The 56,187-nt window shown below is 67.7% G+C and carries 54 protein-coding genes (1 of these 54 only partly in view); 18 read left to right on the top strand and 36 right to left on the bottom strand.

Annotated elements, in window-relative coordinates; all coding sequences use genetic code 11:
* Positions 1-390 carry the start of an enoyl-CoA hydratase/isomerase family protein gene (locus AVE30378_RS25910; RefSeq protein WP_129245019.1) on the bottom strand. It extends 444 nt beyond the left edge of the window, so the window shows 390 of its 834 coding nt (coding positions 1-390); its start codon is at positions 388-390; the stop codon falls past the left edge of the window.
* A 145-nt stretch (positions 391-535) separates the two neighbouring features.
* On the opposite strand from AVE30378_RS25910, the gene AVE30378_RS25905 reads away from it, so the two are divergent.
* From AVE30378_RS25905 to AVE30378_RS25895, 3 genes are all read left to right on the top strand, one after another.
* Complete coding sequence (locus AVE30378_RS25905) at positions 536-1,417, top strand: NAD(P)H-hydrate dehydratase (protein ID WP_129245018.1); 882 nt, start codon at positions 536-538, stop codon at positions 1,415-1,417.
* A 120-nt stretch (positions 1,418-1,537) separates the two neighbouring features.
* A complete protein-coding gene (locus AVE30378_RS25900; RefSeq protein ID WP_129245017.1) occupies positions 1,538-1,771 on the top strand; it encodes a hypothetical protein in 234 nt (77 codons plus the stop codon).
* 385 nt (positions 1,772-2,156) lie between these two features.
* Positions 2,157-3,770, top strand: coding sequence for an ABC transporter substrate-binding protein (locus AVE30378_RS25895; RefSeq protein WP_129245016.1), 1,614 nt, complete (start codon positions 2,157-2,159; stop codon positions 3,768-3,770).
* A gap of 53 nt (positions 3,771-3,823) precedes the next feature.
* Here AVE30378_RS25895 and AVE30378_RS25890 read toward each other — a convergent pair whose 3' ends face one another.
* Positions 3,824-4,726 (bottom strand): LysR family transcriptional regulator, encoded by a 903-nt coding sequence (locus tag AVE30378_RS25890; RefSeq protein WP_129245015.1) that lies wholly within the window; start codon positions 4,724-4,726, stop codon positions 3,824-3,826.
* Between the two features lie 264 nt (positions 4,727-4,990).
* Between AVE30378_RS25890 and AVE30378_RS25885 the strand changes: the two genes are divergently transcribed.
* The 10 genes from AVE30378_RS25885 to dapD all read left to right on the top strand — a co-directional run bounded on the left by AVE30378_RS25885 (position 4,991) and on the right by dapD (position 15,876).
* Positions 4,991-5,962 (top strand): M14 family metallopeptidase, encoded by a 972-nt coding sequence (locus AVE30378_RS25885; RefSeq protein ID WP_129245014.1) that lies wholly within the window; start codon positions 4,991-4,993, stop codon positions 5,960-5,962.
* A 65-nt stretch (positions 5,963-6,027) separates the two neighbouring features.
* The gene (locus AVE30378_RS25880; RefSeq protein ID WP_129245012.1) at positions 6,028-7,659 is read left to right on the top strand and encodes an ABC transporter substrate-binding protein; all 1,632 of its coding nucleotides are present in this window, start codon (positions 6,028-6,030) and stop codon (positions 7,657-7,659) included.
* 45 nt (positions 7,660-7,704) lie between these two features.
* A complete protein-coding gene (locus AVE30378_RS25875) occupies positions 7,705-8,682 on the top strand; it encodes an ABC transporter permease (protein WP_129245010.1) in 978 nt (325 codons plus the stop codon).
* Positions 8,683-8,688: 6 nt separating this feature from the next.
* Positions 8,689-9,609, top strand: coding sequence for an ABC transporter permease (locus AVE30378_RS25870; RefSeq protein WP_129245008.1), 921 nt, complete (start codon positions 8,689-8,691; stop codon positions 9,607-9,609).
* Between the two features lie 153 nt (positions 9,610-9,762).
* The gene (locus AVE30378_RS25865) at positions 9,763-10,746 is read left to right on the top strand and encodes an ABC transporter ATP-binding protein (RefSeq protein ID WP_129245006.1); all 984 of its coding nucleotides are present in this window, start codon (positions 9,763-9,765) and stop codon (positions 10,744-10,746) included.
* Positions 10,743-11,753 carry an ABC transporter ATP-binding protein gene (locus AVE30378_RS25860; RefSeq protein ID WP_129245004.1) on the top strand — a complete coding sequence of 337 codons (1,011 nt, stop codon included), beginning with the start codon at positions 10,743-10,745 and terminating at the stop codon, positions 11,751-11,753. Before AVE30378_RS25865 ends, AVE30378_RS25860 begins: the two co-directional genes overlap by 4 nt.
* Complete coding sequence (locus AVE30378_RS25855) at positions 11,753-12,658, top strand: alpha/beta hydrolase family protein (protein ID WP_129245002.1); 906 nt, start codon at positions 11,753-11,755, stop codon at positions 12,656-12,658. The genes AVE30378_RS25860 and AVE30378_RS25855 overlap by 1 nt, the downstream gene beginning before the upstream one ends.
* 39 nt (positions 12,659-12,697) lie before the next feature.
* On the top strand, positions 12,698-13,828 hold the full coding sequence (locus AVE30378_RS25850; protein ID WP_129245000.1) for a M20 family metallopeptidase: 1,131 nt from the start codon (positions 12,698-12,700) through the stop codon (positions 13,826-13,828).
* A gap of 42 nt (positions 13,829-13,870) precedes the next feature.
* Positions 13,871-14,818, top strand: coding sequence for an autotransporter outer membrane beta-barrel domain-containing protein (locus AVE30378_RS25845; RefSeq protein ID WP_129244998.1), 948 nt, complete (start codon positions 13,871-13,873; stop codon positions 14,816-14,818).
* Between the two features lie 80 nt (positions 14,819-14,898).
* Positions 14,899-15,876, top strand: coding sequence for a 2,3,4,5-tetrahydropyridine-2,6-dicarboxylate N-succinyltransferase (gene dapD / locus AVE30378_RS25840; RefSeq protein ID WP_129244996.1), 978 nt, complete (start codon positions 14,899-14,901; stop codon positions 15,874-15,876).
* Positions 15,877-15,974: 98 nt separating this feature from the next.
* Here the strand turns inward: dapD and AVE30378_RS25835 are convergent, their stop codons facing one another.
* The 16 genes from AVE30378_RS25835 to AVE30378_RS25760 all read right to left on the bottom strand — a co-directional run bounded on the left by AVE30378_RS25835 (position 15,975) and on the right by AVE30378_RS25760 (position 33,870).
* The gene (locus tag AVE30378_RS25835; protein ID WP_129244994.1) at positions 15,975-16,595 is read right to left on the bottom strand and encodes a hypothetical protein; all 621 of its coding nucleotides are present in this window, start codon (positions 16,593-16,595) and stop codon (positions 15,975-15,977) included.
* A gap of 146 nt (positions 16,596-16,741) precedes the next feature.
* Positions 16,742-17,596: a class II glutamine amidotransferase gene (locus AVE30378_RS25830; RefSeq protein ID WP_129244992.1), complete on the bottom strand. Its 855-nt coding sequence runs from the start codon at positions 17,594-17,596 to the stop codon at positions 16,742-16,744.
* A 129-nt stretch (positions 17,597-17,725) separates the two neighbouring features.
* Positions 17,726-19,789, bottom strand: a complete 2,064-nt coding sequence (locus AVE30378_RS25825; RefSeq protein WP_129244990.1) for a UvrD-helicase domain-containing protein — start codon at positions 19,787-19,789, stop codon at positions 17,726-17,728.
* 204 nt (positions 19,790-19,993) lie between these two features.
* Entirely contained in the window at positions 19,994-22,084 is a 2,091-nt protein-coding gene (locus tag AVE30378_RS25820) for a primosomal protein N' (protein WP_129244988.1), read from the bottom strand.
* A gap of 292 nt (positions 22,085-22,376) precedes the next feature.
* Positions 22,377-23,450, bottom strand: coding sequence for a uroporphyrinogen decarboxylase (hemE, locus tag AVE30378_RS25815; protein WP_129244985.1), 1,074 nt, complete (start codon positions 23,448-23,450; stop codon positions 22,377-22,379).
* A gap of 139 nt (positions 23,451-23,589) precedes the next feature.
* On the bottom strand, positions 23,590-24,405 hold the full coding sequence (locus AVE30378_RS25810; protein ID WP_244235148.1) for a helix-turn-helix domain-containing protein: 816 nt from the start codon (positions 24,403-24,405) through the stop codon (positions 23,590-23,592).
* Between the two features lie 199 nt (positions 24,406-24,604).
* Complete coding sequence (locus AVE30378_RS25805) at positions 24,605-25,030, bottom strand: F0F1 ATP synthase subunit epsilon (protein WP_129244983.1); 426 nt, start codon at positions 25,028-25,030, stop codon at positions 24,605-24,607.
* 9 nt (positions 25,031-25,039) lie between these two features.
* Positions 25,040-26,440 (bottom strand): F0F1 ATP synthase subunit beta, encoded by a 1,401-nt coding sequence (gene atpD, locus AVE30378_RS25800; RefSeq protein WP_129244981.1) that lies wholly within the window; start codon positions 26,438-26,440, stop codon positions 25,040-25,042.
* Positions 26,441-26,477: 37 nt separating this feature from the next.
* A complete protein-coding gene (gene atpG, locus AVE30378_RS25795; protein WP_129244979.1) occupies positions 26,478-27,383 on the bottom strand; it encodes a F0F1 ATP synthase subunit gamma in 906 nt (301 codons plus the stop codon).
* 97 nt (positions 27,384-27,480) lie between these two features.
* On the bottom strand, positions 27,481-29,022 hold the full coding sequence (atpA, locus tag AVE30378_RS25790; RefSeq protein ID WP_129244977.1) for a F0F1 ATP synthase subunit alpha: 1,542 nt from the start codon (positions 29,020-29,022) through the stop codon (positions 27,481-27,483).
* Between the two features lie 28 nt (positions 29,023-29,050).
* Complete coding sequence (locus tag AVE30378_RS25785) at positions 29,051-29,590, bottom strand: F0F1 ATP synthase subunit delta (protein ID WP_129244976.1); 540 nt, start codon at positions 29,588-29,590, stop codon at positions 29,051-29,053.
* A 12-nt stretch (positions 29,591-29,602) separates the two neighbouring features.
* Positions 29,603-30,073 (bottom strand): F0F1 ATP synthase subunit B, encoded by a 471-nt coding sequence (locus AVE30378_RS25780; RefSeq protein ID WP_129244974.1) that lies wholly within the window; start codon positions 30,071-30,073, stop codon positions 29,603-29,605.
* Between the two features lie 141 nt (positions 30,074-30,214).
* The gene (gene atpE, locus AVE30378_RS25775; RefSeq protein ID WP_003815363.1) at positions 30,215-30,457 is read right to left on the bottom strand and encodes a F0F1 ATP synthase subunit C; all 243 of its coding nucleotides are present in this window, start codon (positions 30,455-30,457) and stop codon (positions 30,215-30,217) included.
* Between the two features lie 119 nt (positions 30,458-30,576).
* Positions 30,577-31,458 (bottom strand): F0F1 ATP synthase subunit A, encoded by an 882-nt coding sequence (gene atpB, locus AVE30378_RS25770; protein ID WP_129244971.1) that lies wholly within the window; start codon positions 31,456-31,458, stop codon positions 30,577-30,579.
* 84 nt (positions 31,459-31,542) lie between these two features.
* A complete protein-coding gene (locus AVE30378_RS25765; protein ID WP_129245029.1) occupies positions 31,543-31,980 on the bottom strand; it encodes an ATP synthase subunit I in 438 nt (145 codons plus the stop codon).
* 333 nt (positions 31,981-32,313) lie between these two features.
* Entirely contained in the window at positions 32,314-33,870 is a 1,557-nt protein-coding gene (locus AVE30378_RS25760) for a DUF1254 domain-containing protein (RefSeq protein WP_129244969.1), read from the bottom strand.
* On the opposite strand from AVE30378_RS25760, the gene AVE30378_RS25755 reads away from it, so the two are divergent.
* Entirely contained in the window at positions 33,869-34,171 is a 303-nt protein-coding gene (locus AVE30378_RS25755) for a hypothetical protein (RefSeq protein WP_129244967.1), read from the top strand. The two genes, AVE30378_RS25760 and AVE30378_RS25755, sit on opposite strands and share 2 nt — an antisense overlap.
* On the opposite strand, the gene AVE30378_RS25750 is transcribed toward AVE30378_RS25755, so the two are convergent.
* A complete protein-coding gene (locus AVE30378_RS25750; RefSeq protein WP_129244965.1) occupies positions 34,158-34,934 on the bottom strand; it encodes an enoyl-CoA hydratase in 777 nt (258 codons plus the stop codon). The genes AVE30378_RS25755 and AVE30378_RS25750 overlap by 14 nt on opposite strands.
* A gap of 38 nt (positions 34,935-34,972) precedes the next feature.
* Between AVE30378_RS25750 and AVE30378_RS25745 the strand changes: the two genes are divergently transcribed.
* A complete protein-coding gene (locus AVE30378_RS25745) occupies positions 34,973-36,745 on the top strand; it encodes a M61 family metallopeptidase (RefSeq protein WP_129244963.1) in 1,773 nt (590 codons plus the stop codon).
* 28 nt (positions 36,746-36,773) lie between these two features.
* Here AVE30378_RS25745 and AVE30378_RS25740 read toward each other — a convergent pair whose 3' ends face one another.
* Entirely contained in the window at positions 36,774-37,661 is an 888-nt protein-coding gene (locus tag AVE30378_RS25740) for a LysR substrate-binding domain-containing protein (RefSeq protein ID WP_129244961.1), read from the bottom strand.
* A gap of 119 nt (positions 37,662-37,780) precedes the next feature.
* Between AVE30378_RS25740 and AVE30378_RS25735 the strand changes: the two genes are divergently transcribed.
* Positions 37,781-38,740 (top strand): Bug family tripartite tricarboxylate transporter substrate binding protein, encoded by a 960-nt coding sequence (locus AVE30378_RS25735; RefSeq protein WP_129244958.1) that lies wholly within the window; start codon positions 37,781-37,783, stop codon positions 38,738-38,740.
* An 83-nt stretch (positions 38,741-38,823) separates the two neighbouring features.
* The gene (locus tag AVE30378_RS25730) at positions 38,824-39,585 is read left to right on the top strand and encodes a maleate cis-trans isomerase family protein (RefSeq protein ID WP_129244956.1); all 762 of its coding nucleotides are present in this window, start codon (positions 38,824-38,826) and stop codon (positions 39,583-39,585) included.
* Here AVE30378_RS25730 and AVE30378_RS25725 read toward each other — a convergent pair.
* The gene (locus tag AVE30378_RS25725) at positions 39,521-40,486 is read right to left on the bottom strand and encodes a LysR family transcriptional regulator (protein WP_129244954.1); all 966 of its coding nucleotides are present in this window, start codon (positions 40,484-40,486) and stop codon (positions 39,521-39,523) included. The two genes, AVE30378_RS25730 and AVE30378_RS25725, sit on opposite strands and share 65 nt — an antisense overlap.
* 100 nt (positions 40,487-40,586) lie before the next feature.
* Between AVE30378_RS25725 and pcaD the strand changes: the two genes are divergently transcribed.
* Entirely contained in the window at positions 40,587-41,384 is a 798-nt protein-coding gene (pcaD, locus tag AVE30378_RS25720) for a 3-oxoadipate enol-lactonase (RefSeq protein WP_129244951.1), read from the top strand.
* Between the two features lie 3 nt (positions 41,385-41,387).
* On the opposite strand, the gene AVE30378_RS25715 is transcribed toward pcaD, so the two are convergent.
* The 15 genes from AVE30378_RS25715 to AVE30378_RS32635 form a co-directional block, all read right to left on the bottom strand.
* Positions 41,388-42,350: a Bug family tripartite tricarboxylate transporter substrate binding protein gene (locus AVE30378_RS25715; RefSeq protein WP_129244949.1), complete on the bottom strand. Its 963-nt coding sequence runs from the start codon at positions 42,348-42,350 to the stop codon at positions 41,388-41,390.
* Between the two features lie 35 nt (positions 42,351-42,385).
* The gene (locus AVE30378_RS25710; protein ID WP_129244947.1) at positions 42,386-43,084 is read right to left on the bottom strand and encodes a 3-oxoacid CoA-transferase subunit B; all 699 of its coding nucleotides are present in this window, start codon (positions 43,082-43,084) and stop codon (positions 42,386-42,388) included.
* 1 nt (position 43,085) lies between these two features.
* Positions 43,086-43,751, bottom strand: coding sequence for a 3-oxoacid CoA-transferase subunit A (locus AVE30378_RS25705; protein WP_129244945.1), 666 nt, complete (start codon positions 43,749-43,751; stop codon positions 43,086-43,088).
* A complete protein-coding gene (locus AVE30378_RS25700; protein ID WP_129244943.1) occupies positions 43,752-44,720 on the bottom strand; it encodes a Bug family tripartite tricarboxylate transporter substrate binding protein in 969 nt (322 codons plus the stop codon).
* Between the two features lie 118 nt (positions 44,721-44,838).
* Positions 44,839-45,468 (bottom strand): ANTAR domain-containing response regulator, encoded by a 630-nt coding sequence (locus AVE30378_RS25695; protein ID WP_129244941.1) that lies wholly within the window; start codon positions 45,466-45,468, stop codon positions 44,839-44,841.
* On the bottom strand, positions 45,468-46,622 hold the full coding sequence (locus AVE30378_RS25690; RefSeq protein ID WP_129244939.1) for a transporter substrate-binding domain-containing protein: 1,155 nt from the start codon (positions 46,620-46,622) through the stop codon (positions 45,468-45,470). Before AVE30378_RS25690 ends, AVE30378_RS25695 begins: the two co-directional genes overlap by 1 nt.
* Before the next feature lie 97 nt (positions 46,623-46,719).
* Positions 46,720-48,678, bottom strand: coding sequence for a nitric oxide reductase activation protein NorD (locus tag AVE30378_RS25685; RefSeq protein ID WP_244235147.1), 1,959 nt, complete (start codon positions 48,676-48,678; stop codon positions 46,720-46,722).
* A gap of 2 nt (positions 48,679-48,680) precedes the next feature.
* Positions 48,681-49,487: a CbbQ/NirQ/NorQ/GpvN family protein gene (locus tag AVE30378_RS25680; protein ID WP_129244935.1), complete on the bottom strand. Its 807-nt coding sequence runs from the start codon at positions 49,485-49,487 to the stop codon at positions 48,681-48,683.
* A 67-nt stretch (positions 49,488-49,554) separates the two neighbouring features.
* Positions 49,555-50,592, bottom strand: a complete 1,038-nt coding sequence (locus AVE30378_RS25675; protein WP_129244933.1) for an aliphatic amidase — start codon at positions 50,590-50,592, stop codon at positions 49,555-49,557.
* A 25-nt stretch (positions 50,593-50,617) separates the two neighbouring features.
* Positions 50,618-51,307, bottom strand: a complete 690-nt coding sequence (gene urtE / locus AVE30378_RS25670; protein ID WP_129244931.1) for an urea ABC transporter ATP-binding subunit UrtE — start codon at positions 51,305-51,307, stop codon at positions 50,618-50,620.
* Between the two features lie 15 nt (positions 51,308-51,322).
* On the bottom strand, positions 51,323-52,084 hold the full coding sequence (urtD, locus tag AVE30378_RS25665; RefSeq protein ID WP_129245027.1) for an urea ABC transporter ATP-binding protein UrtD: 762 nt from the start codon (positions 52,082-52,084) through the stop codon (positions 51,323-51,325).
* Between the two features lie 32 nt (positions 52,085-52,116).
* Positions 52,117-53,163 carry an urea ABC transporter permease subunit UrtC gene (gene urtC / locus AVE30378_RS25660; protein WP_129244929.1) on the bottom strand — a complete coding sequence of 349 codons (1,047 nt, stop codon included), beginning with the start codon at positions 53,161-53,163 and terminating at the stop codon, positions 52,117-52,119.
* A gap of 4 nt (positions 53,164-53,167) precedes the next feature.
* Entirely contained in the window at positions 53,168-54,070 is a 903-nt protein-coding gene (urtB, locus tag AVE30378_RS25655; RefSeq protein WP_129244927.1) for an urea ABC transporter permease subunit UrtB, read from the bottom strand.
* A gap of 70 nt (positions 54,071-54,140) precedes the next feature.
* On the bottom strand, positions 54,141-55,334 hold the full coding sequence (gene urtA / locus AVE30378_RS25650) for an urea ABC transporter substrate-binding protein (protein ID WP_129244925.1): 1,194 nt from the start codon (positions 55,332-55,334) through the stop codon (positions 54,141-54,143).
* A 381-nt stretch (positions 55,335-55,715) separates the two neighbouring features.
* Positions 55,716-56,187 (bottom strand): hypothetical protein (locus AVE30378_RS32635; protein WP_165360303.1); only part of this gene is annotated, 472 nt, incomplete at its 5' end.

Genomic DNA, 56,187 nt, shown 5'->3' with positions numbered 1-56,187 from the left:
CGCCACCAGCCCCGCGCCCACCGCCGCGCCATGCATGGCGGACACGATGGGCTTGTTGCAGTTGATGATGTTGTAGACCAGGTCACGGGCCTCGCGCCAGACGCGGGCGCGCACGTCGAAATCGTCCGCCATCTGCTGCACCAGGTCCAGATCGCCCCCGCCCGAGAAACCCTTGCCCTCGCCGCGGATCACCACCACGCGGGTGTCCGGATCGGTGTCGATGTCGCGCCAGATGTCGGCCAGTTCGCGGTGCATGCGGTCGTCGGCCGTGGACAGCTTGCCCGGCAGTCCGCCCTTGGCGCCCATGATCAGTTCCAGCACGCCGCCCGGGTGCCGGCGCAGCTTCAAGGCCTCGTAGGCCGAATAGTGTTCCAGCGTAATGTCGGTCATTGTCTTCTCCGCGTTGTCTTTTCGATGTGGCGAGTGCCCTTCCGGAACTGCCCGCCCGGGGCGGCCCGCTGGGCCGGCCCGTCTCGGCGCACTATAGTGGATACCGCCTTCCACGCCATGCCGATTCCCAGCGGAGCCTCAGCCCATGAACACCCCCGTCCCGCCCGCCGGCGCCAAGATCGACCGCGCCGCCCTGCCCGCCCTGTTCGCCCCCCGCGGCGTGGACACGCACAAGGGCAGCTTCGGCACCGTCGGCGTGCTGGGCGGCGGCCCGGGCATGACCGGCGCGGCGCTGCTTGCCGCCAGGGCGGCCTTGAAAACCGGCGCCGGCAAGGTGCTGGTGGGCTTCGCCCAGGAAGCCCCGCCCCTGGCCTGCGACCCGCTGCAGCCCGAACTGATGCTGCGAGACGCCCGCTCGCTGCTGGAGGAAGACTGGGGCGTCACCGCCTGGGTGGCCGGCTGCGGCATAGGCGCCGGCACCCTGGCCGCCAACGCGTTGTCCGAATTGTTCGTCCTGCGGCGGGGATCGCCGCTGGTGCTGGACGCCGACGGCCTGAACCTGCTGGCGCGGGGCGACATCCAGCCCGGCTGGGGCCCGGGCCCGGTCGTGCTGACGCCCCACCCCGCCGAGGCCGGCCGCCTGCTGGGCGCCAGCGCGGCGGACGTCCAGGCCGACCGGCCGGGCGCCGCCCGGGAGCTGGCCGGACGCTACGGGGCCTGGATCGTGCTGAAGGGCGCGGGCACCGTGGTCTGCCCGCCCCAGGGCGAACTGCGGATCAACACCAGCGGCAATCCGGGGCTGGCCACCGCCGGGACCGGCGACGTGCTGGCCGGCATGCTCGGTTCCCTGATCGCGCAGAACCTGCCGCTGGACCAGGCCGTGGCCGGAGCCGTCTGGCTGCACGGCGCGGCGGCGGACGCGCTGGTCGCCCAGGGCATCGGGCCCATCGGCCTCACGGCCGGAGAACTGGCGGACGCGGCCCGCGGGCTGCGCAATACCGGCCGGGGGCCCGTTTCCACCCCCTAAGTCCCCGTCAAATAAACATTTTTACAACATACTAGGGTTTACCCTGGAAAACACATTGCTTTTATCCTAGGGTTATCCCTATAATGGTTTACCCCATGACGAAACGGACTGGAGAAAGCCATGAGCGAACTGACCCTGAACCACACTGCCCGCCTGACCGACGCGCTGGAGCGTGACCTGCTCCGCGGCGCCCTCGAGAACCAACCGAATGCCCACCCGCTGACCAGCCTGAAGAAGGCCGGCCAAACCGTGATCGCAGCCGTTGCCGCCGTCTTTGCCTTCATCGACGAAGTGAATGATTCGATGAACAAGGCACGCGCCGCCAGCTCGCGCTTCTCCGGCTCGCAGTGGTAAGCCCTGCCGCGCTGGACTGAATCGCGACCGATCTCCCGCGATCCAGCCTGGCGCGCCGCCGCCGCAACGCCCGCCGGCTCCCCGGCGCCCGCTGCGGCGGATTGCGGCGTCCCGGCCCTCACCGGAACGCCATCGCGCCGCGCCGGCCCCTATTCCGGGGCCCCCGCGACGCCCTCCCCGCCCCCTCTTCTCGGCGTTTTCCCTAGCGCCGCATTCGCCGTTCTGCATTGACAGCGCGCGAAGCCCCTACCGATAATCGGCCCCTTGCCGTCGTGCCTGGCGCCAAACCTCCCTGAGCCCCTCCGAGCGGCCCCGCCAGTCCGGCTGGCGCAGGCGGTTCACACGCAAGCACGATCCGGTTCGTTCCCCATCCGGAGTTGTCACCATGAAGTTGCGCACCACCCTGGCCCTCGCGGCCGCCGCCATTCCCTTGGCCGCCGCCCAGGCGCAGACGCTGAAGGTCGGCCTGTCGGCCGAACCCACCTCGGCGGACCCCCACTACCACAAGATGACGCAGAACGACGCGTTCTCCGCGCACGTCTACAGTTCGCTGGTGGGCCGCAGCGCCGACATGAAGCTGATCCCCGCGCTGGCCACGTCCTGGAAGAGCCTGGACGACACGACCTGGGAATTCAAGCTGCGCGACGACGTCAAGTTCTCCAACGGCAAGCCCTTCACGTCCGAAGACGTGCTGTTCACCGTGTGCCGCACGCTGAACAACGAGACCAACGTGTCGCAGTCCTACATGGACATGACCAAGCGCATCACCGACGTGCAGACGCCCGACGCGCACACCGTGATCATCAAGACCGGCGAACCCTTCCCGCTGATGCCCGCCGAACTGGCCCGCTCGCTGCCCATCGTCTGGAACGGCATCGTCGAGCACGGCAAGCTGACCTTCGACCCGAAGAAAGGCTGCGGCGTGACCGGCCCGTGGCCCACCGTGGCCGACTTCAACAATGGCAAGGACGCCATCGGCACCGGCCCGTACACCCTGAAGTCCTACGTGAAGGGCACCGGCATCGAACTCGTCCGCAACGAGAACTACTGGGGTCCCAAGCCGTACTGGAAGGAAGTGAAGTTCGTGCCGGTGCCCTCCGCCGGCCCGCGCCTGACCGGCCTCTTGTCCGGCGACTTCGACATGATCGAGAACCCGGCCGCCCGCGACCTGCCCCGCCTGAAGGACAACCCCAAGTTCGGCTTCGTGGCCACGCCCTCCACCCGGCTGGTGTTCTTCCAGCCGGACGTGGGCCGCAACCCCAGCCCCTTCGTCAAGAGCGCCGACGGCAAGAACCCGCTGCAGGACCTGCGCGTGCGCAAGGCGATTTCGATGGCGATCGACCGCAAGGCCATCACCGCCCGCATCATGGACGGCATGGCCACCCCGGCCTACCAGTACATGCCCGACGGCATGTTCGGCGCCCTGCCCAAGGCCCCGGAAATCAAGTACGACCCCGAAGGCGCCAAGAAGCTGCTGGCCGAGGCCGGCTACCCGAACGGCTTCGAACTGACGCTGTCGTCCACCAACGACCGCTACGTCAACGACGGCCAGGTGGCGCAGGCCGTGGCCCAGTTCCTGGCCCGCGTCGGCATCAAGACCAACGTGGACGCCATGACGGCCTCCATCTACTTCCCCAAGCGCGCCAAGCGCGAGTTCAGCTTCTCGATGGGCGGCTGGCCGGCGGAAACGGGTGAAGCCTCGGCGCTGTTCCAGTTGTGGGTGGCTTCCCTGGATTCCCCCAACAGCCTGGGCACCAGCAACTACGGCGGCTTTTCCAACGCCGACTTCGACAAGGTCTACAAGCAGGCCATCGTGACGGTGGACGCCCCCAAGCGCGAAAAGCTGCTGCAGGAATCCACCCAGATCGCACTGGACAACGTGCCGCTGATCCCGCTGCATTTCGAAAGCAGCATCTGGGCCTTCCGCAAGGGCATCACGTACGAAGGCCGCCGCGACCAGTACACGCTGGCCACCTCGGTCACGCCCGACAAGAAGTAATCAGGCTCGCCTGAACCCGGAACGGCTGCCTCGCGCAGCCGTTTTTTTTGCGCTCAGCCCGCCAGCGCCCGGTCCAGTTCCCGGCACAGCAGTTCGATGAATGCCTCCGCCTTGGGCGGCAGCACCCGTCCCGGCATGACCTGGATCTGCAAGGTGCGCGATTGCAGTTCGGCGTTGGAAATCGGCACGGCGACCAGTTCGTCGCGCCGCAGGCTCCACGCCACCGAGATATAGCCCCCGAGCATGATGGCGTCCGAGCCGAACACGAATCCATGCAGCGGCGAGGAATCGTTGCAGGTCAGCACGGGCTCCAGTTGCACCGATTCCAGGGCGCATCCCATTTCGAAAAGCTGCCGCGTGGTGGTGCCCGGCCCGGTCAGCGCCAGCGGATACTGTCCGAGGTCCTGCAGGCTGACGCTGGCGCGGCCCGCCAGGGGATGGTCCGCCGCCATGACCGCCTGCACCGGCGCGCGGCGCGAATAGCGCGCGCTGACCTCGCCGACGCGCTCCGCGATGAAGGCCATGCCCAGGTCCACGCTGCCTTCGGCCACCCGGCGGCTCACCTCGGCGGGCGAACCCACGTGCAGGTCGAAACGGATGTTCGGCCAGTCCCGGTGGAACCGCGCCATCACCGAGGGCAGGAAGATCCGCGCCAGGCCTTCGACGGACGCCACCCGGATCTCGTTGCGCGCGGCGCCCTTGACCTCGGCGATCTCCTGGAGGACGGACTCGGCCTCGAGCATGGTGCGCCGGGCATGCGCCAGCAGCAATCGGCCCGCCTCGCTCAGGACCATGCCCCGCGCGGCGCGCTCGAACAGCGGCGCCCCCGCCTCTTCCTCCAGTTTGGCGATCTGCCGGCTGATGGCCGACACCGCCACATGCAGGCGCTCGGAAGCGCCGCTCAGGCTGCCCGCCTGGGCCACCTCCAGAAAATACTTCAGGGCAATACCGTGCATGTTCAACTTTGGCCGCCGGATCGAGCTTTGCCTTTTATGCAAAGCTTCTGATAAATATTCTAATTGTAGAGAAAGCTTCCAAGCTCCTAGAATTCGGCGAATACTCGAAGGCGGCGCGCCCATGACGCGCCCCAAAAATAAGGGAAAACCCGTGCCAGCAGCCCTTTCCAGCGCCCGCCGCGCCGCGGCGCATGCCCCTACCGGCACTTAGCCGCCGCCCGTCCGCCATCGCCTATACAATCGCGTCGCTTCATCGGAGTTCCCATGCCTACGCCCACCCCCGCGTCCCTTCCACGTCCATTTCTGCTCGCCTGTCCGGACCTGTCGGCGGAGCGCGTGGGCAACACGGATACGCCCGGCGTCTGGCATTTCGACTCGGGCGCGCCGGGCAAACGCGTCATGCTGAGCGCCCTGGTGCACGGCAACGAACTCTGCGGCGCCTGGGCGCTGAAAGAAGCGCTGGCGGCCGGCCTGCGGCCCCGCCGCGGCTCGCTGACGCTGGCGTTCTGCAACCTGGCGGCCTTCGACCGCTTCGACTCCGCCAACTACGCCCCGGCGCGCTTCGTCGATGAAGACATGAACCGCGTCTGGAGCGGCGACAAGCTGGGCGTGCCCATCAGCCAGGAACGCCGTCGCGCGGCCGAACTGCGCCCCTGGGTGGAGCAGGCCGACTGGCTGCTGGACTTCCATTCGATGAGCAATTCCGACGTGCCGCTGCAACTGACCGGCCTGGAACAGCGCAATATCGACCTGGCCCTGGCGCTGGGCAACCCCGCCACCATCATCGCCGACGCCGGCCACGCGGCGGGCGTGCGCATGCGCGACTACGGCCGCTTCGGCGAATCCGGCGACAACGGCACCCGTTCCCTGCTGATCGAATGCGGTTTCCATGGCGCGCCCGAGGCGCGCGGCGTGGCCATCGACCAGATGGCGCGCTTCCTGGTGGCGGCGGACGCCGTGGACCGCGGCGACCTGCCCGAGGCGTGGTTCGCCCCCGGCGCGCCGTCGCAGCGCGCCCTGCGCGTCACCCACGCCATTGCCGCCAAGAGCGCCGACTTCCGCTTCGCCCAGCCCTGGAAGGGCCTGGAAACGCTGGCCGCGGCCGGCAGCCTGATCGGCTGGTCCGAAGGCGAGCCCGTCGTCACGCCCTATGACGATTGCGTACTGATCATGCCGTCCACCGCCAACCTGCGGCCCGGCGTGACCGTCGTCCGGCTGGCGCAGCCCATCGCCTGACGCACCGGAGCGCCCGCGCAGCCGGGCGCCGCCACGGAAAGACCAAGACAACAAGGGAAAAAACCATGTCCGCCAAGACGTTCTACCGCAGCATCCTCACCGCCTGTACGCTGGCCGCCTGTGCGCCCGCGGCCCTGGCCCAGGGGGGCCCCGCCACCCTGAAGATCGGCCTGTCGTCCGAGCCGACCTCCACGGATCCGCACTACCACCAGGCCACGCCGAACGACGCGATGACCTCGCACCTGTTCGAGACGCTGGTGGGGCAGGACGCCGCGATGAACCTGATCCCCCGGCTGGCCACGGCCTGGAAGCCGGTGGACGACACGACCTGGGAATTCACGCTGCGCGAGGGCGTCAAGTTCTCCAACGGCCAGCCGTTCACGGCGCAGGACGTGCTTTTCACCTTCTGCCGCGTGGTGAACAACGAGCAGTCCATCAGCAGCTCGTACCCGTCCATCATCCAGAAGTTCGCCGACGTGCAGGTGCGGGACGGCAACACCCTGGTGATCAAGACGCGCCAGCCCTATCCGTTGCTGCCCAACGACCTGACCCGCATGGCCATGCTGTGGAACGGCATCGCCGAGCACGGCCCGATCAGCTTCGACCTGAAGAACAAATGCGGCGTCACCGGCGCCTGGCCCACCGTGGCCGACTTCAACAGCGGCCGCTCCGTGATCGGCACCGGCCCGTACACTTTGAAGAGCTACGTCAAGGGCACCGGCATCGAGCTGGCGCGCAACGACGCGTACTGGGGCGACAAGCCGGCCTGGGCGAACGTGAAGCTGGTGCCGGTGCCGGCCGCCGGCCCGCGCCTGACCGGCCTGCTGGCGGGCGACTTCGACCTGATCGAAAACCCGGCCGCGCGCGACGTGAAGCGCATTTCGGAGACGCCCGGCTTCGGCCACGTCACCACGCCGTCGGTGCGCGTGGTGTACTTCCAGCCCGACGTGGCGCGCAGCCCCAGCCCCGGCGTCAAGGCCGCCGACGGCAAGAATCCGCTGCGGGACGTGCGCGTGCGCCGCGCCATTTCGCTGGCCATCGACCGCAAGACCATCGCCGACCGCATCATGGACGGCGCGGCCACGCCGGCCAACCAGTTCCTGCCCGACGGCATGTTCGGCACCCTGCCCCATCCGCCCGAACTCAAGTACGACCCGGCCGCCGCCAGGAAGCTGCTGGCCGAGGCCGGCTACCCGGACGGCTTCGAGCTGACCGTCTCGTCCACCAACGACCGTTACATCAACGACGCGCAGATCTCGCAGGCGGTGGCGCAATACCTGTCGCGCGTGGGCATCAAGACCACCGTCGACACCATGACGCGCTCGGTGTACTTCCCCAAGCGCGCCAAGCGCGAATTCAGCTTCGCCATGGGCGGCTGGTCGTCCGAAACGGGCGAGGCCTCGTCTTTCCTACAATACTGGGTCAGCGCGTTCGACAAGGAACACGGCCTGGGCACCAGCAACTACGGCGGCTACGACAACCCCGAGTTCGACCGCGTGTTCAAGCGCGCCCTCGTCACCGTGGACCCGGCCGCGCGGGAAAAGCTGCTGCAAGAGTCGCTGGCCCTTGCGCTGGCCGACCTGCCCAGCATTCCCCTGCATTTCGAAAGCAGCATCTGGGCGTTCCGCAAAGGGCTGACGTACGAAGGCCGCGCCGACCAGTACACCCTGGCCATGTCGGCCAAGCCCGCCAAGTAAGCACGCGGCGCCCGCAACCCCTGAGCCCACCAAGGAAATAATCTCGTGGCCTTGTTCATCCTACGCAGACTGATCCAGAGTCTGTTCGTGCTGCTGGCCGTTTCGGTCGTGGTCTTCTTCGCGGTCTATGCCGTGGGCGACCCGATAGAACTGCTGGTCAGTCCCGAAGCCAGCCAGGCCGCGCGCGAGGCGATGATCGCCCGCCTGGGCCTGGACCTGCCGGTGTGGCAGCAATACACGGGCTTCCTGTGGCGCGCGCTGCATGGCGACCTGGGCACGTCCTTCGTGCACGGCATTCCCGCCATCGAACTGATCGTGCAGCGCATCCCCGCCACGTTCGAACTGGTCATCGTGGCCATCCTGCTGACCTGTGTCTTCGGCATTCCGCTGGGGCTGGTCGCCGGCCTGTACCGCGACCAGCCCCTGGGACGCGGCATCATGGCGTCGTCGGTGCTGGGCTTTTCCCTGCCGAACTTCTGGCAGGGCATGATGCTGATCCTGCTGTTCGCGGTCTGGCTGGGCTGGCTGCCCGCCACCGGCCGCGGCGACACGGTCACGGTGCTGGGCGTGCGGCTGTCGATCCTGACCGCCGACGGCTGGTCGCACCTGATCATGCCGGCCATCAACCTGGCCCTGGCCAACATCGCCCTGGTGCTGCGCCTGACGGCCTCCGGCGTGGTCGAGGCCCGCAGCCAGGACTACGTGAAGTTCGCGCGCGCCAAGGGCGTGAAGCCCGGGCGCATCGTGCGCCGCCACATCCTGCGCAACATCCTCATCCCGGTGGTCACCGTGATCGGCATGGAGTTCGGCACCCTCATCGCCTACTCCACCATCACCGAAACCGTGTTCGCCTGGCCCGGCATGGGCAAGCTGCTGATCGACAGCGTCTACCAGCTCGACCGCCCGGTCGTGGTGGCCTACGTGATGCTGGTGACCCTGATCTTCGTGATCATCAACCTGGTTGTGGACATTCTGTACGCCGCGCTCGACCCGCGCGTGCAGCTCGTGACCCCCGCTCAATAATCCGCCATGGCTCAATCTCCCAATTCCGGCCGCACCCGCACCGTCCAGCCTCTGGCCGAGACGCCCCAGCGCGCCGCCATCCTGAAGAAACTGCACGCGCGCCCCACGGTGCGCGGCTCCGCCATCGCCCTGGCCATCCTGATCGTCCTGGTGATCTTCGCGCCCTACTTCGCGCCGCAGAATCCGTACGACCTGGCCAACCTGTCGCTCATGGACGGCCGCCTGGCGCCGCGCCAGGCGCTGATGGACGGCAGCATCGCCTGGCTCGGCACCGACGACCAGGGCCGCGACATGCTCAGCGCCATCCTGTACGGCCTGCGCATCAGCCTGATGGTGGGCCTGTCCGCCGTGGTGCTGGCCACCGCCGTGGGCGGCGCGATCGGCCTGGTGGCCGCCTATATCGGCGGCGTGGTCGACACCGTGCTGATGCGCATCGTCGACTTCATCCTGGGCTTCCCGACCATCCTGGTGGCGCTGGTGCTGCTGGTGGTGCTGGGGCGCGGGGTCGACAAGGTGATCCTCGCGCTGGTGCTGGTGCAGTGGGGCCACTACGCGCGCATCATGCGCAGCCGGGCCCTGCAGGAACGCCGCAAGGAATACGTGGAAGCCGCCGCCAACCTGGGCTTTCCGGCCTGGCGCATCATGCTGTTCCACCTGCTGCCCAACTGCCTGGGCCCCGTCATGGTGTTCGCCACCATCCAGATCGCGACCGCCATCGCCCTCGAAGCGACGCTGTCGTTCCTGGGCGTGGGCGTGCCCATCACCGAACCCTCGCTGGGCCTGTTGATCTCCAACGGCTTTCAGTACCTGCTGTCGGGCGACTACTGGATCAGCCTGTTCCCGGGCATCGCCCTGCTGGTGCTGATCCTTTCCATCAATATCGTGGGCGACCGCCTGCGCGAAAGCCTGGATCCTCGTCGAGCATGAAGGGAAAGCCCACCCCCGAAGCGCTGCGCGCTTCCCCCTTAGGCGGGCCCCCCTCAAGGGGGCATGCCTGCGGACCGGCAAAGCCGGCTCCGCGGCATCCCGATCGGGCGGCGCCCGTTGCAGGCGCTGCTGGCGGCGTAATGGACGAATGAAATGAGCGAAACACTACTTGATGTGCGCGGCCTGCGCACCGCATTCCATACCGAGGCCGGCGCCTGGCTGGCGGTCGACGGCGTCGACCTTACCGTGCGCCGCGGCGAGATCGTCGGCCTGGTGGGCGAATCCGGCTCCGGCAAGTCCGTCACCGGGTTCTCGCTGCTGGGCCTGATCGACCCGCCCGGGGAGGTCGTGGACGGCGAAGTGAAGTTCAAGGGCACGGACCTGCGCAAACTGAGCGAAGAGCAGATGCGCCAGTTGCGCGGCAACCGCATCGCCATGATCTTCCAGGATCCCCTGATGACGCTGAACCCGGTGCTGCGCATCGGCGAGCAGATGATGGAAGCCATCCTCACCCATGAAAACGTCTCGCGCTCCGAGGCCGAGGCGCGCTGCCGCGACGCGCTGGCCATGGTGGGGATTCCGTCGCCCGAAAAGCGCCTGAAGAGCTATCCGCACGAGTTCTCGGGCGGCATGCGCCAGCGCGTGGCGATCGCGATCGCGATGCTGAACAAGCCCGACCTGATCATCTGCGACGAGCCGACCACGGCGCTGGACGTCACCATCCAGGGCCAGATCCTCTACCGCATGCAGGAAATCTGCCGCGAGCACAACACGGCGCTGATCTGGATTACCCACGACCTGGGCGTGGTGGCCGAACTGGCCGACCGCGTGGCCGTGATGTATGCCGGGCGCATCGTCGAAAGCGGCCCGGTCGAACAGGTGCTGGACGCGCCGCGCCACCCCTATACCAGGGGCCTGCTGGATTCGATGCCCGGCACCACGCAGCCCGGCGCGCGCCTGCACCAGATCAACGGCATGGCGCCCAGCCTGGCCGGCCGCCCCGCGGGCTGTGCGTTCCGTCCGCGCTGCCCCAACGCGGTCACGCGCTGCACCGAACAAGCCCCCTCCGTCACCACCGAAGGCCCGCGCAGCTACCGCTGCTACGTACCGATCGCCCGCGAGGCACAGTCAGCATGAGACCAGCCGATACTCCCGTCATCGAGCTCAAGAACGTCCACAAGCGCTTCGAGCAGCGTCCCGACCTGGCCCAGCGCATCCTGGCCATGGCGGGCCGCCCCATCGACCGCCGCACCGTGTATGCCGTCAACGGCGTCGACCTGTCCATCCAGCGCGGCGAAGTGCTGGGCCTGGTCGGCGAATCCGGCTGCGGCAAGTCCACGCTGGGCCGCGTCGTGGCGGGCCTGCACCGCCAGACCGAGGGCGAACTGCGCTACCTGGGCCAGGACGCCCGCCGGCTGCGCGGCGCCGAGAAGCTGGCGTACACGCTGGGCGTGCAGATGATCTTCCAGGATCCGCAGGCCTCGCTGAATCCGCGCCAGCGCCTGCGCCAGATCCTGGGCGAAGCGCTGAAGGTCCACAAGCTGGCGCCCTCCGCCGAGATTCCCGCGCGCATCGACCGCGCGCTGAAGGAAGTGGGGCTGGACACCGAGTACCGCGACCGCTTTCCACACCAGATTTCCGGCGGCCAGCGCCAGCGCATCGGCATCGCCCGCGCCCTGATGGTGTCCCCGAAGTTCCTGGTTTGCGACGAGCCCGTGGCCGCCTTGGACGTGTCGATCCAGGCGCAGGTGATCAACCTGTTCATGGACCTGCGCGAACAGCACGGCTTCACGTACCTGTTCATCAGCCATGACCTGGGCGTGGTCAAGCACATCTCGGACCGCGTGGCGATCATGTACCTGGGCAAGATCGTGGAGATCTCCACCTCGGCCGAGATCTTCGCGCGCGCCAACCACCCCTACACCCAGGCCTTGATGGCCGAAGTGCCGGACGTGGGCCGCCGCGGCCGCAAGTTCACGCCGATCAAGGGGGAGATCCCCTCGCCGCTGAATCCGCCGCCGGGCTGCACCTTCAATCCTCGCTGTCCCCACGCCATGCCCCGCTGCCGCGAACAGGCGCCGGAGCTGAAAGAAATCTCGGCGGGCCACTGGTCGGCCTGTCACCTGAACGAGCCAAACGCCTGATGAAACCCTCCGATATGTCCAACGTGGACCGCATCGCCATCGAAATGGGCCATGCGGGCCGCAACGCCATCCTGTACGTGGATGAAGACCGCAACGCCGACCGCCCCTTCAAGCTGCAGACGTACCGCCCCTACGGCTACACGCCGGACCGCCCGGTCGTCATCGTGCAGCACGGCGTGCTGCGCAACGGCGACGAATACCGCGACTTCTGGGTCGAGGCCGCCGACAAGCACAAACTGCTGATCGTGGCGCCGACCTTCTCCAACGAGATATGGCCCGGCGTCGAAAGCTACAACAACGGCCGCGTGTTCTCCGCCGGCGGCAATCCGCGCCACATCGACGGCTGGACCTACGCGCTGGTCGGCAATGTGATCAAGGACATGATCGCCGGCGAAATCACCGACGGCCAGAACGTCTACCTGTTCGGCCATTCGGCCGGCGGCCAGTTCGTGCACCGCCTGATGAGCAGCCAGCCGCACGCGCCGTTCAAGGCGGTCGCGGCCGGCAACCCGGGCTGGTACACGCTGCCCACGTTCGACTACCCCTTCCCCGAAGGCATGGACGGAGTCGGCTTGACGGAAGACCACCTGGTGAAGCTGCTGGCCTACCCGATGACCATCCTGGCGGGCGACCAGGACATCGCCACCGACGACCCCAACCTGCCGTCCGAGCCCGCCGCCATGCGCCAGGGTCCGCACCGCTTCGCACGCGCCAAGAACTACTTCGAGTCCGGCCGCAAGGAAGCGGAGCGCCGCGGCGTGCCGTTCGGCTGGACGCTGCAGGTCGTGCCCGGCATCGGCCACGACGGGCGGGCCATGTCCGCCGTCTGCGCCAGCCTCTGGTTCGACGGGCGGATGCCCGACGATGCCGAACTGGCCCGCCTGGCCGGCCAGCAGGTCGCCTGACCGTTCCCTTTTCTCAATCCGCCGAACTCCGATACCGCCATGTCCACCACTCCCAGCACCGAACAGATCGTCGCCGGCATCCAAAGCTGGCTGCAATGCGAATCGCCCTCGAACTTTCCCGAAGGGATCGCCGCGATGGCCCGCATCATCGCCGACTTCGCCGCGGCCGCCGGCCTGACGGTGGAGCTGTCGTCGCTGGGCCCCGCCACGGGCCCGCTGCTGTACGCCACCAACCGCGCGCCCGGCGACACCCGCCCCGGCATCCTGATCCTGGCCCACATGGACACCGTCCACCCGGTCGGCACGCTGCTGGAGAATCCGGTGCGCATCGAGGGCGACCGCCTCTACGGCCCGGGCGGCTACGACATGAAGGCGGGCATCTACCTGGCGCTCTCGGCCCTGTCCGGCCTGGCCCGTCCCGGCGCGACCAAGCTGCCGGTGGACCTGCTGGTGGTGCCCGACGAGGAAACCGGCAGCCACGCGTCGCGCACGCACATCGAACGCTTCGCCGCCAACGCCAAGTACGCGCTGGTGTGCGAACCGGCGCGTCCCAACGGCGGCAAGTGCGTCACGGCCCGCAAGGGCACGGGCATGCTGAACCTGAACGTCAAGGGCCGCCCGGCGCACGCCGGCATGCAGCACGAGAAAGGCCGCAGCGCCATCCGCGAAATGGCGCACCAGGTGCTGGCGCTGGAAGCCATGACCGACTATGAGCGCGGCATCACCGTCAGCGTCGGCACGATCGCCGGCGGCACCGTGACCAACACCGTGCCGGCGCTGTGCCGCTGCGTGGTGGACTTCCGCGTTCCCGACATGGGCGCCGCCGAGGACGTGCTGCGCCGCATGCGCGAACTGTGCGCGGTGGGTCCGGACGTCGAACTGGACATCAACGTGGAACTGAACCGCCCGCCGATGGTGAAGACCGAGGCCGCCACGCAACTGCTGGCGCTGGCGCAGGGCTACGCCGAACGCGCGGGCTTCCCGCTCGAAGACGCGCCGATGACCGGCGGCGGAAGCGACGCCAACTTCACGTCCGCCATGGGGATTCCCACGCTGGACGGCCTGGGCGCCGACGGCGACGGCGCGCACACCCTGAACGAGTACGTGCTGGTCTCGACCCTGGAACAGCGCCTGAAGTTCTGGGAACTGCTGCTGAAGGAACTGTCCTAACAGACCGCGCCCCGAGTGCGGACTTCCGGACAGAGCCGCGGCATGCCGCGGCGCCCTGAGCGCGCCCGCCGGCGGCTGCTGGCGCCGGCATTCGCCGCGTTCGCACTGATGGGCGCGGGCGCCGGCGCGGCCTGCGCCCGTGAAACGCCGCAAGGCTGGATCGTCGCGATCGACAACTGGCAACTGCTCGAAGGCAGCGGCGCCGCGGCGCGCATCAAGCAGCGCACCACGGGCGTCTACGCCGGCGGCGAATTCGATGCCGGCGCCGGCTGGCGGCTGGGCGGCGCGCTGGGCGCCACCCGCGCCCGGGTCCGGGTCGATGCGCTCGACGCCAAGGCGACCGTCGACAGCTACAGCGCCACCCTCTACGGGAAACGGTCTTTCGCGGCCGGCGCGGGCAAGGTGAACCTGCTGGCCGCCGCCTCCTACGCCTGGCACGACATGGACACGACGCGCCACTTCGACCTGCCGGGCATTTCCCAGACCCTGACGGCGGACGTCAGCGCCAACACGGTGCTGGCCTTCGCCGAACTCGGCTACGAACTGCCGCTGCCGGAGCGGGCAAGCCTGGAGCCGTTCGCCGGCCTGGCCTTGCGCGACGTGCGCACGCGCGGCTTCGCGGAATCGGGCGGATCGGCCGCGATCGCCGCCGGCAGCGGGCGGCTGGCGCAGACCACGACGACGCTGGGGCTGCGCGGGCAGGCCGGCGTGCCGCTGGGCCCGACCATGGTCCGCGTGCACGCCCTCCTGGGCTGGCGCCGCGCATTCGGCGACGTGGAACCCGAAACGACCCTGGCGCTCGACGGCGGCGGCGTGCTGACGGTCGCTGGCGCCCCGATCGCCCCCAGCGCCGCGCTCGTGGGGCTGGGCGCGGAAGTGGCCCTGTCGCGCTCGGCGGCCATCGGGCTGGCCTATGGGGGCCAGTACGGCGGGGGAATGCGCGAACACACCGGGTCGCTGAGCCTGCGCTGGGCCTACGGCAGCCTCTGACGGCGGCGGCGCCCGCCTCCGGGAGCGGCTGTTTTTTCGCCTAGAATTACCCCCCCGACCGCGCTCTCGCCTCAGCCATCATGTCCGATACCCCTACGCCCCTCAGCGCCATCGCCTACGGCATCGCCACGCTGGCCGCCGACGGCGCCATCCTGGACACCTGGTATCCCCGCCCGTCGCTCGCCGACAATTCGCCCGCCACCGGCACGCGCCACCTGACGCCGGAAGAGGCCCGCGCCGCGCTCGGCGAACACGTACCGACCGCCCTGATCCGGGACACCCGCCGCAAGGTGGACATCGTGGCCGTGCGCACCGCCATCGCGTCGCTGGACGAGCCGCCGGCCGACGCGCATGACGCCTACCTGCGCCTGCACCTGCTCAGCCACCGGCTGATCCGTCCGCACGGCGCCAACCTGGACGGCCTGTTCAACGTGCTGTCCAACGTGGCGTGGACGTCGGCCGGCCCCTGCGCGGTGGACCAGGTGGACGCCCTGCGCTGGCACCTGCGCGCGTCCGGGCAGGTGCTGGAGATCCGCGGCGTGGACAAGATTCCCCGCATGACCGACTACGTCATGCCCGGCGGCGTGCGCATCGCCGACACGGCGCGCGTGCGGCTGGGTGCGCATCTGTCGCCCGGCACCACGGTATTGCACGAAGGCTTCTGCAATTTCAACGCGGGCACGCTGGGCGCCTCGATGGTCGAAGGCCGCATCAGCGCGGGTGTCATCGTCGGAGACGGCAGCGATATCGGCGGCGGCGCCTCCATCATGGGCACCATGTCAGGCGGCGGCAAGCAGGTGGTGTCCATCGGCAAGCGCTGCCTGCTCGGCGCCAACTCCGGCATCGGGATTTCGCTGGGCGACGATTGCGTGGTGGAAGCCGGCTGCTACATCACCGCGGGAACGCGCGTGCTGACGCCGGAGGGCGCGGTGGTGAAGGCGACCTCGCTGGCGGGCCAGCACGGCCTGCTGTTCCGCCGCAACTCGCAGACCGGCGCAGTGGAGTGCCTGGTGCGGACCGCGGCCTGGGGCACGCTGAATCCGGATTTGCACACGTAACCCCTCCGCGTGTCCGACACCCATACGAAATGCCCTAGCCAGCTTGAGACAGCGTCCCCCGGGTGTCAGACACCGGCTAATCTAAGGCTAACCCAAGCTCAAGCGTACTCCGCCGTCCGTCCCAACCGGTCGTAGACCAGGTTCACGAACAAATCCGAACTCAGTATGCGCGTGGCCAGGCACGAAAACACAGTCTTGCCCTGCTCGTCCTGCAGGCTGACCGTCTCGGCCCAGTGGTTCAGGTCGATGCGCTTGAGCGACTCGTACGGCCACGTGGCGCCGTCGATGTGCAGGCCTTCCGCCGACAGGGCCAGCTCCTGCGTCTGCAGGTCCGGGAAGACGCCGCCGCGGACATAGCGGAACGCGACGCTCCCGCCGTCGGCGATCGTCTCTTCCAGCACGGGCAGGCGCTGCGCGACGTAGCGCGAGCGGAAGGCGTCCATGAGCTTGCTGAATTCGCCGACGTCGCCGGACACCAGCGTCCAGCCATCCGCCGCGCGGGTGCGATAGGCGAAGTTGTCGATCAGGCCCGCGGTGGCGTCCGGCCCGGAGGCGAACAGGCAGAGGTCCTGGATATCCGCGAATGCGGTGTAAGTGCGCGTGTCGCCCTGTCGGCTGACGACGCCATGCTCGTGCAGTTCAAAGCAATCCGGGGCGCTCCCCGTGTGGTTAAACACCGCTAGTGCTTCAGAGGCTTGCGGGGTTCGGCTATCGGTCATGCAACTTCCTTATTGGTAGTAGGGTGCTTTCGCGGCCCAGGACGTCGCACAGTCATGCGATCCGTATTCTCCCCTATATGGACAATACGTGCTTGATGACCCCGTTTTCCCGGGTTTTCCGGCGTTTTCGGCCGGGCCGGCCGGACTCACGCCCCCGGCGGCACCGGCGCGAACGGATGGTGCGTCACCCCGCCGCGCCCCGCGATGATGGCGGTGGCTTCGGGAACCGCTTCCCAGGCGCCCGGCATTTCGGTCAAGGGCTCCGACAGCAGCAGGAAGGCATCGTCGTCCAGCGCCGCGATCTGCGGATTGTCGGGGTACAACTGGCGCAGGTGATGCACGCAGGTGTTGTGGAACAGGGTGCGCGAATCGCCCTCGCTGGAGTAGCGCACCGCGATCAGGCGTTCCCCGTCCAGCGCGCAGACCGTCATGTTGATGGGTTGCGCCACCCCGTGCCGCCGGCCCGTCTCCTCCACCGCGCCCACCATGCGGGCCAGCGCGAGGAGCGGGTCTTCCTCCAGGCCGAAACTGAGCGCCAGCAGGAACATCACCTCCGAATCCGTGGACCCTTCCAGCGACCCGAAATACGCGGGCGCGATCATCAGCATCAGGTCGCGCCTGAGCAGCGGATAGTCGCGGATGACGCCGTTGTGCACGAACAGCCACTGCCCGTGCCGGAACGGATGGCAATTGGTCTCCTGCGCCGGCGTGTCGGTGGCGGCGCGGATATGCGCGACGAACAGCGGCGCGTGGATCGCGCGCGCCGCCTCGCGCAGGTTGCGGTCGTTCCAGGCCGGATGCACGCTGCGATAGCGGAACGGCGGCTCCAGGGGCCGGCCATCCAAGGGGCGGCCGTACCAGCCCAGGCCGAAGCCATCGCCATTGGTGGTGGTGGCGCCCAGGCGCGCATGCAGGCTCTGGTCGATCAGGGAGTGCTTGGCTTTGAAAAGCACGCTCTCCATCTGTATGGGACTACCGCTATAGGCCAGCCAACGACACATGACGCGCTCCTTCTTTCCGGCAGGGATTCCGCGCCCGGACGGCGGGACGGGCGCAATCCAGTGTAGGAGCAGCCCGCGAGGTTCCACAAGCGCCCAGGGCGCCTAGGCGGCCCCCCTCGGCGGGCCCCTCTACTTCTTCAGCAGCGCCTTCAGCATGGCCATGCGCTCCTTGGGGTTCATGGCGGCCGTGGCCTCGTCCTCCTGGATGCGGACGTCGCCCAGGCCCATTTCCTCGATGAAACGGGACGGTTCGCGCACGAGGTCCTCGCGCGCGCGGCGCCGGCGCTTGCACCAGCTCAGGTTCAGGCTGCGCTGCGCGCGGGTGATGCCCACGTACATCAGCCGGCGCTCTTCCTGGATGCGCGTCGCCAGGTTTTCCGCCGCGCGCGCCGGGTCGCCGACCTCGTCGTCCTTGCCCAGGTGCGGCAGCAGGCCCTCTTCCACCCCCGCCAGGTACACGTGCGGATACTCCAGCCCCTTGGACGCGTGCAGCGTGGACATCTTGACCGCGTCGGGCTCTTCTTCCTCTCCCCGCTCCAGCATGGTGACCAGCGCCACGTGCTGGACCAGCTCGAAGAGCGTCATGTCGTCTTCCTCGGCCTTGCGCTTGAGCCAGCCGGTCAGTTCCAGCACGTTCTGCCAGCGCGTCTGCGCGGGGCGTTCCTCGAACAGTTCGTACAGGTGGCGCTCGTACTGGATGGCCTCCAGCAAGTCGTCCAGAAGCACGCCCGCGGGCTCGGCGGGCGCGGCGTCCTTGCCGGATGCCGCGCCGCGCCCGGCGCGCCACTGCATGCGGCGGATGAATTCGGCGAAGGTGCGCAGCGGCTCCAGTTGGCGCGGCGCCAACTGGCTTTCCAGGCCGGTTTCCGCCACCGCCGCCAGCAGCGACAGTTCCCGGCCGGCCGCGTACTGGCCCAGCACTTGCAGCGTGGCCTGTCCGATGCCGCGCTTGGGCGTGGTCGCCGCGCGGATGAACGCGGGGTCGTCCTCGTCGTTGGCGATCAGGCGCAGATAGGCCAGCACGTCGCGCACTTCGGCCTTGTCGAAAAAGCTCTGCCCGCCCGAGATCGTGTACGGGATCTTCAGGTTGCGCAGCGCCTGCTCCAGGATGCGCGACTGATGGTTGCTGCGGTACAGGATGGCGAAGTCCTTCCATTGCGCCTGGCGTTCGAAGCGGGCGGCCGATACCTTCACCGCGATGGACTCCGCCTCGTGCTCTTCGCCGTCCATCGCCGACACCAGGATGGGTTCGCCCACGCCCAGATCGGACCACAGCTTCTTGTCGAACAGCTTGGGGTTCTTCTCGATCACCTGGTTGGCGGCCGCGAGGATGCGCTGGACCGAGCGGTAGTTCTGCTCCAGCTTGATGAGCTTGATGCTGGGATAGTCGGTCGTCAGCTTCGCCAGGTTCTCGATGGTCGCGCCGCGCCAGGCGTAGATGGCCTGGTCGTCGTCGCCCACCGCCGTGAACATGGCGCGCGATCCGGTCAGCAACTGCACCAGGCGGTACTGGCACACGTTGGTGTCCTGGTATTCGTCCACCAGCAGGTAGCGCACGCGGTTCTGCCAGCGGGTGCGGACTTCTTCATTGCTGGCCAGCAATTGGGCGGGGATGCGGATCAGGTCGTCGAAGTCCACCGCCTGATAGGCCGCCAGCGTGGCGGCGTAGCTGCGGTACACGTTGGCCGCCTCCACGTCGCCCGGCGTGATGGCCTCGCGCGCGGCATCGTCCGGCTCCATCAGCGCGTTCTTCCACAGCGAGATGATGCCCTGCACGTGGCGCAGCCGCGCCTTGTCGGTCGTGCCCAGCAGTTCCTGGATGATCGCCATGGCATCGTCGGCGTCCAGGATCGAAAACGTGGGCTTCAGGCCGGCATTGCGCGCTTCCTCGCGCAGCATCTTCACGCCCAGCGAATGGAAGGTGCTGATGATCAGCCCCTTGGACAGCTTGCGGTCCACCAGCGTCTTCACGCGCTCGTCCATTTCGCGCGCGGCCTTGTTGGTGAAGGTCAGCGCCACCACGTTGCGGCCCATATAGCCGCACTCGCGCAGCAGGTACGCGATCTTCTGCGTGATCACCCGTGTCTTGCCGCTGCCGGCGCCGGCCAGCACCAGGCAGGGGCCGTCCAGGTAAAGCACCGCCTCCCTCTGGGCGGGATTCATGCCTAGGCCTATCGGTTCGCTTGCGGACATTTGGGTCGGATAGTCATGCATTGCGGCAGCCGCAATGCGGGCGCGGCCGGCAAGCGCGGGGCTTGCGGCCGCCCGTCAGCGGGCCGGCACTGCGCGAGAAAAAGGGGACGGGCGCGGCCGCCGCGGCGGGTTCGCCGCGCCGGCGCGATAGAGGAGAAAGATCATAGAACAATCGGGCCCAAGACGCATGGAGGGCCGCCGCCGTCAGATTTCCAGCGGATCGACTTCCAGTTGCCAGCGCACGCGGGCCTCGTTGGCCAAATACGGCAGGTGGTGCGACCACGACGCCAGGAACGCCTGCAAGGCCGGCCGGCTGCCGCTTTCCACCAGCAGTTGCGCGCGCTCGATATTGGCCACGCGCACCACGCGCAGGGGCACGGGGTCGTACAGCATGATGGCGTCCAGGCCGGGAAAATCCGCCGCCCACTCGCCCTCGGGCAGGACCCGCGCCCGCTCCAGGAATTCCTGGGCCACCTTCAGCTCCCGCGCCTCTGCGGTCAGCAGCGCCTGGTAGACGAAAGGCGGCAGGCCGGTGCTTTCGCGCTCGTGCAGGGCGTGGCGGGCGAAGCCCGCATAATCGTGCCGCAGCAAGGCCTGGTAGACCGGCTGCTCGGGGTATCCGGTCTGGATCAGCACCTCGCCGTTGCCCTGGTGCCGGCCCGCCCGGCCGGCCACCTGCATCAATTGCGCGAACAGGCGTTCCGGCGCGCGGAAGTCATGCGCGAACAGCATCGAATCCGCGTTCAGCACCCCCACCAGCCCCAGCCGCGCGAAATCGTGGCCCTTGGCCACCATCTGCGTGCCCACCAGGATGTCCACCTCGCCGGCGTGCACCGACGCGAACAGCGCTTCGGCGCTGCCCTTTTTGCGCGTGCTGTCGGCGTCGATGCGCAGGATGCGGGCGCCGGGGAACAGTTCGGCCAGGTGCTCTTCCACGCGCTGCGTGCCGCGCCCCATCGGCGCCAGGTCCTGGTCGCCGCATTCCGGGCAGGCGCGCGGCACCGGCGCCTGGTAGCCGCAATGGTGGCATTGCAGGCGGTGGCCGCGGCCTTCGTTGCGGTGCAGGACGGTGAACGCCGTGCAGCGCGGACAATTGCTCACCCAGGCGCAGGACTGGCAATGCAGCACCGGGGAATAGCCGCGCCGGTTCAGGAAGATCAGCGACTGTTCCTTGCGCTCCAGGCGCTGGCCGATGGCCTCCAGCAGTTGCGGCGACATGCCGTGCTTCATTTGCAGCCGGCGCGTGTCCACCAGGCGCATGGACGGCAGGCTGCTGGCGCGCGCGCGCGCCGGCAGGCCCAGCCGCAGGTAGCGGCCGCGCTCGGCGTGCTGCCAGGTTTCCAGCGACGGCGTGGCGGATCCCAGCACCACGGGGATGTCCAGATCGTGCGCGCGCCACACGGCGAGGTCCCGCGCCGAATAGCGCAGGCCGTCCTGCTGTTTGTAGGACGCGTCGTGCTCCTCGTCCACCACGATCAGGCCCAGTTCGCCCAGGGGCGCGAACACCGACATGCGCGTGCCCAGCAGCATGCGCGCCTGGCCGCGCTGGGCGCGGGTCCAGGCCTGCAGGCGCTCGCCGTCGGACAGGCCGCTGTGCATGACGGCCAGCCCGTCCGGCCCGACCAGCGCCTCCAGGCGCGCGCGCAGCGCGCCTTCCAACTGCGGGGTCAGGTTGATCTCGGGCACCATCAGCAGCACCTGGCGGCCGGCCGCCAGCACCTTCTCGGCCGTCCGCAGGTACACCTCGGTCTTGCCGCTGCCGGTCACGCCGTGCAGCAGCACCGGCTTGAACCCGTCCAGGGCGCCGATGGTGTCCACGGCGGTGCGCTGGGCGTCGTTGAGCGCCGGCGGCTCGTCGGCGGCGGCCGGCGCCCGCGCCGCCTTGCGCTTGCGCCCGTCCAGCCGGGCCACCGGCCCGCCCGCCGAGCGCTTGCCCTGGTAGGCGGTCGGCTTGCGCAGGGGCGGCGGCAGCGTGGGCAGCATCACTTCGCCCAGCGGGCGCTGGTAATAGTCCGCGGCGAAGCGGGCCAGGCGCAGCCAGCCCTCGTCGAAGGGCGGCAGGTCTTCCAGCACCTCTTCGATCGGCCGTATCTGCTTGGGGTCGTAAGACGGCTCGGCCGGGTTGTCCACCACCACGCCGATGAGCTTGCGCCGGCCGAACGGCACGATGACCCGCAAGCCGACCGTCACCGGCGCCTCGCTCCGGTAATCGAAGGGGCCGGGCAGCGGCACGTCCAGCGCCACTCGCACCCAGCAGACCGCCGGGGGAGTCATGGTCGCCTGCGCTTCAGACATGGATGCTTGGACGGTGCATATGGAAGGATGACCCTGGCTGACGCCCTCGCGCGCCTTTCCCGCCTGTGGATAACTTTGGGGAAAAGGCTGGAGCAACATCGGGATTTGGAATAAGGCAAGATTTCGCGAACATGTGAAATCTTGTTGAAAACTCGTATTTCACCTTGAAAAACAGCGACTTACGCAATCTTTCAAGATTGTAAACTAGCTTCTAAAGGGTTTTCCCCGAGAGCAATCTTGCTGTGCACAAGTGCGCGCTGCTCCGGCCCTATGGGCCGAAGCGTCCACTTACTTACCCCCTGAGCGAACGGCTGTGGCGGTGGACTTCATCCACCAATTCGGCTACCGCTTCCGGAGGAGTGAACCGCGAAATGCCATGCCCCAGATTGAAGACATGGCCGCCCTTGCCCACCGGGCCGAAGGCGTCCAGCACGCGCCGCGCTTCCGCGCGGATGGCGGACGCGCCGCCGAACAGGGCCATCGGATCCAGGTTCCCCTGGAAGGCGACGGCATCCCCGGTGCGGCGCCGCGCGGCCGCCAGGTCCACCGTCCAGTCCAGGCCCATGGCGTCGCAGCCGCAGGCGGCGATCTCCTCCAGCCACTGCCCGCCGCCCTTGGTGAACACGATGACGGGCACGCGGCGGCCTTCGTTTTCACGGTTCAGGCCGGCCACCACCTTCCGGGTGTAGGCCAGCGAGAATTGCTGGAACAGGCCGTCGGCGAGCACGCCGCCCCAGCTATCGAACAGCATCACGGCCTGCGCGCCGGCGGCGATCTGCGCGTTCAAGTATTGCAGCGTGGCTTCGGCGTTGATCTCGAGGATGCGGTGCAGCAGGTCGGGACGCGCGTACAGCATCGTCTTGATCAGGCGGTAGTCGTCGCTGCCCTGGCCTTCGACCATGTAGCAGGCGATGGTCCAGGGGCTGCCGGCGAAACCGATCAGCGGCACCTTGCCGTCCAGTTCGCGCCGGATCACGCCCACGGCGTCGAAGACATAGCGCAGCTTGTCCATGTCGGGCACGGCCAGGCGCGCCACGTCTTCCTCGGTGCGCACCGGGCGCGCGAAACGCGGGCCCTCGCCTTCGGCGAAGTCCAGGCCCAGGCCCATGGCGTGCGGCACGGTCAGGATGTCGGAGAACAGGATGGCCGCGTCCAGGTCGAAACGCTCCAGCGGCTGGAGCGTGACTTCCGCGGCGTAGTCCGGGTTCTGGGCAAGACCCATGAACGAACCTGCTCGGGCACGCGTCTGACGGTACTCGGGCAGGTAGCGTCCCGCCTGGCGCATCAGCCAGATGGGGGTGTAGGGCACGGGCTCACGCAGGAGCGAGCGCAAGAACACATCGTTCTTCAAGACGGAAGCAGACACGACTATCCTCGATGATCGGAAGCCGTGATTTTACTTCCCTTGGCCAGCAAGGCGCCGGAACCGCCCGCGGCAGGCTTGCCCAGGCGCAAGCCCGGTGCTCGCGGCGGACGATGCCGGCGCCAGACGCCGGCCCGGCGCCTCAGTCTTCGCGCGCCTGCGCCGCCTGCCTGTAGGGCGCCGCTTCGATGCCGTGCTTGCGCATCAGCGCCCAGAACGCCCGCCGGTGCTTGCTGCAGGCCCGCGCCGCCTGCGCCACGTTGCCGCCGTGGCGCGACAGCGCCAGGCGGATGTAGTCGCGCTCGAAGCCGTCCACCACCCGCGCCTTGGCCGCCCTGAAGGATTCCTGCGCGGCGCGCTGGTGTTGATGGCGCAGGCCGGACAAGGCCTGTTCGACCACGTCCGCCGGCACCCGGGGCCGGGACGCGGCGGGCTGCCAGGCGCCGCCGGCGGCCGCGGACCTTGCCGCCGCGGGGTAATCCACGGAGGGCTCCCGCAGGGCCGCCAGCCTGGCGGCGGGCCTGGCCAGGCGGCCCAGCCGCACGCGCATGCTTTCCGGGCAGGCCGGCTGCATCATGAAATCCCAGGCGCCCAGGCCCAGCAAGTCTTCGATGGCGGGCGCCTTCACGTCGTGGACGAACAGCAGGACCGGCGTGCTCAGCGCGGCGCCGGCCTGCTGCAGGGCCATCCGCGTCCAGGCGAGCGACGCGGGCGCCACCGGCAGGATGCAGGCGTCGTAGCGCTTGAGCGCCACCGCCAGCCTCGCCAGCGCCTGGACGTCCGGCCCTTCCGGCGCCTGAAGCGCCGCTGCCGTGGCGGCCGCGTAGCGCAGGGGACTGAGGGACACCAGGTGCAGCCGCAGCCGCGTCGCCCGGACGGAATGCCGGCCGACCCAGTCGCGCATGGCCGCCTCATGGCCCGGCGCCAGCAGAACCCCGCAATCCAGGACGTCTCGCACGCTTCCTCCCACGCTTGATTGAGCCAAGCCGAAGGCTACTGGCGCGCGCCGCGCGCCGCTATTCGTACTGAACGCATTGCGGGGTTCCACCGCCCCGCGGGGTAGCGGCCGCCATCCCGGACGGCCCGGGACGAAAAAAAGCGGCCCCGGAGGGCCGCTTTTTGAATCCGGGGCGAACCCCGGCGGTGAATTGCGCCGCTTAGTGCGAACGGCGCCCTTCGCGCAGCTTGCGCGCCGCGGCGGCTTGGGCAGCCAGCATGGCGAGCTCGGCTTCGACGACAGCGATGTCCGCCTTGTCCTTGGCGTTCGCCAGGGCGTCTTCGGCCTTCTTGCGCGCTTCCAGGGCGCGGGCCTCGTCCAGGTCGGCGGCACGGATGGCCGTGTCGGCCAGAACCGTCACGCTGCCCGGCTGCACTTCCAGAATGCCCCCGGCGACGAAGACGGTTTCCTCGCCCTGGTCGGCACGAACGATCTTGAGCGTTCCGGGGCGGATGCGCGAAATCAGCGGGGTGTGGCCGGGCAGAATGCCCAGCTCACCCGACTCGCCAGGCAGAACCACGAACTTCGCCTCACCGGAGAAGATCGCTTCCTCTGCGCTGACCACATCGACATGCAGGGTAGCCATAGTGGATCCTTATTGCAGTTTCTTGGCCTTCTCGAAGGCCTCGTCAATCGTGCCGACCATGTAGAAGGCCTGCTCGGGCAGCGAATCGCATTCGCCGTCGACGATCATCTTGAAGCCGCGGATGGTTTCGGCCAGCGGCACGTACTTGCCGGGCGAGCCCGTGAACACTTCGGCCACGTGGAACGGCTGCGACAGGAAGCGCTGGATCTTGCGCGCGCGGGCCACGGCCTGCTTGTCTTCCGGCGACAGTTCGTCCATGCCCAGAATCGCGATGATGTCGCGCAGTTCCTTGTAGCGCTGCAGCGTTTGCTGCACGCCGCGGGCCACGCCGTAGTGCTCTTCGCCCACGACTTGCGGGTCGAGCTGGCGGCTGGACGAATCCAGCGGATCCACGGCCGGGTAGATACCCAGGGCGGCGATGTCACGCGACAGCACGACGGTCGAGTCCAAATGCTGGAAGGTCGTGGCGGGCGACGGGTCGGTCAAGTCGTCGGCAGGCACGTACACGGCCTGGATCGACGTGATCGAGCCGGTCTTGGTCGAGGTGATGCGCTCTTGCAGAACGCCCATTTCCTCGGCCAGCGTGGGCTGGTAGCCCACCGCCGACGGCATGCGGCCCAGCAGCGCGGACACTTCGGTGCCGGCCAGGGTGTAACGGTAGATGTTGTCGACGAAGAACAGGATGTCGCGGCCTTCGTCGCGGAACTTCTCGGCCATCGTCAGGCCGGTCAGCGCCACGCGCAGACGGTTGCCCGGGGGTTCGTTCATCTGGCCGAACACCATCGCGACCTTGTCCAGAACGTTCGACTCTTCCATTTCGTGGTAGAAGTCGTTGCCTTCGCGGGTACGCTCACCCACGCCGGCGAACACCGACAGACCGCTGTGCTGCTTGGCGATGTTGTTGATCAGTTCCATCATGTTGACGGTCTTGCCCACGCCGGCGCCGCCGAACAGGCCGACCTTGCCGCCCTTGGCGAACGGGCAGACCAGATCGATAACCTTGATGCCGGTTTCCAGCAGTTCCACCGAAGGCGACAGTTCGTCGAACTTCGGGGCGGCCTGGTGAATCGCGCGCTTTTCGTCGGACTTGATGGGGCCGGCTTCGTCGATCGGGCGACCCAGCACGTCCATGATGCGGCCCAGCGTGCCGTGGCCGACGGGCACCGAGATCGGGGCGCCGGTACGGGCTACGCCCATGCCGCGGCGCAGGCCGTCGCTCGAACCCAGGGCGATGGTGCGCACCACGCCGTCGCCAAGCTGTTGTTGCACTTCCAGCGTCAGACCCTTTTCGGCGAACGAGGAACCCTCGTCGGCCAGGGTGAGCGCTTCGTAGATCTTGGGCATATCATCGCGGGGGAACTGAATGTCCACCACGGCGCCGATGCACTGAACGATGGTTCCGTTGCTCATGTCGATTCCTTGATATTTTGACGGGATACTGCCTGGCTTACACCGCGGCAGCGCCCCCTACGATTTCCGAAATTTCCTTGGTGATCGCGGCCTGGCGGGTCTTGTTATAGACCAACTGGAGGTCGCCGATGACCTTCTTGGCGTTGTCCGACGCCGCCTTCATGGCGACCATACGAGCGGACTGTTCCGAGGCCATGTTCTCGGCCACGGCCTGGTACAGAAGGCCTTCGACGTAGCGCTGGAGCAGGTCGTCGATCACGCTCTTGGCGTCCGGTTCGTAGATATAGTCCCAGCTATAGTCAGACTTGACCTCGGACGTCTGGGCCAGGGATTCCGCGCCGGACTGGAAGGGATCATCCAAACCGGAAGCCAGCGGCAGCAGGCGCAGGAACACCGGCTCCTGCTTCATCGTGTTGATGAAGCGGGTGGTCGCCACGTAGAGCGCATCGATGCGGCCTTCGAGGTAGTCGTCCAACTGCACCTTGATGGCGCCCAGCAGGCGGTCGAGGTCGGGCTTGTCGCCCAGTTGGACTTCCTGCGACACCAGCTTGGCGCCGATGCGGGTCAACAGGCCGAGGCCCTTGTTGCCGAATGCGGTCGATTGCGCCTTGATGCCCTTGGCCTCGAATTCCTTCAGGCGGGACAGCGTAAGACGGCTGATGTTGGTGTTCAGGCCACCGCACAGGCCCTTGTCGGTGGTGACCAGCACCACGCCCACCGCCTTCACTTCGCGTTCCTGAAGGTAGGGATGGTTGTATTCCGGGTTGGCCTGCATCAGATGCGCGGCGATCTCGCGCACCTTGGTGGCGTACGGACGGCCCGCGCGCATCCGCTCCTGCGCCTTGCGCATCTTGGATGCGGCGACCATTTCCATCGCCTTGGTGATCTTGCGCGTGTTTTGCACGCTCTTGATCTTGGTTCGGATTTCCTTGATTCCGGGCATTGCGCTTTCCTGTTGAGACGGCTGGCGGGGTCGGCTTGCGCCGCTCCCGCCCTACCGTAGGATGGGCTCGCGCCCATCTACTACGCCAGACCTTGCCTTAAAAAGCACCGTGCTTCTTGAAATCCTGGAGCGCGGCGGCCAGTTCGGCGTCGTCGTCCTTGGACAGTTCCTTGGTGTCTTCGACGCGCTGGATCAAGGCGGCATGCTTGGCCTTGAGATGGTCCTTGAAGGACTTCTCGAAGGACAGCACCTGAGCCACGTCCACGTCGTCGAGGTAGCCGTTGTTCACGGTGTACAGCGACACGGCCAGTTCCCACACCTGCAGCGGCTGGTATTGCGGCTGCTTGAGCAGTTCGACCACGCGCTTGCCGCGCTCGAGCTGGCGACGGGTGGCGTCGTCCAGGTCGGAGGCGAACTGCGCGAAGGCGGCCAGTTCACGGTACTGCGCCAGGTCGGTACGGATACCGCCGGACAGCTTCTTGACGACCTTGGTCTGCGCGGCGCCACCGACACGCGACACCGAAATACCGGCGTTGATGGCGGGGCGGATACCGGCGTTGAACAGGTCGGTTTCCAGGAAGATCTGGCCGTCGGTGATCGAGATCACGTTGGTCGGAACGAAGGCGGACACGTCGCCGGCTTGCGTTTCGATGATCGGCAGCGCGGTCAGCGAGCCGGTCTTGCCCTTGACGGCGCCATTGGTGAACTTCTCGACGTACTCTTCGTTCACGCGAGCGGCGCGTTCGAGCAGGCGCGAGTGCAGGTAGAACACGTCGCCCGGGTAGGCTTCGCGGCCCGGCGGACGGCGCAGCAGCAGCGACACCTGGCGGTAGGCCCAGGCTTGCTTGGTCAGGTCGTCATAGACGATCAGGGCGTCTTCGCCGCGATCGCGGAAGTATTCGCCCATCGTGCAGCCGGCGTAGGCGGCCAGGTACTGCATGGCGGCCGAGTCGGAGGCCGAAGCGGCCACGACGATGGTGTATTCCATGGCGCCGTGCTCTTCGAGCTTGCGCACCACGTTGTTGATGGTCGACGCCTTCTGGCCGATGGCGACGTACACGCAGGTGACGTCCTTGCCCTTCTGGCTGATGATGGTGTCGACGGCAACGGCGGTCTTGCCGGTCTGGCGGTCGCCAATGATCAGTTCGCGCTGGCCGCGGCCGATCGGGACCATCGAGTCGATGGCCTTGATACCGGTTTGCAGCGGTTGCGACACCGAGCGGCGGGCGATGACGCCGGGGGCCACTTTCTCGATGATGTCGGTTTCTTTGGCGTTGATCGGGCCCTTGCCGTCGATCGGCAGACCCAGCGTGTTGACCACGCGGCCGCGCAGCTCGGGGCCGACCGGCACTTCGAGAATGCGGCCGGTCGTCTTGACCTGGTCGCCTTCCGACACGCCGGTGTAGTCGCCCAGAATCACGGCGCCGACGGAGTCGCGCTCGAGGTTCAGTGCCAGACCGAAAACATTATTGGGGAACTCGAGCATTTCGCCCTGCATCACGTCGGACAAGCCGTGGATGCGGGTAATACCGTCGGTCACGGAGACGACGGTACCTTGGGTACGAACATCAGTCGAAGCGCCCAGGCCCTCGATGCGGCTCTTGAGCAGTTCGCTGATCTCGGAGGGATTGAGTTGCATATTGACTCCTGGAATCCTGTTAGTTGCCTTAAGCGGCGAGCTGATCGCGCATGCGGGCCAACTGGGCTTGTACGGAAGTATCGAGCACCTGGTCACCGACGGCCACGCGCACGCCGCCGATCAGCGACGGATCGACGGTGACGCTGGGCTTGAGCTTGAGGCCGAATTTTTGTTCGAGCGCGGCAACCAGTTCTTGGACCTGGGCATCGCTCATCTCGAACGCGCTGGTGATTTCCGCCTGCGCCGTGCCGTCGTGGCGATTCCGCAGCGCCGCGAATTGCTCGGCGATGTCGGGCAGCAGCAACAGCCGGTCGTTTTCAACCAGCAACGCGATGAAATTGCGGGCGGCTTGCGGCAGTTCGGCCTTGATCAGGCCGGAAAACAGCTCGACGCGCTGCTTGTCGCCCAGACGCGGATCGGCCATGGCCTCGCGCACGTCGGGGTTGGAGGCGACCTGCGACATTTCGCCGACCAGGTCGGACCAGGCCGGCAAGCCGGCCTTGTCGTCGCGCGCCGCGCTGAAGAGCGCCTCAGCGTAGGGCCGGGCAACAGTGGAAAGTTCAGCCATGGCGGTCCCGGATTAAAGCTGCGCGCGAAGCTGGTCGAGCAGCTCGGCGTGTGCGCGGGCGTCAACCTCGCGCTTGAGGATCTGTTCGGCACCCTTCACGGCCAGCGCGGCAACGTCGTCGCGCAGCAGGTCGCGGGCGCGCTGGACTTCCTGCGCGGCGTCCTGGGCAGCCTGCGCCACGATACGGGCGCGCTCGGCTTCCGCTTCGCGGCGGGCCTGCTCGATCAGGGAGGCGGCTTGCTTCTCGGCCTCGATGATGCGGGCGTGGTTTTCGGACTTGGCAGAAGCCTCGATCAGACTGACGCGCGCCTGGGCCTGGGCCAGATCGGCCTTGCCCTTCTCGGCGGCGGCCAGGCCGTCGGCGATTTTTTGGCGGCGCTCGTCCATCGCCTTCGTCAGAGGAGGCCACACGAATTTCATCGTGAACCAGCCCAGAACGAAGAACACGAGCATCTGGAAAATGATCGTCGCGTTCAGATTCACGGTCGTTCCTTTAACACCTTTCGGCTCCGGCCGCTCCAGGAAAGGGGCGTTACGGAGCACTCGAACTTTGCTTGGCGGCGATGGAGTATGCCTGCATCGCCGCCAGCGTCATGACCCGCCTTTTCGCCGGCGGGCGGTGCCTTAGCCGACGAACGGGTTGGCGAAGGCGAACAGCATGGCGATACCCACGCCGATCAGGAATGCCGCGTCGATCAGGCCAGCCAGCAGGAACATCTTCGTTTGCAGAGCGTTCATCAGCTCAGGCTGACGAGCCGAGGCTTCCAGATACTTGCCGCCCATCAGTGCGATGCCGATGCAAGCGCCGATAGCGCCCAGACCGATGATAAGACCGCAAGCGAGGGCAACGAAAGCGACGTTGGTCATGACAACTCCTTGGTTAGAAATCTGAAGTCAAAAATTGAAAAATAAGGGGTACAGCTCAATGCAAGATAATCTTGCTATCCCGCGTTGGCCGGATGGCCAACGCCGGAAATTCGGGGGGGTCAGTGGCCTTCGTGAGCCTGGCCGAGATACACCAGCGTCAGCATCATGAAGATGAAGGCCTGCAGCAGGACGATCAGGATGTGGAAGATCGCCCAGATGGAGCCGGCCAGGATGTGGCCGATGCCCAGGCCGATGCTGGCGCCGTTGAAGCCGGTCCAGGCGCCGCCCAGCAGGGCGATCAGCATGAAAATCAGTTCGCCGGCGAACATGTTGCCGAACAACCGCATGCCCAGCGAGACGGACTTGGCGGCGTATTCGATCAGGTTCAGCAACAGGTTGAAGGGAGCCAGGACCACGGCGCCGATGCCGTGCGCGTGGAACGGCGCGGTGAACAGTTCCTTGACGAAGCCGCCCGGGTGCTTGATCTTGATGCCGTAGTAGAACATCAGCAGCAGCACGCCCAGCGACATGCCCATCGGCACGTTCAGGTCGGCGGTCGGCAGAATGCGGTGGTAGTAGAGCGGGTCGCCATGGTGCGCGCCCAGGCCGGTCAGGCGCCAGATGGAGGGCAGCAGGTCGACGGGCAGCAGGTCCAGCGCGTTCATCAGGATGATCCAGAGGAACACGGTAAGCGCCAGCGGGGCGATGAACAGGCGGCTCTTGGCATTGTGGACGATGCCCTTGGCCTGGTCGTCGACCATGTCGACGATCATTTCCACGAAAGCCTGGAAACGGCCCGGAACGCCGTTGGTGGCGCGGCGCGCGGCGCGCCACAGGAAGAAGACGACGATCAGACCCATCAGGCCGGACCAGAACAACGAGTCGTAATTGATGATGTCGAACTGAGCGATAGCGCTCTGTTTCTCGCCCGTATTGTTCAGATGCACCAGGTGATGCTGAATATACGCGGACTGAGGCGACACGTCGCTGGCAGCAGCCATTTGAATCCTACCCTATTTGCTGTATGCCCGACCCTTGCGAATCGGACGATTCCACGATTTCGTTTGCCGCGAACCTGCTCGGCGCTAAGACAACTTGCGGAACATCAGGAGCAGGAGGTAGCCCTTCAATGTGAGTATCAGGCCGAGCAGCGCGGCAGGCCAAACGAGGCTGTCCTGCGCCACACGCGAAAGCAGCCACAACAGCAATGCCGTTGCGAACAGCTTGATCAACTCACCAGAGAGAAAGGTAAAGGGACTGGCTTTACCGGCCCGTACGCTGACAGCCAGGCGCAATGCGAACAACGCATTGGGTATGAAATACGCTCCCGCCCCCGCCAACGCCGACCAACCTGCCGCCGCCCCTCCGACAACCCCCGCTATTACTGCTGCTGCGAGCCCCATGGCGCCTTGCGCCGCCAATGCCAACAGGAGCCCGCGGCTTGCTTGAGCAGCCAGCGCCGCGCGGTCCGCGTCGCTGAGCACCAGAACTTTATCCGCAGCACCTTGGTCGAACACTTCCATACCTCGGCTCTCAACCGGACCCTGCTGCATGGACTGCCGCACGGAGTTCTGTTGCATCAAACTTCCTCGCTTTGCTTCTTGCCCCTGTCAGAACCAGCGTATCTGCGCACTATGCTTCTACGCACCGTGCAGTCGCCAAATGTTCTTATCCCGCAAGCGTCAAACCCGCAGAGTATAGCGTGATTCTTTTTGCCCGAGCAAATGAACTTTCGGCCGTTTGTAAGGTGTAAACAACGGCCCGCTGTGCCGGGAAAAATAGGGACGCGAGCCGCGCCGGACAAGGCGCGGGGCCGTCCCGGCAGGACGGCCCCGCGCTGGCCTGCCGGGACGGATTCAGTCTTCCTTGACCGGCGGCGGCGCCCACTGGCCGTCCAGCGCCGTGTCCTGCGGCCAGTACAGGCGCATGCTGAGCAGGAAGGGCTCGTCGGCGGACGGCGTGGCCAGCCAGTTCGGGCGCTTGCGTTCGCCCGGGTCGCGCCGCTGGATATAGATGTCCAGCGAACCGTCGGCGTTGTATTTCAGCCCGTCGGTGCTGCGCAGCACGTAGCGGTTGGCCGGATTGTCGGCAAAGCCGTACTGGCCGTTATAGACGTGCAGCGACCAGAACGCGTTGGCCGGCGGCAACTGGCCCTTGTCGAAATGCAGCACGTAGTCTTCGCTGGAATCCAGTATGCGACCCTTGGAATCGGACACGGTCACCGGATAGAGGACGTCCTCCGGCGTCGGCGCGCCCAGCCCCGCGTAGGCGATGGCGGCGCGGCGCCCGTAGTCGGTGCCGTAGGTGCCGATGCCGGACAGCACCGTGTTCCAGCCGTTGAGCGGCGTGCCCAGCCGCGACACGCCATCCGCGATGCGGCGGCCCGCCAGCGGCTGGGCCTCCGTCAGCGCCTGCTGCACGGCCGGGCTCAGGCTGCCGTAGGAAAAGGGCCGCTGGCCGTCCAGGCCGATGCGGCGCATGCGGTCGAGGATGGGCGCGTCGTTGGCGTGCGGCGGATTGTTGCGCAGCACGTCGAAGAACAGCGCGAAGAAGGTGGCGGCGTCCATGGCCGCGGCCTGCTCGGCCGGCGTGCCGTCGGGCAGCGCCGGCATCGGCGTCTGCACCTGGAGCCCGCTGCCGATGGGGGCCGTTCCCACGCCGGGCCCGGTCTGCGGGTACGCGGTGCCCGCGTTGCGGTTGCGGACAGCCCGCGCGGCAGGCGCGGGCGCGGCCAGCGGGCTGGCGGTCATGCCGGCCTGGATCTGGTTGACCGCCGCATAGTCCTGCGGGCCGCCCGCCTGCGTCCAGCCGATGAGCCAGCCGGTGGACGTCGGGCTGCGGATGACGTCCAGGCCGGCGGGCGTGGCGCCCTGCCAATCGGGACCGACGATGACGAAGGATTGCGCGCCGCTGCCGTTGGTGCGCACGCCGCGCGAGGCGAACACGTCGCTCCACATATCCAGCGCCGACAGCACCGAATAGCGGTCCCCCGTGGCCGGCAGGTTCACCACCAGCGGCGCCTGCGACACGTCGAACCACAGGCTGGAATACAGCGCGTCCGCGCTGGGCCACGGCGTGTCCGCGGCGCGGGGATCCGGAAAGGAGGCCTTGTGGCCGAACTGGTTCATCGGCGCCTTGCCGTCCAGCGGGCTCTGCACCGCGGTGGCCTTGCGGCGGGCCAGTTCCATCAGGACCATCGGGTACGCGTAGACATAGGCGTCGACGGCCGTGTCGCGCAGATCCTGTTCGCTCATCCGCGGCGCCGGCGCCGAGGCGGCGGGATACGGCGTTTCGGACACGAGGCGCAAGGAGGGACGCGGGGACTGAGCCTGGACGGCGGTGACGAAGCAGGCGCTCAGCGCGCCGGCAAGCACAGCGGCGGACCACCGGCGGGTAGCGATAGATGTACGCATGCAAGGCTCCTTCTTGGTGTTGTTTGCAGGCGAGCCGCCGCGCGGGACTTGCCAGTTCGGACAAGCCTCTCTGGCGCGGCACCTCAAGATGACGCCCATCCAGGATAGGACCGAACCCGGCAACAAGGTGCTGACCAAGCGTTTCAAGGCGCAACGCCGCGAAAGCGCTTGGATCGGAATGCAAAAACGCGCCCTGGCGGGCGCGTCGGAGAGGGAGAGAAGGAAATCCCCCCACACACTGCGCGAGCTTCACTCACTGCCCCCCGAGGAGGCAGGCGTAACCAAGCTTAACGGTGTTTGAAGTCCGGTTTGCGCTTTTCGGTGAAAGCGGCCATCCCTTCCTTCTGGTCTTCCGTCGCGAACAGCGAGTGGAATACGCGGCGCTCGAACAGCAGGCCTTCGTTCAGCGAACCTTCGAAGGCCCGGTTGACGCATTCCTTGGCCATCATGACCGACGGCAGGGACATGGACGCGATGACGGTGGCCGCGTCCAGGGCCTCTTCCATGAGCTTGTCGGCGGGAACCACGCGCGACACGAGGCCGGCGCGCTCCGCTTCCTCGGCGCCCATCATGCGGGCGGTCAGCGCCAGGTCCATGGCCTTGGCCTTGCCCACCGCGCGCGGCAGGCGCTGGGTGCCGCCGGCGCCCGGGATCACGCCCAGCTTGATTTCGGGCTGGCCGAACTTGGCGGTGTCGGCGGCGATGATGATGTCGCACATCATGGCCAGTTCGCAACCGCCGCCCAGGGCATAGCCGGCCACGGCGGCGATCACGGGTTTCCTGATGCGCTTGAGCGTTTCCCAGTTGCGGGTGATGTATTCGCTGCCGTAGACGTCCATATAGGACCAGTCTTTCATCGCGCCGATGTCGGCGCCCGCCGCGAAGGCCTTTTCGCTGCCGGTGACGACCACCGCGCCGATGTCGGGATTGTCCTCGAAAGCCAGCAGCGCCGCGCCGAGCTCATCCATCAGTTGATCGTTCAGCGCGTTGAGCGCCTTGGGACGGTTGAGCGTCAACAGGCCGACGCGGCCCCGGGTTTCGACCAGCACAAACGACTCGCTCATTGCATGTCTCCGAAGAAGTATGAAAGTAAGATATGGCCATGGAAAAAGACAAAGCCCCGCCGCTACTTTACCGCCTTGCGCCCCACGATCCGGCCGGACACCGCTACCGGATAACCCTAACCATCCCCGCGCCCTCTCCCGGCGGCCAGCGCCTGTCGCTGCCGGCCTGGATTCCGGGCAGCTACCTGATCCGCGATTTCTCGCGCCAGATCGAATCGCTGGCGGCCTATTCGGGCACGCGGCGCGTGGCGGTCGACAAGACCGACAACCACACCTGGCAAGCCGCGCCCTGCGACGGGCCGCTGCGCGTGGAATACGTGGTCTACGCCTGGGACCTGTCGGTGCGCGGGGCGCACCTGGACGAGACCCACGGCTTCTTCAACGGCACCAGCGTCTTCCTGCGCGCGCATGGCCAGGACCACCTGCCCTGCCTGGTCGACCTGGCCCCGCCGCGCGGCATCGACGGCTGGAAGGTCTACACCAGCCTGCCGGAAGCCCGCGGCCATCGGGGCGCCGCCCGCCGCCACGGCTTCGGCCTGTACCTGGCGCCGGACTACGACGCGCTGATCGACCACCCGGTCGAAATGGGCACGCCGCAAGTGGCCAGCTTCACGGCGCACGGCGCCGAACACGAGCTGGTGTTCACCGGCGTCGCGCCCAACCTGGACCTGGCCCGCATCGCCGGAGACGTGCGCAAGATCTGCGAAACGCAGATCGCGTTCTTCGAACCGCGCACCCGGCGCGCGCCCTTCCTGGACAGCGCGGACCGCTACGTCTTCATGACGATGGTCACGGGCGACGGCTACGGCGGCCTGGAACACCGCGCGAGCACGGCGCTGATGACGGCGCGCAAGGACCTCCCCGTGCTCGGCCAGCAAGGCCAGGGGGAAGGCTACCGCGGCTTCCTGGGCCTGGTCAGCCACGAATACTTCCATACCTGGAACGTCAAGCGGATCAAGCCGGACGCGTTCGCGCCCTACGACTTGTCGCAGCCCGACCTGACCCGCCTGCTGTGGGTGTTCGAAGGCTTCACTTCGTACTACGACGACCTGCTGCTGCTGCGCTCGGGCGCCATCGGCCGGTCCGATTACCTGCGCCTGCTGTCCAAGACCATCTCCAGCGTGGCGCGCACGCCGGGCCGGGCCAAGCAATCCGTGGCGGAAAGCTCTTTCGACGCCTGGACGCGCTACTACAAGCAGGACGAGAACTCCCCCAACGCTCTGGTCAGCTACTACACCAAGGGCGCGCTGGTGGCGCTGGGGCTGGACCTGCTGATCCGCCGGGAAAGCGCCGGCGCGCGCTCGCTCGACGACGTGATGCGCCTGCTGTGGGAACGCTACGGACGCGACTTCTACCGGGGCAAGCCGCAAGGCCTGCCCGAAGACGGCCTGCCCGCGCTCATCCAGGAAGCCACGGGCGTGGACACCCGCCGCTTCATCGCCCGGCATGCCTACGGCACGGCCGACGTGCCGCTGGCCGACCTGCTGGAACCCCAGGGCGTCACGCTGCAATGGAAAGCGGCGGCCAACATCCCGTCGCTGGACGTGCGCACCCGCAAGCAGGGCGAATCGCTGGTGCTGGCCACCGTGCTGGAAGGCGGCGCCGGGCACAAGGGCGGCCTGTCCGCGGGCGACGTGCTGGTGGCCGTCGACGGACTGCGCGTGGACGCGCCCGCCGGGCTGGACCTGCTGCTGGCGCAATACCGGGCGGGCGACCGGGTGGCGGTGCACGTGTTCCGCCGGGATGAATTGCGGAAGTTCCGGGTCAAACTGAGCGCGCCCGAAGCGCTGGAGTGCGTGCTGGCGGGCTGATGGATGCGGCGCGCGGGATGCCGCCGCCTTATCCCTCGCCGTCCCCCATCTGCGCCGCCGTCTGCAGGAAGGTATCCAGCGCCCGCCGCCTGCCCTGGCGCCGGGTCACCGCGTACACCGTGGCGCGCGAGATCGCGGCGGGCAGGCTGCACACCGCCACGCGGTCGCCGACGTGGCGGCACGTCGAGCGCGGCACCAGCGCCACGCCCAGCCCCGCCGCCACCAGCGCCAGTTGCGCCGGCACCTCGGCCACCGTCTGCGCCACCGAAAGCGGCAGGCCGGCGCGCGCGCAGGTTTCGGCCAGGAAACGCGCAAACCCCGACGTGTCTTGCCGCAGCACGACGAAAGCGTCCCCCGCCAGATCGCTCAGTTCCAGCCGCTTGCGGCCGGCCAGGCGATGCTGCCTGGGCAATGCCGCCACCACCGGGTCGGGCCACAGCGGCATCGCCTGCAGTTCTTCGTCGTCGACCGCGGTGCGCGAAATGCTGACGTCGATGCGATGCCCCCGCAGCGCCTCCAGTTGCAGCGCCGGATTCATTTCATTGAGCAGCACGGACACCTGCGGATGCTCGGCCGTGTAGCGCGCGATCAGCGCCGGCACCGGCCCCAGGAAATGCGACCCCGACAGCCCGACCTCGATGCGGCCCGCCAGCCCCTGGTCCACCGCGCGCGCCCGCACGGTGGCGTCCTTCAGGCTGGCCAGCAGGGCGCGCACATCGTTCAGGAAGGCCTCCCCCGCCTCGGTCAGCGTCACGCGCCGGTTGTTGCGGTCGAACAGCCTGACGTCGAGTTCGCGTTCGAGCTGGGCGATCTGCAGGCTGAGCGGCGGCTGCGAAATATGCAGGCGCGCCGCGGCCCGCGTGAAGTTCAATTCTTCCGCCAACACGGCGAAATAGCGGAGCTGGCGGATTTCCATGGCGTCCAGTTATTTGGGAAAGATATGAAACCAGACAAAAACTATATTGGAAACTATCGTTCGCGGCGAGCAGAATACGCCCTGCCCATAGAGCACACGACAATAACTGGAGACCTGCCATGCAGAAATTGCTCGCCGCCGCCTTGCTGTCCGGAGCGGCAGTCGGCGCCCACGCCGCCGACGACTTCCCCAACCGCACCCTGTCCCTCGTCGTTCCCAATCCGCCGGGCGGGCTGGTGGACACGTCCGCCCGCATCGTGGCCGAGCCGCTGGCCGCCGCGCTGGGCAAACCGGTGGTGGTCGAAAACAAGGACGGCGGCAGCGGCAACATCGCGTACCAGTATGTCGCGCGCGCCAATCCCGACGGCTACACCCTGCTGGTGTCGTACTCGGCCTATCACGTGGGCAACCCCAACCTCACGGCCAAGCTGCCCTGGGCGCCCAAGGACTTCGTGCCGGTCGGGCTGGTGACGGTGTCCAGCAACGTGATCGCCGTGCACCCGTCCATCAAGGCCACCAACATCACGGAGTTCGTGGCCGAGGTCAAGGATTCGCCCGGCCGCTTCAACTACGCCTCGCAAGGCGTGGGCTCGCTGTCCCACCTGGGCACCGAAGTCTTCAAGCAGCAGACCGGCGCGGCGATGTTCCACGTCCCGTACCGCGGGTCGGGCGCGGCCATCCAGGACGTGCTGGCCGGCAATGTGCAGGTGTTCATCACCACGCCGCCCTCGGTGATGGGCCACGTGCAGACCGGCAAGCTGAAGGCCCTGGCGGTCACCAGTCCCAAGCGCCATCCCATGCTGCCCGACGTGCCCACCACCGCCGAAGCCGGCCTGCCCGAATACCTGCTGGAATCCTGGGTGGCGCTGTTCGCGCCGGCGGGCACGCCGCAGCCGGTCATCGACAAGCTGGCCGCCAGCGTCGACGCCGCGCTCAAGCAGCCCGCCACGGTGCAGCGCGCCCAGGCGGCCGGCATCGAGGCCCGCTTCGAAGGCCCCGAAGCGCTGAACCAGCGCGTCGCCACCGAACTGGCCTACTGGCAGCGCACCGTCGCCGCCGCGGGCATCACCGCCGACTGATCCCCCCTCCGCCGCATTGCCCCACCCTCGCGCCCGCGGCGCGAGGCCGGGTCCCCTTTCGCCTTTTTTCCACGAGCGCCTCCATGACGACATCCCCCCGCGCCTTGCGCATCGGCCAGATCGTGCCCAGTTCCAACACCACCATGGAGACCGAGATCCCGGCCATGCTGCGCCTGCGCGAGACCATCGCCCCGGAGCGCTTCACCTTCCATTCCAGCCGCATGCGCATGAAGCAGGTGACGGCGGCGGAACTGGCCTCGATGGACCGGGAATCCGACCGCTGCGCGCAAGAACTCTCGGACGCCCGCGTGGACGTGCTGGGCTACGCCTGCCTGGTCGCGATCATGAGCCAGGGCCTGGGCTACCACCGCGTCTCGCAGGAACGGCTGCACCGGGCCACCGTGGACAATGGCGCGCCCGCGCCCGTCATTTCCAGCGCGGGCGCGCTGGTCGAAGGCCTGCACGCCATTGGCGCCCGCAAGGTGTCCATCCTGACCCCCTACATGAAGCCGCTGACCCGCCTGGTCGTGGACTATATCGAGCACGAGGGCATCGAAGTGCAAGACAGCCTGTCGCTGGAGATCGCCGACAACCTGGAGGTCGGCGCGCAGGATCCGCTGGCGCCCGCCAGCCACGTGGCGCGCCTGGACACCCGCGGGGTGGACGCCGTGGTGCTGTCCGCCTGCGTGCAGATGCCGTCGCTGGCGTCGATCCAGCCGGTGCAGGACCGCCTGGGCCTGCCCGTGGTGACGGCCGCGGCCGCGACGGTCTATCGGATGCTCAAGGTGCTGGACCTCGAGGCGCGCGTGCCGGGCGCGGGCGAGCTGCTGACGGGCAAGTATTGAGCGCGCGGCGCAAGCCGGGCGCCGCGTCCTGCAAGTAGCGCCACAGGCGGTTCGAGACCGGCCCCTGCGCCACGTCCAGGCGCCGCGCCGCCACCAGTTCCTCGACGCTTCCGGGCAAATGGGGATTGGCGATCGAGCGCAGCCGGCCATCCCGCAGTTCCTCTTCGATGAGAAAGCGCGGCATGTGGCCCCATCCCATGCCCTGCAGGATGATCTCTTTCTTCATCAACTGGTCCGCGACCGTGCACTGGCGCGCGCCCGCTATCGTGAAATAGTCCCGCGACGGTGTGTGCCTCGCGGTGTCGCGCATGACGCATTGCGTGTAGTCGCGCATCTGCGCCGGGCGGATCGCGCGCGCCGCGGGTTCGCGCAGGAACTCCGGCGCCACCACCGGCACGAAAGGCACCTTGGCCAGATCGACCCATTCGAGGCGGGCGTCGCTTTTGTCCACGCGGTGCAGGATGAGGTCCGCCTCGCCGTCGCACAGGCGTTCCAGCGGCCCCGATACGGCCTCGAAATACAGGTCCAGCCGCGTGGCCGGGCAGGTCTCGAAGAAGCGGCTCAGCAGCCCCAGCACATAGGGACGCGGACAGAAATCGCCGACCACGATGCGCAGTTCGGTTTCCTCGCCCATGGCCAGTTGCCCGGCATGCGCGCGCAAGGCGGTCAGTTCGCGCAGCAGCGACTGGGCGCGGCCGTGGAAGGACTGCCCCGCGCCGGTCGGGCGCACGCGATAGCCGCCGCGGTCCAACAAGGCAAAGCCAAGTTGCCGCTCCAGCCTGGCCACGGCGGCGAACACCGCCGGATGCGAGCGGTGCAGCGACGCGGCCGCGGCCTGGAAGCCGCCCTCGCGCACCACCGCGTCGAAGCATTGCAGATCGTGCAGCGTAAATTCGCTCATGTCCGTTTTTCCGACAATGATTGTGCGAACTTTGTAATTTCTTATTGAAGGCCGCGCAACTACGCTTTGCCTCATTCATCCACGGCGAGGCAAACCCACCATGCAAGAGACTTCTATTTTCACCACGGGCGACGGCGCCCGCGTCGCTTACCGCTACGATGGCGACCCCGGCCTGCCAACGCTGGTGCTGTCGAACTCCATCGGCACCACGCTGCGCATGTGGGACGCGCAGATCCCGGCGCTGGCGCGCCGCTTCCGCGTGCTGCGCTACGACACCCGCGGCCACGGCTCGTCCAGCGTACCGCCGGGCGCCTATTCGCTGGACCGCCTGGGCCGTGACGTCCTGGAACTGCTGGACGGACTGGGTATCGCCCGCGCGCATTTCCTGGGCCTGTCGCTGGGCGGCATCATCGGGCAATGGCTGGGCGTGCACGCGCCGGAACGGATCGACCGCCTGGTCCTGAGCAATACCTCCGCCTACCTGGGGCCGGCGCCGCAATGGGACGAGCGCATCGCCGCCACGCTGCGGGCCGGCGACATGGAAGAAACCGCGTCGACCTTTCTGGGGAACTGGTTTCCGCCCGCGATGCTCCAGGCCGGCGGGGCCACCGTGGACAAGTTCCGCGACATGCTGTTGCGCACCGACAAGCACGGCCTGGCGGGCGCTTTCGCGGCCGTGCGAGACGCCGACCTGCGCCGCACCATCGCCCTGATCCCCAATCCCACGCTCGTCATCGCCGGCCGGGACGACACGGTGACGGCGGCCAGCCACGGCGAACGGATCGCCGCCACGATCCCGGGCGCCAGGCTGCTGGTCCTGCCCGCCGTGCACTTGTCGAACGTCGAATTGCCCGAGGCCTTCGAGGCCTCGGTGCTGGAATTCCTGCTGGCGGCCTGAGGATCAGTTCAGCCTGGCGCCCGAGGTTTCGACCGCCTTCTTCCAGGCCGCCAGCTCGCGGTCGATGTGGCGGGCGAACTCGTCGGAGGTGGAGCCCACGATTTCATAGCCGTATCCCTCCACCTGCTGCTTCAGCGCCGGCACCGCCAGCGCTTCGGCGATGCCGCGGCTCAAGGTATCCACAATGGCCGGCGGCGTGCCGGCGGGCGCCAGCACGCCGTACCAGCCGTTCACCACGAAGCCCGGCACGGTTTCGGCCACCGTCGGCACGTCGGGCAGCAAGGGGGAGCGGCGCTCCCCCGTCACGGCGATGGCCTTCAGTTTGCCCGCCCGCACCTGCGGCAGCGATGTGGAAATGCTGTCGAACATCAGCGAGACCTCCCCGCCCAGCAGCGCGACCACCGCCGGACCGCTGCCCTTGTAGGGCACGTGCATCATGTCCGCGCCGGTCTGGTTTTTGAACATTTCGGCGGCCAGATGGCTGGTGTTGCCGTTGCCCGCCGACGCAAAGCTGAGCTTGCCGGGATGGCTCTTGCCGTAGGCGATGAGTTCGCCGACGGTATCGGCCGGCGTGGCCAGGGGCGCCGCCACCAGCATCGGCAGGGTGGCCGCCAGCGATACCGGCGCAAAGTCGCGCCGCGTGTCGTAGGGCAGGGACGGATACAGGCTGGGGTTGATGGCGTGGGCCGCCAGCACCATCAGCAGGGTATGGCCGTCGGGCTTGGCGCGCGCCAACTGCGCCGACGCGATGGTCCCGCCCGCGCCCGGCTTGTACTCCAGCACCACGGGCTGGCCCCACTTCTTCTGCAGTTCCGCGCCCAGCGGACGCGCCAGCATGTCCGCGCTGCCGCCGGGCGGATAGGGAATCAGCAAGGTGATCGGCCTGTCGGGATACGCGGGCCCCGCCTGCGCGGCCCCCAGGCACGATATGCCGAGCATTGCCGCGGCCAGTATGGAACGGATCATCAGGGTCTCCTTGGCCCGGGATCGGGCGCAACGCGTCAGACGTAACGTGGCGTGCCGTCGGCATCCAGCACGATGCGGCGAGGCGCCTCCCGAAAATGCAGCGGCGCTCCGGTCGCCGAACGCAGGAACGCTTCATCGACGCCGGACGTCATGGCGTGGACGCGGAAGCCTTCCGGCGCCACGTCGATCACTGCCAGGTCGGTGTAGATGCGCGTCACCACGCCCTTGCCCGTCAGCGGATAGGTGCATTGCCCGAGGAGCTTGGGCGAGCCGTCGCGCCCGCAATGCTCCATCGTGACCAGCACCTGCCTGGCGCCCACGGCCAGGTCCATCGCGCCGCCCACTGCGGGAATGGCGTCGGCGGCGTCGGTCTTCCAGTTGGCCAGGTCGCCCCGTTCCGACACCTGGAAGGCGCCCAGCACGGCGTAGTCCAGATGGCCGCCGCGCATCATGGCGAAGGACACGGTGTGCTCGGTGATCGACGCGCCCTCCCGCAGCGTGACCGGCTGGCGGCTGGCGTTGATCAGGTCCGTGTCCACGTCCTCGCCGCTGGCGGCGGGGCCCATGCCCAGGATGCCGTTCTCGCTGTGCAGCAGGATGTCCTTGTCGGACGGAAGATAGTCGCCCACCAGCGTCGGCATGCCGATGCCGAGGTTGACGATGGAACCGTCCGGGATGTCGCCGGCCAGCAGTTGCGCGACCTGCTGCCGGGTCAAGCCTGTGGGTCGTTGCATGTCAGGCCTCCACCCGCACGACGGATTTCACGAAGATGCCCTGCGTCATGACCTGCTCAGGCGCAAAGGCGCCCAGCGGCACTATCTCGTCGACCTGGGCGATGGCGTGGCCCGCCGCCATGCACATCACCGGGTTGAAATTGCGCGCGGCGTGCCGGTACATCAGATTGCCCCAGCGGTCGCCCAGATGCGCGCGGATCAGCGCGTAGTCGCCGCGCAGCGGCCGTTCCAGCACATAGCCCACGCCGTCGATGATTTCCTGGCGGCGGCCTTCGGCCAGCTCGGTGCCGTAGCCGGTCGGCGTGTAGAACGGCCCCAGCCCCGCGCCCGCGGCCCGCAGGCGTTCGGCCAGGGTGCCCTGCGGCACGCATTCCAGTTCCACCTCGCCGGCGCGGTAGGCGCGCGCGAAGGCTTCGGAATTGGGCGGACGCGGATGCGAGCAAACGATCTTGCGCACTTGCTTGCGGATCAGCAGCGCGGCGATGCCGCGCTCGAAGGTGCCGGCGTTGTTCGAGATGATGGTGAGATCGCGCCGCCCCAGATCCGCCAGGCAATGCAGTAATTCGTAGGGCACGCCCGCCTCGCCGAAGCCGCCCACCAGCACCGAAGCGCCATCCGGGATCACCGCCACGGCCTCGGCCATGGATGCTTGAATCTTGTCGATCACTTATTGCTCCCGCGCCAATCCGGCCGCATCCACGATCTGCTTCCAGCGGCCGCGCTCCTGGTCGATGAAGACCGAGAATTCGGCCGGGGTGTTGCCGCCCGCCTGCCCGCCCATGGCCTTGAAGCGGTCGCGGATGTCGGGGCTTCGCACGACGTCGCGGGTAGCGGCGTAGAGTTTGTCGATGACGTCCTTCGGCGTGCCGGCCGGCGCGACCAGGCCGAACCAGGCGGTGACCACCATGTCCTTCACGCCGGCCTCGGCCATGGTGGGCACGTCCGGCAGCTCCGCCAGGCGTTTGTCGCTGGTGACGGCCAGCGCGCGCAGCTTGCCGGACTGGATGTACGGCATGGAGCTGGGCAGGTTGTCGATCATGAAGGTGAACTGCTGGCCCAGCAGCGCGGCCACGGCGGGCCCCGCGCCCTTGTAGGGCACGTGCGTGCCGGAGATGCCGGCGCGCTGCTTGAAGAGTTCGGCCGACAAATGCGGCGACTGGCCCGCGCCCGAGCTGCCGAAGGACACCTTGGACGGATCCCGCCGCGCTTCCGCCCGCAGGTCCGCCACGGTGCGCGCCGGCGAGGCTTCGTTCACCACCAGCACATTGGGCACCGAGATCACCAGCGTGACCGGCGCGAAGTCGGACGGCTTGTAGGGCAGCGTCTTGTACAGCGCGTAGTTGATCGCGTTGGGGCCGATATTGCCCATCAGCAGGGTGTAGCCGTCGGGCTTGGCCCGCGCCAGCGCCTGCGCGCCGATGATGCCGGCCGCGCCCGCGCGGTTTTCCACGATGACCTGCTGGCCCAGCCTGGCGGACAGCTTGTCCGCGATCAGGCGCGCGGAGATATCGGTGGTGCCCCCCGGAGCGGCGGGGATGAGGAGCGTAATGGGCCTTTCGGGCCAGGCGGCCTGGGCCGCGTTCGACAGGGCGAACGCGATCGCGCCGGCGGTCAGCCAACGTCGCGGATGCAACATGCTTGTCTCCCTTCGCGACCATCGTCGTGGTCGGTCTGGAGCCAAGTATGTACCCCGGCCCGCGCCATGCCTATTCTGGAAAATGGAGGACTGCGTTCGCCCGGGCCGAAGAGCGCCCCTACTTTCCCAGCGACAGTATTTCGTTGGCGTTGACGATGGCGCCCGCGATCTCCTCGGTGGTGACGCGCTTGTTCATGGCCTGCTCCCGGATCAGGTCGTAGGCCTGGCCTTCGGTGACGTTGCGCGTGCGCATGAGGATGCTCTTGGCCTCCGCGATGCGGCGCACGCCCAGCAGCTTGCCTTCGAGCTTGCGCAGGCGGCGGGCATGCGACTTGATGTCGTCGTAGACCTGCCGCGCCACCACCAGGGAAGACAGCAGCCCGAACGAGCGCACCGGCGAAGGCAGGACCGCCTTGGCGCCGATGCGCAGCACCGCTTCGACGATGGTGGGGTTTTCGTAGGTCACGATGGCGATGACCATGGGCGCGTCTTCGCTCTTGGCCCATTCGAAGCCCAGGTCGATCACGTCGGGACGCACCGCCAGGAATACCGCGTCCAGCCCTTCGGGCAGGGTCGGCGCCGGCGGCCAGAAGGTCTGCACCTGACAGCCGATCCGCTGAAGCTGCTGCGTCAACTGGCGGCCGTCGGCATCGTCGGGATGATAGACGGCGATCCGCAGCGTGCGCAGGTCCTTGAGCAGGGAAGGCGTCGCGCGCACCGCGCGCTGGCGGCTGACGGTTTCGCCCATCAGATCTCCAGCGAACTCAAGGTGGCCGTCCAGTCGCCGAGCGAATGCGTGACCAGGTACGGATCGGGATGCACGGGCCGGGTGGCCTCGCGCACGATGGTGAACTGGCCCTTGGCGTTGACCCGGCCGACGCGGGGATACAGGCAGGTGTGGTGGTTGGTGGGATCGATGCGCACGCGGCCCTGGGGCGCCTGGAATTCGCTTTGCAGCACGCGCGGCAGGATTTGCGCGATCTCGTCGGTGCCGGTGTCGCGGAAGGCGTTGGCGAAGATGTGCATCTGGAAATACGCCGCCTCCCAGCACAGGTTGGGCACGCAATCGTGGCCGAAGCGCCGGCGCAGCCGCTCTAGGCAGCGCCGGTTGATGTCGGAATCGATCGACTGGAAGTACGGCGCGGACGTGAAATGCCCGGCCGCCACCTCGGGCTCCATCTGCGAGATCTCGGCCTCGGACGTCGTGAGGCTGGCGATGGGCATGGTCTTGGGGTCGAAGCCGGCGTCCGCGTAGGCGCGGTACAGGCAGGCCGTGGAATTGCCCACCACGGTAGAGAAGATGAAGTCCGGCCGCTTGTTGCGGATGTCGTCCAGGATCTCGCGGTAGTCGCGTTCGGTCGCGGTCAGCGGCACGTAGCGCTCGCCCAGCTTGGCGCTGTCCTGGCGCTGCAGCACCAGTTCTCCCATGATGCGGTTGGATTCATAGGGGTAGATGTAGTCCGATCCGATCAGGTAGACCCGGGCGCCGAAGTTGGCGGTCATGAACTCCGCCAGTTGCACGCTGTTCTGGTTGGGCGCGGCGCCGGTGTAGATGATGTTGTTGGAAAACTCGAACCCTTCGTAGAGCGTCGGGTAGAACAGCAGGCGGTTCCATTTTTCGACCACCGGCAGCACCGCCTTGCGGCTGCTGGACATATAGCAGCCGAAAATGACGTTCACCCGGTCCTGCGTGATCAACCGTTCCGCCAGCACGCTGTAGGTGGCCGGGTCGGATCGGGGGTCATAGCGCACCGGCACGATCTCCCGGCCGTCGACACCGCCCCCCTCGTTGATTTCGTCGATGGCCAGCAGCGTGCCATGCAGTTGGGAACGGCCGATGGTCGATGTGGCCCCCGTTTCAGAGAACAACACGCCTACGCGGATAGGATCTTTGTTTGCCATGATCGAGACGCCCGCTGGCGCGGGAATCCATCCTTTGTCGAGGTCATCAGTTTCAGCACAGGCGCAGGCGGCGTCAACACGTGGATTCCTGGGGTCGTCACAAGGTCGCCCGGGCGTAGGCGCGGACCAGCGCCGCCGGCAGCGCCGCCGGGTTCGTCACGATCCGGTAGTCGCGAAAGCCGAACATGGCCCGCAACTGCGGCTCGGCCCTGGCGTCCAGCGCCACGCAATGCACCCGCAGCCCCCGGCGCCGCAGCTCCAGCACCGCCTCGCGCGCGTCGTCCATCAGGTAGCGCGGATCGTGCGCGTCCACGTCCGACGGTTCGCCGTCGGTCACGACGATGATGGCCCGGCGTTCTCCCGGCGCGCGCAGCGCCAGCGCGCCGGCATGCCGCAGCGCCGCGCCCAGGCGCGTCGAGTAGCGGGCCTGGGCCGCGCCGATGCGGTCCGGCGCCTGCGGGCCGCCGGCGTCCAGCAGACGGTAGTAGTACACCGCCGCCCGGGTATCCGAGCAGAATCCGTGCACGGCGATCCGGTCGCCCTCGCCCGACACGGCCCGCGCCAGCAGCAGCGCCGCCTGCTTCTCCAGGTCCAGCACCGTCGTCCCCGCCTCGGGCGCCGCATCGTTGGCGGATGCCGACAGGTCCAGCAGCACCAGCGTGCTGCAGGCGCAGGGCTGGCTGCCCGGCCGCATGAAAAAGCGGGCGTCCGGCGCCAGGTCCAGGCGCCGGTCGATCAGGACCTCGATCGCCGCGTTCAGGTCGATGTCGTCCCCTTCCCATTGCCGTCTCAGGCGCCGCGCGCGGCTCAGGCGGCGCGACCGCGGCAGGGCCAGGCGCTGCGCGCGGCCGGCTGGCGCGGCGGGCGCGGCGCCGTTCCAGGCGGGCAGCTTCTCGATCACGGTGCACCAGTCGGGCCGGCTGCGGCCCAGCCTGTAGTCCCATTCGGGATAGCGATAGCGTCCCAGTTCCGTTTCGGAGGCGGCATCCTGAAGGTCGCCTTTCCCCCCGGGCGCCGCGGCCGCGCCCTGCGCGCCCAGGGCAAGCTCGGGCGGCGGCTCGGCCGCGTCGCCGTAGTCCCACAGGTACGCGTTGTCGTCGCGGTAGGGCACGGGCACGGCGTATTGTTGCGGGTTGAAGCGCACCCGCATCTGCCCCAGGTCGTTGGCCAGCACCGACGCCAGGCGCCGGAAGGCCGCCGCGTCGCGCAGGTCCGGCGCCTGCGCCTCGAACAGCGTCCGCGCCTTGTTCACCCAATGGTTGTCGTCGCGCAGGCCGGGATCCATCAGCAGGCGGCTCATGCGCTGGATCAGCGCCGCGAACCCCAGGTCGTCCGGATCGGGCGGCGGCGGCACGAACGGCAGGAACCAGCGGCGCACGCCCGGATACTCGGCCGCCAGCAGGCGCTCCACCCGCGCGTCCTCGATGGCCGACACGACCGCCACGCCCATCGGCTTCAGGCTCAGGACGGGCTGCGCGGCCGGCGAATAGCGCAGGTGGGCCGCCGCGTGCGCCACCGCCGCGCGGTACAGCGCCCGCCGGTCGGCGCCGTCCAGCACGGTATAGCTGTCCGGAACCAGCAGGTGCGAGGGCGCCAGGACGGGACGCGACGGCGGGCCGTCCAGCGCCGCCCGGCGCAAGGGTTCCACCGCCAGCCCCCGGCCCGACAGGCCGCACAGCAGCCACGACAGGCTGGCCTGCGCGGCCTCCAGGTCCTGCGCGCCCGCCTCGCCGTGCAAGGCCTCGCGGGCGTAGGCATCGCGCAGTTCGAAGTAGGCGCGCTGCAGGGCGGGCTGGCGCTCGTATCGCCGCAGGCCCGCCAATATCCAGCGTCCCAGCCCCCCGGCCGTGAGCCGCGCCATCAACTGGTCCAGCCGGTCGGCCACGGCCTGGGCACATTCGGGATCCTCGCCGCGCAGGGCCTCGATCCAGCGCCGCGCCTCGGCGGCCTGGTCCTCGCCGCCGCGCGCGCCCAGTCGCCGCAGCTTGTCGGCCAGCGTCTCCGCCAGGCGCCTTCCGGCGCCCGCTCCCTCCCCCGCGGACAGGACGGCTCGCATGTTCATTCCAGATGGGCGTCGATGATCGCCCGCAAGGCCGCCGCCATGTCGGGATCGTCGGTCAGCGCGCGGGTCATGGTCATGTCGCAGCTATCGGCGGGGCTGACGCCGTCGCGGATGAGGATGCCGGCATAGATCAGCATGCGGGTGGACACGCCTTCGTCCAATCCGTGGCGCTTGAGTTCGCGCGAACTGTGCGCGATGCGCACCAGCCGTTGCGCCAGCCCGGCGTCGATGCCGGCCTCGTGCGCCACGACCCCGGCTTCGAGCGCCGCGTCCGGATAATCGAAATCCAGGGCGACGAAGCGCTGCCGCGTGGACGGCTTGAGATCCTTGGCGCTGCTCTGGTAGCCGGGGTTGTAGGACACCACCAACTGGAAGTCCGGATGCGCCCGCACCACCTCGCCCTTCTTGTCCAGCGGCAGGATGCGCCGCGCGTCGGTCAGCGGATGAATGACCACCGTCGTGTCCTGGCGAGCCTCGACGACCTCGTCCAGGTAACAGATGCCGCCGTGGCGCACGGCCAGCGTCAGCGGGCCGTCGTGCCAGGCGGTGCCGGCGGCGTCCAGCAGGTAGCGGCCCACGAGGTCGGAGGCCGTCATGTCTTCGTTGCACGCCAGCGTGACCAGCGGACGGCCCAGCCTCCAGGCCATGTACTCCACGAACCGCGTCTTGCCGCAGCCGGTGGGGCCCTTCAGGATCATCGGCAGCCGGTGCGCGTAGGCGTGTTCGTACAGCGCGGTTTCCCGGCCGGTGGGACGGTAGAACGGTTCTTGCGCAATCCGGTAGGTATCGAGCGGAGACGGCACGGGTCACTCCTCGGAAAGCGTCCGGCCGGCGCGGGGCGCGGCCGGACGGGACGGGTGGCAAACGCGCCTAGCGGTGCTTGGACGCCTCGTTGGGGATGCCGTCCACCGGGCATTCCGGCGTTCCCACCGTGGACCGCGTGAAGGATTCGACCATCTTGCGCGTGCCCTCCGGGTCGTTGATCCAGTTCGCGTAGAAGTTGTACGGGCAGGCCGCGACGCCGGTGGCCTCCTCGCCGGAGTTGATCTTGCCGGTGTACCCGCGGTGGACCAGCTTGAACAGATGGTTCTGCGACTGCATGTTCTTGCGCGCGTCGCGGATGAGGCTGGTCGACAGTTCGGCGTACTGCACGCCCATGTCTTCCTCGCCGCATTCGCCCAGCGTGCGGCCGTCGAAGCCGATGATGGCCGAATGGCCGAAGTAGGAATAGACGCCGTCGAAACCCGCCGCGTTGGCCACCGCCACATAGACGTTGTTCATCCAGGCCATGGCCTTGGACACCATCACCTGCTGGTCCTTGGCCGGGTACATATAGCCCTGGCAGCGGATGATCAGTTCCGCCCCCCGCATCGCGCAGTCGCGCCAGATTTCCGGATAGTTGCCGTCGTCGCAGATGATGAGGCTGATCTTCATGCCCTTGGGGCCTTCGGACACATAGGTGCAATCGCCCGGATACCAGCCCTCGATGGGAACCCACGGCATGATCTTGCGGTACTTCTGCACGATCTCGCCCTTGTTGTTCATGAGGATGAGCGTGTTGTAGGGCGCCTTGTTCGGATGTTCCTCGTGGCGCTCGCCGGTCAGCGAGAACACGCCCCACACATTGGCCTTGCGGCAGGCCTCGGCGAACACCGCCGTCTCCTCGCCGGGAATGGCCGACGCGGTCTCGTACATTTCCTTGGCGTCGTACATGATGCCGTGGGTGGAATACTCGGGGAAGATGACCAGGTCCATGCCGGGTAGGCCGCGCTTCATGCCCACGACCATGTCGGCGATCTTGCGGGCGTTCTCCATCACCTCCGCCCGGGTGTGCAGCCGCGGCATCTTGTAGTTCACCACCGCCACCCCCACGCAATCGTTGCTGCTGGAGATATCTCCGTGTCTCATGGCAATGCTCCTCGTTGGTTGACGGTCATACCGTCAGGAAAGATCTGACTTTGTCCTGGTCCAGGCTCGCCCGGCACGCCTCGTGCACGATGCGGCCGCGGTCGATCACCAGGAACCGGTCGGCCAGGTCCAGCGCGAAGCCCAGCATTTGCTCCGACACGACGATGGCGAAGCCGCGTTCCTCCCGCAACGCGTTCAGGACCCGGGCGATGTCCTTGATGATGGAAGGCTGGATCCCCTCGGTCGGCTCGTCCAGGATCAGCACGCGCGGATTCGAGATGAGCGCCCGGGCGATCGCCAACTGCTGCTGCTGTCCGCCGGACAGGTTGCCGCCCTTGCGCCGGCGCATTTCCTGCAGCACCGGAAAAAAGCGGTACAGATATTCCGGCACGGCCTTGAGCCCGCTGCGCTCGGCGCCGGTCAGGATGTTCTGCTCGACGGTCAGGAATGGGAAGATCATCCGGCCCTGCGGCACGAAGGCCAGCCCGTGGCGCACGCGACGGTGGCTCTCCATGCCCGCCAGTTCGACGCCGTCCAGGCGGATGCTGCCCGAGCCCGACGGCAACATGCCGATCAGCGCCTTGAGCAAGGTGGTCTTGCCCATGCCGTTGCGGCCCATGATGGCCACCGATTCCTTGGGCGCCACGTCGAAGCACACGTCGTGCACGACCTGGGATTCCCCGTAACTCACGTTCAGCTTGTCGATCCGGAACACGGCGCATCCCTCCTTTCAGTGGCCCAGGTAAACGTCCAGCACGCGCGGATCCGCCTGCACCTCGGCCACCGTGCCCTCGCTCAGCAGGCGGCCCTGGTGCAGCACGGTGACCTTGTGGGCGATGCGCTTGACGAAATCCATGTCGTGCTCGATGACCACCACCGATTTGCCGCGCGAAATGCGCGCCAGCAGCTCCGCGGTCTGTTCCCGCTCGCGCGGGCTCATGCCCGCCACGGGTTCGTCCAGCAACAGCAGTTGCGGGTTCTGCATCAGCAGCATGCCGATCTCCAGCCATTGTTTCTGCCCGTGGCTCAGCCGGCCCGCCTTCTCCGCCAGCCGGTCCGCCAGGAAGACCTGCTCCGCCATGGCCTGGATGCGTTCGCGGATCTCCGCCGTGCGGCGGAACCGCAGGGACCGGACCACCCCGTGCGCGTTCGGCAGCGAGATCTCGAAGTTCTCCAGCACCGTCAGGTCCTCGTAGACCGACGGCGTCTGGAACTTGCGCCCGACGCCGGCCCGCACGATGTCGAATTCCGCCATCCGCACCAGGTCGCGACCCTGGAACATCACGCGCCCCGACGAGGGCCGCGTCTTGCCGCAGATGATGTCCAGGAGCGTGGTCTTGCCCGCGCCGTTCGGCCCGATGATGACCCGCAGCTCGTCCTGCGCCACGCGCAGGCTCAGGCCGTCCACGGCCCGGAAGCCGTCGAACGAGACCGTCAGGTCCTCGACGCTCAGGATGGCGCCGGGCGCCGGGCGGTCGCTGCTCATGTCCATGCTGGCGGACTCCTGCAGGTCCAGGGCGGCGCTCATCGCGCGCTCCCCGCGGCGCGGCGCGCCTGAATCTGGCCGAATACCCCCGCCAGGCCGTTGGGCATCGCCACGACCACCACGATGAAGATCGCGCCGAGGAAATAGAGCCACACTTCGGGAAAGGTCTCGGACAGGTAGGACTTGAGAAAACCGATCAGCAGGGCGCCGACCACGGCGCCGGGGATCGACAGCCGGCCGCCGACCGCCGCGTAGATCACCATTTCGATCGAGGCCACCACCCCGATGGCGCCCGGGGAGATCAAGCCCACCTGCAAGGTGAAGAAGGCGCCGCCGATGGAGGACAGGACCGCCGCCGCGCAGAACACGCAGGCCTTCACGTGCGCGGTGTCGTAGCCAGAAAAGCGCACGCGGTCCTCGCGGTCGCGGATGGCGATCAGGATCTTGCCCAGCCGGCTGCGCACGACCGCCAGCGCCGCCAGCATCGCCACCGTCAACGCGCCGGCCTCCACGAAATAAAGCACCAGCTTGCCGTCGTCGCCGACAATGTCCCAGCCCAGCAGCGTGCGGAAATCAGTGATGCCGTTGGCGCCGCCCGTGTCGCCCTGCTGACCGACGATCAGCACGGTCAGCGTCATCGCCAGGGCCAGCGTCACAATGGCGAAATACACGCCGCTGACCCGCTTGCGGAAGATCGCCAGCGAAAAGAGATAGGCGGCCAGGCCGGGCAGGGCCACGATCAGCAGCACGGTCAGCGTCAGGGAGTGGAACGGCTGCCACCACACCGGCAGGCTGTCCACGCTGCTCCAGACCATGAAGTCGGGCAGTTCCGGCGCGGACGCCTCCAGCTTCAGGAACATGGCCATCATGTAGCCGCCCAGTCCGAAGAAAATGCCCTGCCCCAGACTCAGCACGCCGCTGTAGCCCCAGGTCAGCACGATGCCGATCGCCACAAAGGCGAACGCCATGTATTTCCCGACCAGGTTGAGCCGGAACGGGTCCAGCGACAGGGGCAGCACGGCCAGGACCAGCACCGCGACCAGCAGGATCGCGATTTCCTCGGTTTTCCGGTGTAGAGCCTTCATCGCGTCACCCCCGGGTCTTGTTGGCGAACAGCCCGTTCGGGCGGAAGTAGAGAACCAGGATCACCAGCACCAGGATCGTGACCTTGGCCATGGAGCCGCTCATCAGGTATTCCAGCGTGGTCTGCGACTGCGCGATGGCCAGTCCGGAGAACGCCGTTCCCAGCAGGCTCTGCACGCCGCCGAACACCACCACGATGAACGAATCGACGATGTAGAGCTGGCCCGTTCCCGGGTTGGTCGATCCGATCATCGTGAAGACACAGCCGGCGATGCCCGCCAGGCCCGAACCCAGCGCGAACGTCAACGCGTCCACGCGCCGCGTGTTGATCCCCACGGCGCCCGCCATCGCCCGGTTCTGCGTCACGGCGCGCACCCGCAGCCCCCAGGCGCTGCGGTAGAGCAGCAGGTACACGCCCACCGCCACCAGCAGCGTCAGGCCCAGGATGAAGATGCGGTTCAGCGGGAACTGCAAATCGGGGGTGGGCTCCCACGCCCCGCTGAGCCACGACGCCAGCGGCACGCTGACCTCCTGCGCGCCGAACACCGAACGGTAGGTCTGCTGCAGGATCAGGCTCAGCCCCCAGGTTGCGAGCAGCGTGTCCAGCGGACGGTTGTAGAACCAGCGAATGAACCCGCGCTCCAGCAGATAGCCGAACGCGAACGCGGCCAGGAACGCCAGCGGAATGGCCGCGAACAGGTACACGTCCATCCACCCCGGCGCCCAGCGCTGGAACGCCACCGAGACCAGGTAGGTCGTATACGCGCCCATGGCCATCAGTTCGCCGTGCGCCATGTTGATGACGCCCATCAGGCCGAACACGACGGCCAGGCCGATCGCCATCAGCAGGAGAATGCTGAACAGGCTGATCCCGTTGAAAAGCTGCATTGCGGCGATGTCGAGGTTCATGGTCACGTTCCAGGCTGCGCCGGCGGCGTCGCCGCCGGCCGTTGGCTTGCGAACATCCGCAGGCGGTCCGCTACAGCTTCGGGAAGGGATTGGGTTCGATCAGGTCCGCGGATTCCCAGACGATGTCGAACTGCCCATCGGGCCGGGCGCGGCCCACCCGCACCTTCTTCCAGACGTGGTGGTTCTTCTCGTGCACGCGCACGGTGCCCTCGGGCGCCTCCAGCGTCAGGCCGGCGGAGGCCGCGATGACCTTGTCCGGATCGAACGAGCCGGCCTTCTCCACCCCCAGCTTCCACAGGTGGACGCTGTTGTAGGCGACCTCCATCGGGTCGCCGATGACGCGGTCCTGCCCGTACTTCGCCTTGAAGGCCTTGACGAACTTCTCGTTGGCCGGATTCTGCAGGCTCTGGAAGTAGCCCATGCAGGCGTAGTAGCCCGCCGCATTGTCCTTGCCGATGCCTTCGATCTCGTTCTCGGACACCACCGTGGACAGCAGCACGACGCGCGTGCCGTCCAGGCCGGCGGCGCGCAACTGCTTGTAGAACGCCACGTTCGAGCCGCCGACCACCGTGCTGTAGATGCACTCCGGCTTGGCCGCCTTGATCTTGTTGATGATGGAAGAGAATTCGGTATGCCCAAGCGGCGCATATTCCTCGCCCACCACCTTCGCGCCCATGTGCGCGATGGCCGGCTTGGCGATCTTGTTGCAGGTGCGGGGATAGATGTAGTCCGACCCCACCAGGAAGAAAGTCTTGCCCTTTTCCCGCGCCATCCATTCCACCGCCGCGATCACCGACTGGGTGGCTTCCTGGGACGGATAGAACACCCGGGCGTCCTGCTCCTGGCCCTCGTAGTAAGTGGGGTAGTACAGCAGGCCCTTGCTGCGCGACAGCACCGGCAGCAGGGCCTTGCGCGAGGCCGAGGTGTAGCAGCCGACGATGGCCGCGACCTTGTCCCGGTCCAGCAGCTTGCGCGCCTTTTCGGCGAACACGGCGTTCTCACTGGCGCCGTCCTCGACCACCGGCTCGATCTTCCTGCCCATCACGCCGCCCGCGGCGTTGATTTCCTCGATCGCCAGTTTCTCCGCGTCCACCAGCGACGCCTCGGCGATGGCGATGGTGCCGGACAGGGAATGCAGCAAGCCCAGTTTGACGGTGTCTTGGGCAAAAGCCTGGCGGGGCAATGCTGCCATCCCCGACGCGGCGCTCAGTAGGACCATGGAGCCGCTGTGCTGCAGAAAGCGGCGGCGGTTGTATTCGCTCATCGTTGCGCTCCTGTGCGTTTCTGAAGGCAAGCCTCCGGCCAGGGCTTGCACGCAAGCCCAGAGCTGCCCGGGATTGGGCAGGCGCCTTTGCCGACCACATCACGACGACAGCCGTCCGACCGCTGCGCCATCGTTTCTCCGGGCAAAGCTCCGCCCACGGCGCATCGAAGCGCCATTCGAAGAAAAGCGATGGACAAACGGAAAACGAAAAGGCCCGAGCCGGATATTCCGGCTCGGGCCTTTTTGCCCTACGCCTGACTGGCAACACTGGCAGTCGGCGAAAATTTGAAGACGAACTTGCGTCTGGAAGGCATTCTGAAGAAGCGTGCCGCGCTATGCCATGCGTATTTTCCCTTATCGGGCCTTCCGTCCGCGCGACGCTCAGGGCAAACGGCGGATCACGCTGTTGGCATACATCGGGCCCTGCACATGATGGCCCGTCACCACGTTGGTCTGGTAGCGCTGCACCACGCCTTCCAGCGACCGCGGGTCCAGCACGGCCCGCATGGTCGCGAAGCCCGCGGAATCGACGCGCTCGGGCGCCTGCCCCTCGGGATAGAGGCGCCGCTTGCCTTCCTCCATCGGCGCCTGCAGCACGCCGCCGCTGGCGGTCAGGTCCAGCACCAGCTTGCCGCCGCGCGTCCGGGCCGAGCCGTAGGCGCCGAGTTCGGCGTCGTCCAGCAGCAGGCTGCCGGTCAGCGCATAGTCGCCCGACGGCAGCGGCTGCACATACAGGCGCAGCGTGTAGGGCGGTTCGCCGTTGCGGTCGTCGACCGACCACCGGTACTCGCCGGCCGCCCAGCCGGCGGCGCTGGCGGACGGCGCGGCGGGCGCCGCGGCCTGCGCGGCCCCG

Origin of the sequence: Achromobacter veterisilvae (assembly GCF_900496975.1) — a bacterium.
Taxonomy (GTDB): domain Bacteria; phylum Pseudomonadota; class Gammaproteobacteria; order Burkholderiales; family Burkholderiaceae_B; genus Achromobacter; species Achromobacter veterisilvae.
Note: the sequence above shows the minus strand (reverse complement) of the source record. Positions and strands in the feature narration are given on the sequence as shown.

What these genes read in the sequence shown, in the direction of transcription:
- AVE30378_RS25905 (WP_129245018.1), top strand. Translation starts at nt 536, where the DNA reads ATGAACACCCCCGTCCCGCCCGCCGGCGCCAAGATCGACCGCGCCGCC.
- AVE30378_RS25900 (WP_129245017.1), top strand. Translation starts at nt 1,538, where the DNA reads ATGAGCGAACTGACCCTGAACCACACTGCCCGCCTGACCGACGCGCTG.
- AVE30378_RS25895 (WP_129245016.1), top strand. Translation starts at nt 2,157, where the DNA reads ATGAAGTTGCGCACCACCCTGGCCCTCGCGGCCGCCGCCATTCCCTTG.
- AVE30378_RS25890 (WP_129245015.1), bottom strand. Translation starts at nt 4,726, where the DNA reads ATGCACGGTATTGCCCTGAAGTATTTTCTGGAGGTGGCCCAGGCGGGC.
- AVE30378_RS25885 (WP_129245014.1), top strand. Translation starts at nt 4,991, where the DNA reads ATGCCTACGCCCACCCCCGCGTCCCTTCCACGTCCATTTCTGCTCGCC.
- AVE30378_RS25880 (WP_129245012.1), top strand. Translation starts at nt 6,028, where the DNA reads ATGTCCGCCAAGACGTTCTACCGCAGCATCCTCACCGCCTGTACGCTG.
- AVE30378_RS25870 (WP_129245008.1), top strand. Translation starts at nt 8,689, where the DNA reads ATGGCTCAATCTCCCAATTCCGGCCGCACCCGCACCGTCCAGCCTCTG.
- AVE30378_RS25865 (WP_129245006.1), top strand. Translation starts at nt 9,763, where the DNA reads ATGAGCGAAACACTACTTGATGTGCGCGGCCTGCGCACCGCATTCCAT.
- AVE30378_RS25860 (WP_129245004.1), top strand. Translation starts at nt 10,743, where the DNA reads ATGAGACCAGCCGATACTCCCGTCATCGAGCTCAAGAACGTCCACAAG.
- AVE30378_RS25855 (WP_129245002.1), top strand. Translation starts at nt 11,753, where the DNA reads ATGAAACCCTCCGATATGTCCAACGTGGACCGCATCGCCATCGAAATG.
- AVE30378_RS25850 (WP_129245000.1), top strand. Translation starts at nt 12,698, where the DNA reads ATGTCCACCACTCCCAGCACCGAACAGATCGTCGCCGGCATCCAAAGC.
- AVE30378_RS25845 (WP_129244998.1), top strand. Translation starts at nt 13,871, where the DNA reads ATGCCGCGGCGCCCTGAGCGCGCCCGCCGGCGGCTGCTGGCGCCGGCA.
- dapD (WP_129244996.1), top strand. Translation starts at nt 14,899, where the DNA reads ATGTCCGATACCCCTACGCCCCTCAGCGCCATCGCCTACGGCATCGCC.
- AVE30378_RS25835 (WP_129244994.1), bottom strand. Translation starts at nt 16,595, where the DNA reads ATGACCGATAGCCGAACCCCGCAAGCCTCTGAAGCACTAGCGGTGTTT.
- AVE30378_RS25830 (WP_129244992.1), bottom strand. Translation starts at nt 17,596, where the DNA reads ATGTGTCGTTGGCTGGCCTATAGCGGTAGTCCCATACAGATGGAGAGC.
- AVE30378_RS25825 (WP_129244990.1), bottom strand. Translation starts at nt 19,789, where the DNA reads ATGTCCGCAAGCGAACCGATAGGCCTAGGCATGAATCCCGCCCAGAGG.
- AVE30378_RS25820 (WP_129244988.1), bottom strand. Translation starts at nt 22,084, where the DNA reads ATGTCTGAAGCGCAGGCGACCATGACTCCCCCGGCGGTCTGCTGGGTG.
- AVE30378_RS25805 (WP_129244983.1), bottom strand. Translation starts at nt 25,030, where the DNA reads ATGGCTACCCTGCATGTCGATGTGGTCAGCGCAGAGGAAGCGATCTTC.
- atpD (WP_129244981.1), bottom strand. Translation starts at nt 26,440, where the DNA reads ATGAGCAACGGAACCATCGTTCAGTGCATCGGCGCCGTGGTGGACATT.
- atpG (WP_129244979.1), bottom strand. Translation starts at nt 27,383, where the DNA reads ATGCCCGGAATCAAGGAAATCCGAACCAAGATCAAGAGCGTGCAAAAC.
- atpA (WP_129244977.1), bottom strand. Translation starts at nt 29,022, where the DNA reads ATGCAACTCAATCCCTCCGAGATCAGCGAACTGCTCAAGAGCCGCATC.
- AVE30378_RS25785 (WP_129244976.1), bottom strand. Translation starts at nt 29,590, where the DNA reads ATGGCTGAACTTTCCACTGTTGCCCGGCCCTACGCTGAGGCGCTCTTC.
- atpE (WP_003815363.1), bottom strand. Translation starts at nt 30,457, where the DNA reads ATGACCAACGTCGCTTTCGTTGCCCTCGCTTGCGGTCTTATCATCGGT.
- atpB (WP_129244971.1), bottom strand. Translation starts at nt 31,458, where the DNA reads ATGGCTGCTGCCAGCGACGTGTCGCCTCAGTCCGCGTATATTCAGCAT.
- AVE30378_RS25765 (WP_129245029.1), bottom strand. Translation starts at nt 31,980, where the DNA reads ATGGAAGTGTTCGACCAAGGTGCTGCGGATAAAGTTCTGGTGCTCAGC.
- AVE30378_RS25755 (WP_129244967.1), top strand. Translation starts at nt 33,869, where the DNA reads ATGCAAGGCTCCTTCTTGGTGTTGTTTGCAGGCGAGCCGCCGCGCGGG.
- AVE30378_RS25760 (WP_129244969.1), bottom strand. Translation starts at nt 33,870, where the DNA reads ATGCGTACATCTATCGCTACCCGCCGGTGGTCCGCCGCTGTGCTTGCC.
- AVE30378_RS25750 (WP_129244965.1), bottom strand. Translation starts at nt 34,934, where the DNA reads ATGAGCGAGTCGTTTGTGCTGGTCGAAACCCGGGGCCGCGTCGGCCTG.
- AVE30378_RS25745 (WP_129244963.1), top strand. Translation starts at nt 34,973, where the DNA reads ATGGAAAAAGACAAAGCCCCGCCGCTACTTTACCGCCTTGCGCCCCAC.
- AVE30378_RS25740 (WP_129244961.1), bottom strand. Translation starts at nt 37,661, where the DNA reads ATGGAAATCCGCCAGCTCCGCTATTTCGCCGTGTTGGCGGAAGAATTG.
- AVE30378_RS25735 (WP_129244958.1), top strand. Translation starts at nt 37,781, where the DNA reads ATGCAGAAATTGCTCGCCGCCGCCTTGCTGTCCGGAGCGGCAGTCGGC.
- AVE30378_RS25730 (WP_129244956.1), top strand. Translation starts at nt 38,824, where the DNA reads ATGACGACATCCCCCCGCGCCTTGCGCATCGGCCAGATCGTGCCCAGT.
- AVE30378_RS25725 (WP_129244954.1), bottom strand. Translation starts at nt 40,486, where the DNA reads ATGAGCGAATTTACGCTGCACGATCTGCAATGCTTCGACGCGGTGGTG.
- pcaD (WP_129244951.1), top strand. Translation starts at nt 40,587, where the DNA reads ATGCAAGAGACTTCTATTTTCACCACGGGCGACGGCGCCCGCGTCGCT.
- AVE30378_RS25715 (WP_129244949.1), bottom strand. Translation starts at nt 42,350, where the DNA reads ATGATCCGTTCCATACTGGCCGCGGCAATGCTCGGCATATCGTGCCTG.
- AVE30378_RS25710 (WP_129244947.1), bottom strand. Translation starts at nt 43,084, where the DNA reads ATGCAACGACCCACAGGCTTGACCCGGCAGCAGGTCGCGCAACTGCTG.
- AVE30378_RS25700 (WP_129244943.1), bottom strand. Translation starts at nt 44,720, where the DNA reads ATGTTGCATCCGCGACGTTGGCTGACCGCCGGCGCGATCGCGTTCGCC.
- AVE30378_RS25695 (WP_129244941.1), bottom strand. Translation starts at nt 45,468, where the DNA reads ATGGGCGAAACCGTCAGCCGCCAGCGCGCGGTGCGCGCGACGCCTTCC.
- AVE30378_RS25690 (WP_129244939.1), bottom strand. Translation starts at nt 46,622, where the DNA reads ATGGCAAACAAAGATCCTATCCGCGTAGGCGTGTTGTTCTCTGAAACG.
- AVE30378_RS25685 (WP_244235147.1), bottom strand. Translation starts at nt 48,678, where the DNA reads ATGCGAGCCGTCCTGTCCGCGGGGGAGGGAGCGGGCGCCGGAAGGCGC.
- AVE30378_RS25675 (WP_129244933.1), bottom strand. Translation starts at nt 50,592, where the DNA reads ATGAGACACGGAGATATCTCCAGCAGCAACGATTGCGTGGGGGTGGCG.
- urtD (WP_129245027.1), bottom strand. Translation starts at nt 52,084, where the DNA reads ATGGACATGAGCAGCGACCGCCCGGCGCCCGGCGCCATCCTGAGCGTC.
- urtC (WP_129244929.1), bottom strand. Translation starts at nt 53,163, where the DNA reads ATGAAGGCTCTACACCGGAAAACCGAGGAAATCGCGATCCTGCTGGTC.
- urtB (WP_129244927.1), bottom strand. Translation starts at nt 54,070, where the DNA reads ATGAACCTCGACATCGCCGCAATGCAGCTTTTCAACGGGATCAGCCTG.
- urtA (WP_129244925.1), bottom strand. Translation starts at nt 55,334, where the DNA reads ATGAGCGAATACAACCGCCGCCGCTTTCTGCAGCACAGCGGCTCCATG.